We start from the raw sequence: 54978 nt of genomic DNA, 5'->3' as shown, positions 1-54978 counted from the left end.
TCGTCACGGGCTTCGTCTCCGGGCCCGCGCGCGCCTATCTCGATGCCGAGCGCCTGCGTCGCACGTCCACCGAGAGCGACGAGGAGTGGTGGGAGCGCAACGCCCCGATCCTCGAGCAGATCATGGATCCGACGCGTTACCCCATCTCCGGCCGCGTCGGGCAGGCGGCGGGCGAGGAGTACGGCGCCGCGGCCGACCCCGAGCGCGCATTCCACTTCGGACTCGCCCGCGTCATCGACGGCATCGAGGCGTACGTGAAGTCTGCGGGTTGAGGAGGCGCGCAGCGCCGTCTCCAAACCCATACGCTCGCGTGGTGAGCGGGTTTCGAGACGCGGCTGCGCCGTTCCTCAACCCGCGAAGGGGGTTACTCCGCGGGCGGCTTCAGGAGCGCGCCGGCCGCGATCCCCACGACCAGTCCTGCCGCGAGCCACAGCCAGAAGCCCGTCCAGAGGCTGATGCCGACGCCGACGATCGCGCCCACCACGAGGCCCACGATGAGCTGCTTGCGTCGGGCGGAGGACATCGGTTCGGAGGCCATGCCACCAGCCTAGGCGCGGCGCGAGCGGGCGGGTCACCGCACGCGCGGCACGTACTCGCGCACGTGCGCCACCTCGAACACGAGCGGATGCGACGACGTGTCGCGGGGGGCATCCGTCGGGAGCTCGTAGACGTCGAGCATGAGCTGCACCGGATAGGCGATGGCCTGGTCGACCGTCTTCGCCAGCCGACCGTCGATGAAGAACCGCACGCGGTCGGGCAGCCACTCGACCGCATAGTCGTGGAACTCGGTGAGGTCGCCGTCGACGCGCACCTTCTCGAAGTCCATCGCGAGGCGCGGGTCGTGCTGCGGCTTCACCCCCACGCCGACGAGTCCGCTCTCGTCGCCGATCTCGCTGCCGAAGATCTCGAAGATGCAGAGCTCGCCGCAGTCACGGGGCTCGTCCTCGAACCCGATCGGCCAGAGCGCGACCATGGCCTGCGGGTGCCGGATGCCGCGGGCCCGCGCCTCGATGACGCCGAAGTGCGGCAGCCAAAGCCGCTCCTCGTCCTGCGCCTCGCGCACCACGAGCCCGGCGCGGAACCGGTGCTGGCCGATGCCGCTGCCCACCGGTCCCGAGAACTGGCCGGTCTGCAGGTGGGAGACGCGCACGTCGCCGTCGAACTCGGGTGACCAGGGCTCCGTGTCGGCGTCGATGCGGAGCTTCAGCGTGCCGCCCGAGACCTCGTAGCGGGCGCGCGTGGCCGCGCGAGAGCTCCAGTGCGGCGTGTAATACGGGAACCAGCGCGTGTCGGCGAGGTCGTCGCCGTCGAACTGCTCGTCGACGACGAGCGTGTACCCGCTGAGGTCGAGCGTGGCGTCATCAGTCATCGTCGCACCCTCTCCCCGCTGCCTGCGTGCCTGCTGCCTCAGATCAGGCCGAGCGCGCGCACGGCCTCGCGTTCGTCTTCGAGCTCGGCGATGGATGCCGCGATGCGGTACCGCGCGAACGCGTCGAGGTCGAGCCCCTGCACGATGCGCCACGCCCCGTCGACGGACTCGACGGGGAACGAGGAGACGAGTCCCTCGGGCACGTCGTACGACCCGTCGGAGACGACGGCGGCGCTCGTCCAGCCGTCGGTCGTGCCGTGCACCCAGTCGCGCACATGGTCGATCGTCGCGCTCGCGGCGGACGCGACCGACGACGAACCGCGCACCTCGATGATCTCGGCGCCGCGCTTGGCGACGCGCGGGATGAAGGCGTCGACGAGCCACTCGCGCGCGGCATCCGTCCCGCCGAGGCGGGCCGCGAGAAGCGCCGGCACCGAGTTCCCCGCAGCCGTCGCGTGTGCGACATCGGGAAACTGCGTCGCCGAGTGATTGCCCCAGATCGTGACGTTGCGGATCTCGCCGACGGGCGTGCCGACGTCGGGCGCGAGCTGCCCGAGCGCGCGGTTGTGGTCGAGGCGGGTGAGTGCGGTGAAGCGGTCGGCCGGGACATCCGGCGCGTGCGCCGCGGCAATGAGCGCGTTCGTGTTGGCCGGGTTGCCGACCACGACGACGCGCACGTCGTCGGCCGCGTGCGCGTTGATCGCCTCGCCCTGCGGCCCGAAGATTCCGCCGTTCGCGGAGAGCAGCTCGCCGCGCTCCATCCCCGCCGTGCGGGGACGTGCGCCGACCAGGAGGGCGAGGTTCGTGCCGGAGAACGCCGCCGCGGCCCCGTCGAACACGTCGACGTGGGTGAGCAGTGGGAACGCCGAGTCCTGCAGCTCGAGGGCCGCACCCTCGGCCGCGCGGACGCCCTGCGGGATCTCGAGGAGGTGCAGGCGCACTGGGGTGTCCGGCCCGAGCATCCCGCCGGATGCGATCCGGAAGAGGAGGGCGTAGCCGATCTGCCCCCCGGCGCCCGTGATGGTGATGGTGACCGGCTTGACGCTCATGTTGCGAGCCTACCCGGGCCGGGTGCTGGAGCCCTCAGCACTCCACGGAGTAGCTTGTGCACGTGGGCTGCCCCGGGAACGGGAGGTGCGACCTGGACCCCATCGAGGCCCTGTACGAGCGCGAGGCCGAGGAGCGACGCCTGAACGCCTTGCTCGACGAGGCGCGCGCAGGAGGCAGCGGGATCGCCATCGTCGACGGCGCCGTCGGCTCGGGCGTCACCTCGCTGCTCGACGAGAGCGCCCGCAGCGCCGCGCACGCCGGGATCACCGTGCTTCGCGGCCGCGGGGCGGCGTCACTCGAGGCGGCGTCGCTCGCGCCGGTGCTCACCTCCATCGGTGCACATCTCGATGGGATGCGCGCCGTCGAACGCGCACGCCTGCTCGACGGCCTGGGCGGCATCGCGGAAGCGCTCGGCGGCCGGCTCGAGACATCCGCGCCCCTCGCGGAGACCGCGCTGTTCGAGTCGGTTGCCCGGCTCGCTCGGCGGCTCGCGACCGAGCACGGGCTGCTCTGGGTCATCGACGACGTTCACCTTGCGGACCGCATGACGCTCTCGCTGCTCACCTACCTCGCCGCACGCGGCGCGCCCCGGGGCGTGGTGGTGCTCATCGGCCAGCATCCGTCGACCGGGCCTGCGCTCGCCGACCTGCGACGCGCCGTTCGCTCAGGCGGCGGTTCGCTGCTCGAGCTCAGCCCGCTCTCCGATGACGCGGCCGCCCGGTTGGCTCGGCGGATCCGTCCCGACCTCGACGACGAGGGCGTGGCCGTCATCGTGGCGCGATCGAACGGCAGCCCGAGCATCGTGCGGGCGCTCGCGGAGGCCGATTCGATGACACCTGGTGTTGCCCGGCTCGACGCCCTGCTGGAGCGTGCACTCGCCGGTGCCGACGAGGGCGCCCGAACGGTGTTCGAGCTGATCGCGGTCGCCGGCGCCGACGTGCCGCACGCTGCCCTGGCGCGCCTCGACGGCACGCCGGACCTCGATCGGTCGTGCCGCCAGCTCATCACGCGAGGCCTCATCGAGCGCACCGAGTCGCCGATCGGCACCGCCTATCGGGTCACCGCGCCTGCGCTCGCTGTCGCCGTCGACGACGCCCTCGGCGCCGGCCGCCGCCAGCTTGCGCACGCCCAGCTGGCGGCGGCGCTCGAGCAGGTGCCCGGCGTCGACGCCGAGGCGCTGGCACCGCACTATCGTGCGGCCGCGCAACTCCTCCCGGCGGATCGGACGGTCGAGATCCTCGTCGAGGCGGGCACGCAGGCGCACGAGCGCCGCGCCTTCCAGGCTGCGATCCCCAACCTCGAAGCGGCGCTCGCGATCGGCGCCCTCGCGCGAGAGCGCGTTCCCGAGGTACTGGCCCGCCTGGGCGATGCGTACTACCTCACGGGCCGTCCCGAGGACGCCGTGCGGGCATTCCGCCGGCTCATCGGGCTGGTGCCCGATGACGACCCGAGTGCCGAGGAGGCCCGATTCGTGCTGGCGTGGATCCGGTCCGACGTCGAGGGTGGCCGCGTGCGGGTGCCGGCGAATCCAGGCATGCCCGGCCGGGCACACTCGACGGCGGAGCAGGCCGTGCTGGACCTGTTCATGGTCGACCGGTTCGCCGAATCCGATCGTCTCGACGCCGCGGCCGGGCGCCTCCGCGCGCTCGATGTGCCCGGCGCCAGCGTCGAGCAGCGCGCCGCGGCAGCGCTCGGCGACGCGCTCGGGTCCTGGGCCGACCTCGAACTCGCCCGTGCACATTGCGAGCGGGCGCTCGCACTCGTCGTCGACGCGCCGCACTCGGTGGTCGCCCAGGCCGTGGCCGCGGAGCTGGCGCGGCTCTGCCTCGCGCTCGGCGACATCGACGCGGCCGACCGGGCAGGGCAACTTGCCGTCGAGCTGGTGCACCGGGGCGGGCCGATCGCCGTCGAGGCTTCGGCACGGTGCCTGGGCGCGCTGCTGCCGATGCTCCGGGGCGACCTACCCGAGGCCCGTCGGCCGAACGCGGTCTCGCGCTCGCGAGACGCTCCGCCACGCCACGGGTCATGATCCGGGGGCTCGCCGTGCTGGCGTTGCTCGATGCCACGCAGGCGCGAGCTCGCGAGGCGGTGGCGAACCTCGGAGAGGCGGAGCGCACGGGGTTGGCCCGATTCGGTGAGCCGCGGATCCTCACGATGGTCGACTGCGTCCACGCGGAGCTCGCCCTTCTCGACCCGTCGCGCTCGCCGCAGCTCCCCGAGCGCACCCTGTACCGGGTCGACGGTGCGGTGCAGTTGTGGCACCCCACGCTCGTCGGCCGGCTTGCGATCGCCACCGGCCGGCTCGACGATGCGGACGCTCGGGTCACCACGCTGCGCGAGCTCGGCCGATGGAGCAGCGCGGCGGCGGCGCTCGCCGACCGGCTAGAGGGCCTCCGGCGCGGCGCAACCGGCGCGACGCGCGACGCGGCGGACCTCCTCGCCGGGGCGGCCGACCGTCTCGCCGCCGCCGGCCTGGGACTGCCCGCCCATCAGGCACGACTCGAATGGGCCGAGACATCGGTACCCGGTGCGGTCGAGCGCGACGAGCTGCTCGAGCTCGTCGACTACTTCGACACGCAGGCCCTCCGCTCGTGGGGCGATCGGGCGCGTCAGGCCGCCCGTGCCCACAACGTGCGGGTCGCGCCCCGGCGGCGCGCCGGCGACGGCCTCACGCGCAGGGAATCCGAGGTCGCGGAGCTCGTGGCCGAGGGGCGCAGCAACGCCGAGATCGCCTCGGCACTGTTCCTCAGCGAGCGCACGGTCGAGACGCACCTCGCACACATCTACCGGCGCCTCGGCCTCGCCTCACGGTCGGCGCTGGTGCGCTACCTCACCGAACGCGAGCAGGCCGATTCGCAGCGCACCGACTGAGATTACGTGGCGGCACGGATGGCGACGAGGGGTGACGGGTCGGAGCATCGAACCATGCTCGAACAGATGAAGTCATATCGCCGGCTCGACGAGGCAGACGCGGCATTCGGCAGCAAGGCCGCGCACCTCGCCGCACTCCGTCGTGCCGGATTCCCGGTCCCCGACGGCTTCGTCCTCGCCCTCCGCGGCGATGACCGAGATGTCGCCGACATCGAGGAGGTGGTGCGGGCCGCGCGCGAGCGGGGCGTCGACTATGCGGTGAGGTCCTCGGGGTCGCACGAGGATCAGGCGCACGAGGCCGGGGCAGGTCGGTACACCACGATCCTCGGCGTCCGAGGCGACGATGCATTGCGCGACGCGATCGCGCGCTGCCTCGCCTCGGGGCAGGGGGAGCCGATGGGGGTCGTCGTCCAGGAGATGGTCGACGCGGATGTCGCGGGCGTCGCGTTCACGGTGAACCCGGTGAGCGGCGCCGAGGAGATCGTGATCGAGGCGGTCGCGGGCCTCGGCGACCGCCTCGTCTCCGGTGAGGCCACACCGCAGGAATGGACGATCGCGGGCACTCGCGCGACCGGTTCGGACGCGGCATCCGGCCCGCTCGACGAGGGCGGCGCCCGGCTCGTCGCGGATTGGGCGCGGAAGGCCGCCGAGCTGTTCGGGACGCCGCAGGACGTCGAGTGGGCGATCGCCGGTGGACGCGTCAGCGTGCTGCAGGCACGACCGATCACGACCCTCGTCGAACAGGTGCCGATCCCCGTGGACGTGCCGCCGGGGTACTGGGTGCGCGAGCCGGGCCACGCGCGCATGCCGCGCACGCCGCTGACCTGGTCGTTCAACGAGAACGAGGCGGTGGCGCTCTACGCGGAGGCATCCGGCGCGCTCGCATGCCTCGCCGGCCGGATCATCGGCGGGTGGATGTACATGACGGTCGAGCCCGTCGGCGCGCCGCCCCCACGTCCCGGCGGCGGAGACCCGACGCCGCCGGCGTGGCTGATGCCGGTGCTCCTCGCGATGTCGGGGCAGGCTCGTCGGCGCATGCGCACCTCTCGTCGCGTGATGCGCGACGACCTCGCCGGCGAACTGGTCCGCAGGTGGCGCGACGAGGTGGCTCCGTCGTTCCGTGCGCGGATCGCGGACCTGCGGGACACCGATCTCGCCCTGCTCACCGAGGCCGAGCTCACCGCGCATCTCGCGGCCGCGGCCGACCTCGCCCGCGAAGGCATGAGGATGCACTTCACCATGTCGATCCCGTACGAGTTCGGCACGGCCGACCTCGCCTTCACCTGCCGTGACCTGCTGGGCTGGAGCGACGAGGAGTCGCTCGAGCTGGTCGTCGGGCTCTCGGAGGCGTCGTCGGCGCCGGCGCACGAGCTGCGACGTCTGAGCCGGCTCGACGACGACGATCCCGCCTTCGACGAGGGACTCGCCAGGTTCCAGCGGGTCTACGGATGCCGCGCACTCGACCTCGAGCTCTCGCAGCCGACCCTCGCGGAGTCGCCGGAGATCATCGCGGCGACCCTCGAACGGCTTCGCGCGAACGACTACGACCCGGACGAGGAGGCCCGCGAGCTGGCGAAGCGCCGCGCCGCGTGCACCGCTCAGGCGCGAGCGGCGCTGTCGCCGCGCGATCGCGCGAGGTTCGACGCGGTGCTCGCGCGCGCCGAGCTCGTCTATCCGCTGCGCGATGAGAACGTCTTCCTCACGATCGACGCACCATACGCACTCGTGCGGTACGCCGCGCTCGAGTCGGGCCGGCGGCTCGTGCGTCGCGGTGCGATCGCCGCGGCCGACGACGTGTTCTACCTCGACGTCGACGAGCTGCTCACGGCCATGCGAGGGGTGCCGGACCCGCTGGGCGGCCGCATCCGGCTCCGGCGCGGCGAGCGGGCGTGGGCGCTGGCGCATCCCGGGCCGACGACGTACGGGACGCCGCCTCGCGGGGAACCGTCGTTCCGGCGGCTGCCGCGCTCGGCGCGGTTCCCGACCGAGGCGATGATGTGGATCGGCTCGCGGATCGTCGGGCTCGAGGACAGTACGCGTGCCCGCCCGCCCGCGGGTGAGCCGCTCACCGGGATACCGGCCTCGCCCGGCAGCTACACCGGTCCCGCGCGCATCGTGCACGAGGAGACGGACTTCCATCGGATCCGGCCGGGCGATGTGCTCGTGTGCCCTTCGACCCGGCCGTCGTGGTCGGTCATCTTCCCATCGCTCGGGGCCGTCGTCGCCGACAGCGGGGGGAGCCTCTCGCACCCGGCGATCATCGCCCGGGAGCATCGGCTCCCCGCGGTCGTCGCGACCGGCTACGCGACGTCGACGATCGTCGACGGGCAGCTGGTCACGGTCGACGGGAACGCCGGTGTCGTCACGATGCACGCCGTCCCGGCGCCTCGGCGGGCCTGAGGGCGCGCGGACCCGTCGAGCGGAGTAGGTTGTGCACGTGGAAGTCGAGGGTTCCGCACCATTGCGGAGACCCAATGACGAGCGGATGCCGCTTCCCGCGGCACTGCGAACGTGGGCGTTCGCCACGGGTTACCTCGGGCTCGCTTCCGCGCTCGCGCTCGCGCTGTTCTTCGGGCTCGCCGATCCGTTCGGCGTCGAGCTCCGCACATGGTTCTGGCTCGGCCCCGCGAGCGACGTGCTGAGCGTCGCGCTCGCGCCGACGCAGATCGTCGCCGCCATACTGCTCTGGCGGGCGCTCGCCCCGAGCGCGACGCTCGCTGCGCTCGCCGTGGTCATGTCGCTCGCGACCGCGTACATGGCGGTCACCACCGTGCGCATGCTCATGGGCGTGGCGACCCTCGACGACCAGTACGTGGCCGCGATCCCCGCGATCGTGCTCATGTTCGGATTCCTCCTCGCCGTCGGACTCGTCGGCTCGCGGCGCGACCGGATGTCCCGCCGCCTCGCTCGATGGGCGGTCGTGATCGGCGCAGCCGGGGTCGCCGCCATGCTCGCATTCGCCATCGGATTCGCGCTGCCCGCCGGATCGGCCGGTCAGTGGACGGTCTTCGTCATCGGCGGCATCCCCGCCGCCATCGCCTACGTCGCCTATCCCGTGTGGTGGCTCGTGCTGGGCTCGGGCCGCGCGCCGAGGTGAGCGGCGGCTCACGTTCGGCGCGGCTCCGCTCGGGGCATCCGGCCGTTCGTTACCGTGTGGTCATGAGAGATCTGTATCCGGAGATCGAGCCGCTCGAATCGGGCCTGCTCGATGTGGGAGACGGACAGCACATCTACTGGGAGGTGTCCGGCAATCGCGAGGGCAAGCCCGTGGTGTTCCTGCACGGCGGCCCCGGGGCCGGCACCAGCCCGACGCACCGGCGGCTGTTCGACCCCGCGCGTTATCGGATCGTGCTGTTCGACCAGCGAGGCTGCGGTCTCTCGATCCCGCACGCGAGCGAGCCCGCCGCCGACCTGTCGTCGAACACCACCTGGCACCTCGTGGCCGACATGGAGCGGCTCCGCGATCACCTCGGCGTCGACCGCTGGCAGGTGTTCGGCGGGTCCTGGGGGAGTGCCCTCGCGCTCGCGTATGCCCAGACGCACCCCGAGCGCGTCACCGAGCTCGTGCTGCGGGGGATCTTCACGCTGCGCCGCCAGGAGCTCGACTGGTTCTACGAGGGCGGCGCCTCGGCCGTGTTCCCCGACCTGTGGGACGACTTCATCGCGCCGGTCCCGCTGCTCGAGCGCGGCCACCTCATCGAGGCCTACGCGCGGCTGCTGAAGGACCCCGACCCCGGAGTGCACGAGCCGGCCGCAATCGCGTGGTCCCGATGGGAGGCGTCGACGATCACGCTGCTGCCGCAGGCCGACACGATCGCGCGTTTCACCGAGCCGGAGTACGCGACCGCGTTCGCGCGCATCGAGAACCACTACTTCCGCCACGGCGGCTGGTGGGAGGAGGGGCAGTTGATCCGCGACGCGACGCGGCTTGCGGGGATCCCTGCGGTGATCGTGCAGGGTCGCTACGACATGTGCACGCCCGCCATGACGGCGTGGGACCTGCACCTGGCGTGGCCCGAGGCGGAGTTCCACCTCATCAGCGACGCCGGGCACGCGTTCGACGAGCCCGGCATCCTCGATGCCCTGATCCGGGCGACGGACCGGTTCGCCAGGGGCGACGCCGACGAGGACGACGAGGATGCCGAGGACGACGCCGACGAAGGCGACGAGGATGCCGAGGACGGCGCAGACGACGACGGCGAGGAGGCCGAGGGCGGTGCCGAGCGCGGAGGCGGCCGCGATGGCGATGACGACGGCGAGAAGGGCGAAGAGGGCGAAGAGGGCGAGAAGGGCGAGAAGGGCGGCAAGGGCGAGAAGGGCGAGAAGGGCGGCAAGAGCGATGAGGACGCGCCCGACGCCGACGGCCCTGATGCGGCATCCGAGGCGGATGTCAACCCGCCGCCCGAAGACCGTGGCAAGCGGACGCGCGGGAAGGGCGCGGGGTAGCGTCGGACCATGACGTTCAACCCCAACGCCGACATCGGCGGGGGCAAGGCTTCCAAGCGCGGACGCAACACGGGCATCGCCGTCGGCGGCGGCCTGGGCGTGATCGCGCTGCTCGTGCTGTCGCAGTTCCTCGGCGTCGACCTCACCGGACTCATCGGCGGCGGCGCGGCGCCCGAGACCGAGTCGTCGCTCGAGCAGTGCCGGACCGGCGCCGACGCGAACGCGAACGTGGAGTGCCGCATGGTCGGTGCCTCCGCGTCGCTCGAGGCGTACTGGTCGGAGGAGGGGCCGGCCCTCGGCCTCGACTACGTGGGCCCCCAGGACTTCGTGCTCTTCAGCGGCGCCACGACGACCGGGTGCGGCAACGCGTCCTCGGCGACCGGGCCGTTCTACTGCCCGCCCGACCAGACCATCTACATCGACGTCACCTTCTACGAGGAGCTGCGCACCAGGTTCGGCTCCAGCGGCGGCCCCCTCGCCGAGATGTACGTCGTGGCGCACGAGTGGGGCCACCACGTCCAGAACCTCGCCGGCGTCCTGGGGCGCGCGCAGGACGGCCAGACCGGCCCGACGTCGAACGCGGTGCGCATCGAGCTGCAGGCCGACTGCTTCGCGGGCGCGTGGACGGCGAACGCCTCGGAGGTGCCCGACGAGCGCGGCGTGCCGTTCCTGCAGCCGCTCACCGACGCGCAGATCGCCGACGCGCTGAGCGCGGCCTCGTCGGTGGGCGACGACCGGATCCAGCAGGCCACGCAGGGGCAGGTGACCCCGCACTCGTTCACGCACGGCACGAGCGACCAGCGTCAGCGCTGGTTCACGACGGGATTCGAGCAGGGCGCCGCCGCCTGCGATACCTTCTCGGCTTCCCAGCTCTGATCGGCCCCGCCGCAGCCACGCGTTCGCGGTGTTACGACCGCGGGAGGCGCAGTCAGCCGAGTGCGGCGGCGATCGCCTGGCCGAGTTGCACGGGCTTCGTGAACTGCGGCCAGTGGCCGGTGGGCAGGTCGACGTAGTCGACCCGCTTCACCCGCGCGAGCTCGCGCGTGAACGGTGACTCCGCCGCAATCCACTCGACGAGGGCCGCGCTCGGGAACTCGCAGGCGATGATCGTGATCGGCACGTCGTAGCGGCGCTCGTCGCGGAGCTCGATCGGGTCGTAGGCGACGCCCTTGGGCTCGGGGATCGAGCGTGCGCGGAACTTGGCGCGCAGGTCGTCGTCGAGGTCGATGAGGTCTTCGTCGCTGAAGTCCGACCAATCAGGAAGGGGGATCTCGCCGTCGACGACGGGCAGCCCGTCGTTGATCGAGTTGCCGGGGCCGAGCGGGCCGGCGTCGACGTACACGATGCGCGCGATGCGCTCGGGCCGGGCGTCGGCGACGCCGTGCGCGATCGCGCCGCCGCCGGAGTGGGCCACGAGCACGATCTCGGCGTCGTCGTCGAACGCGTCGACCACACGAACCACGGCGTCGATGTGGTCGCGCAACCCGATGCCGGAGCGGTCGGCGTCGACCGACTCGAGGCCGGGCAGGGTGAGCGGGTGCACGCGGTGGCCGGCCTCTTCGATGAGGGGCGTCACGCGCTCCCACGACGACGCGTCGAGCCAGAAACCGGGGATGAGGATGACGTCCATGGGTCGACGCTACCGCCGGCCGCCGACAACCGGAGCGTCGCGGTCCACGACCCCGCGAGGCCCCGAACGACGCTCCCGGGCCTCAGGCGGCGACCGGTCGCGGGGCGCGCTGCACGCCCGCCGTGGCGAGCACCACGATGCCGGCGGCGAGCACCGCGAGGCCGACTATGCCGCCCGTCGTGAGCGTCTCGCCGAGCACCGCGACCCCGAGGATTCCCGCGGTGAGCGGCTCCGCGAGCGTGAGGGTCGACACCGTCGCGGGCGCGAGTCCGCGGAGCCCGATGCCGAACAGCACGTACGCGAGCGTGGTGGCCACGAGCCCGAGCCAGAGCGCCATCGCGAGTCCGGGCCCCGTCGCGAGCCACGAGGCATCCGTCGCCGCGAGCAGCGGCACGCTGGCCACCGCCGCGAGGCCGAAGAGCGCACCCATGCTGCCGGTCGGTGTCCAGCCGCGGTCGAGCAGCGCCTTCGCGGCGAGGGTGTACACCGCGTAGGAAGCGCCGGCGCCGAGCGAGGCGAGCAGGCCGAGCGGATCCGCCGCGGCGTGCCCGGCGTCGGTCGCCGCCGCGAGGATCGCGACCCCTGACGTGGCGATCGCGGTGGCGACGAGCCAGCGATGACCGGGATAGCGGCGCCGCAGCATCCAGTCGAGCGCGCCCGTGATGACGGGCGCCGAGCCGAGTGCGACCACCGTGCCGACCGCGACCCCGTTCGCCTCGGTGCCCGCGAAGAAGGCGGGCTGGTACGCGACCACGCCCAGCGCGCCGATCACGACGAGCAGCCACGACGGCAGCGGATGCCGCGGGGCGACGCCGGGCGTCGGCGCGGCGGATGTCCCGGTCGCACCGCGTGGCCGCCCGGCGAGGTGGAGGAGCAGGGCGACCAGCCCGAGCGCGCCGCCGCCGATCAGGATGCGCGCCGCACCCACCGAGGCGGAGCCCGCCTCGGGCCCGAGGGCCTGGGCGGTACCGGTGGTGCCGAAGCACACCGACGCGAGGAGCACCGCGAGCACGAATCGCATCCCATATTGTTACACAATCCGACGACCATCACACGCGGATGCCGGCCTACCCCCCATTGGGGGGCATATGCAATTCCACGCATGCTCATAGGATCGCTTCACCCCTACTCGAAACAGGAGCAACCCTTGACCCGAACCCCTCCCTCCGTTGCGCGCAGATTGATGGCGATGGTGCTCTCACCGCTGCTCGCTGCCGGCTTCCTCGTCGCCGCTGCCGCCGCCCCCGCGAACGCCGCGGACGGCGTCTACGTCCAGGGGACCGTCACTGCCGAGACCAGCCAAGACGTATACGCTCCGCAGCACAGCGTCTACGTCGAACTCTACGAGCTCAGCGGATCGGGTGACGTCATCCGCGGGATCGGAACAGGGATGGACGGTAGCTACTCCCTCTACGGCGTACCGCCCGGCCGATATCGCATGCACTTCGAGCCCAACGGACTTGTGAGCGACGGCCTGACTCCGACGTGGCTGGGCAACACGCCGTATGAGGCGCAGTCGCAGATCATCGAGGTCGGCACGACGAACGTGACCGGTCTGGACGCCCAGCTCGAGATTGGATCGTCGATCTCGGGAATCGTCAGTTATCCGCAAGGAGCGGAGCCGCCCGTCGCCGCAGCCTTCCTCTTCAACACCACGACCGGCGAATGGGAGCGCTCCGCCTATCGCGCCGACGTCGACGCAGCCGGAAACTACACCATCAACGGCCTCCCAGCCGGAATGTACGCGCTGCGATTCGGCGACTCCAACGACCAGGCGCTCGTGTCCACCGAGTACTGGGAGGGCCAGGAACTCCTCTATGCGAGCACGCCCGTCGAGGTGGCGGCCGACCAGCAGCTCACCGGATACGACGGAGCGGTCGGTCCGGGCGGCGTGTACGTCGGACGCCTCGCTGGGCCCGACCGCTCCGCGACTTCGGTGCAGATCTCCATGGCGGGCTACCCGGACGGCAGCGACGCCGTCTTCGTCGTGAACGGCCAGAACTTCCCCGACGCGCTCGGCGCGGCTCCGGCGGCCGCGCGCGTGGGCGCTCCGATCCTGCTCGTCACCCCCAGTGCCATCCCCGCCTCCGTGAAGGCCGAACTCACTCGGCTCACCCCCGAGACGATCTACGTCGTCGGTGGGGAGCCATCGGTGTCACTCGCGGTCGAGACGCAGTTGCAGGGTTATGCGACTGGCGGGGTCATCCGGTTCAAGGGCGTCGACCGCTTCCACACGTCGCGCCTCGTAGCGGACTACTTCTGGGGCGGCGCCGATAACCGCACCGCGTACATCGCAACAGGCCTCAACTTCCCCGACGCGCTGTCGGGCGCTCCCGCGGCCGCCAACGAGTTCGGCCCCGTCATCCTGGTGAACGGCAAGGCGAGCTCGCTCGACGCCGCCACGGCCACGCTGCTGCAGGAGCTCAGTATCGAGAAGGTCGTCGTGGCCGGTGGTCTGCCGAGCGTTTCGGCGGGCATCAAGTCCGACCTCGATGCGCTCCCGTTCATCCTCGAGTCCTACCGCCGCAACGGCGCCGACCGGTACGCCACGTCCGTGATCACGAACCAGAAGTCGTTCCCCCTCGCGGATGCCGTCTTCCTGGCGACCGGGGCGAACTTCCCCGACGCGCTCGCTGGTGCGGCGCTCGCCGGAGCCTGGCGGGCGCCGGTCTACCTTGTTCAGCAGAACTGCATTCCGAGCGCAGTGCTCGGCGAGATCGGCCGACTCCATGTGCGCGACGTGGTCCTCCTCGGGGGCGAGCCGTCGCTCAGCAACAACGTGCTCAACCTGCAGGTGTGCTGAGTCCCCGCCCGGAGAGCGTGCTCGACGCGCTCTCCGGGCGGGTAGGCTCGCGGATGTCGCTGCCGACGGGCTGCGACGGATGCCGCAACGCCGCGACACCCGTCGGGCGACCCGAACGCCGTGCCGCAGCGGCATCCGTCGACCCGAAACGGAAGGGACCCCTGTGCGCGCCGTGCTCTTCAACGCCTTCGGCGAGACACCCGGACTCGTGGACGTGCCGGCGCCGTCGTGCCCGCCTCGCGGCGCCGTGATCCGCGTGCGTGCCACCGGGGTCTGCCGCAGCGACTGGCACGCCTGGATGGGCCACGACGACACCGTCGCGCTGCCGCACGTGCCGGGCCACGAGTTCGCCGGCGAGATCGCCGAACTCGGCTCCGAGATCGACCCCGACGCCGGCTGGCGCGTCGGCGACCGCGTCACCGCGCCCTTCATCTGCGCCTGCGGCCGGTGCGTCGAGTGCCGCTCGGGCAACGAGCAGGTCTGCGACGCGCAGTCGCAGCCGGGCTTCACGCACTGGGGCTCGTTCGCCGAGTTCGTCGTCGTCGACGAGGCCGAGCTCAACCTGATCCGCCTGCCCGACTCCCTCGGCTTCGTCGAGGCCGCATCGCTCGGATGCCGCTTCGCCACCGCCTACCGCGCGATCGTCTCGCGCAGCCGCCTCGCGCCCGGCGAGCAGATCGCGGTGCACGGATGCGGCGGCGTCGGTCTCTCCGCGATCATGATCGCCGTCGCGGCCGGGGTCACGGTGTACGGGGTCGACGTCTCCGACGCGGCGCTCGAGGCGGCGGAGAAGCTCGGCGCCGTTCCCGTGCGCGGCGGCGAGGGCGCCGCGCAGCGCGTCATCGAGGCATCCGAAGGCGGCGTCGACGTCTCGTTCGACGCGTTCGGCAGCAGCGAGACCGCGCTGGCGTCCGTGCAGAGCCTCAAGAAGCGCGGACGCCACGTGCAGATCGGCCTCATGTTCGGCGACAGTGCGCTCGCCGCGATGCCGATGGACGCGGTGATCGCCGGCGAGCTCGAGATCATGGGCAGCCACGGCATGGCCGCGCGCGAGTACCCCTCGATGCTCGGCGCGGTCGCCTCGGGTGACTTCCGCCCCATTGCGTTGGTCGGGCGTCGCATCACGCTCGACGAGGTGCCGGCGGCGCTCGCCGCGATGGGCACGGCCGGCGGCGCCGGGTCGGGCATGACGGTCGTCGAACTGTAGCGGGGCTCGCGGGCGGCGCGGCATCCGCCCGTCGCGGTCGCCAGTCATGCGCGTCCCTCTTGTGGGATCACGCCGCGTTCCCTAGCCTGAGCGAAACGTCGCTGGTGACACGAGTCACCAATCCGCACCCCGACGATCGCATCGATCCCGCGTGCGGAGCGCGCCGGCCCTCGACGAGGAGGACACGACCGAATGAGCACTCACCCGCGGCCCACGCGCATCCCGCGCGGCATGGCCACCGCATTGACCGTCGCGGCGGCGGTCATCACCGTCACCGGCACCGCCGGGGCGGCGCACGCCGCAACGGACCAGCTGATCGACCCGTTCGCACCCGACTTCGGGCCCAACGTCGCCGTCGTGTCGCCTGACACGCCGCTCGACGAGGTGCAGGCGATGCTCGACGAACTCGCGGCCGCGCAGGTCGACGCCGAGATGTCGACCGCACGTCACAGCGTGCTGTTCCTCCCCGGCGCGTACGGCACTGCCGAGGACCCGCTGCAGGCGCGCGTCGGCTACTACACCGAGATCGCCGGCCTCGGCGCCTCGCCCGGCGAGGTCGACATCACGGGCAAGCTCGAGGTCTACAACCGGTGCCTCGCCGACGGCGGCACGAGCAACTGCCTCGCCCTCGTGAACTTCTGGCGCACGATCTCGAACCTCTCGCTGCACGTGAACTCGCTCGGCCAGGACGGATGCCGCGGCTCCGCGAACTTCTGGGCGGTCTCGCAGGCCGTGTCCATGCGCCGGCTCGACGTGTCGGGCGCCAACCTGTCGCTCATGGACTACTGCACGGCCGGCCCGCAGTACGCGAGCGGCGGCTTCATCGCCGACTCGCGCCTGCCGTTCGTGATCAACGGATCGCAGCAGCAGTGGCTCACGCGCAACACGGTCGTGGGCGGCTGGTCGAACGCGGTCTGGAACCAGGTCTTCTCGGGCGTCGTGGGCGCTCCGGATGACGCGGGCTTCCCGAACCCGCCGTACACGACGCTCGAGGAGACGCCCGTCAGCCGCGAGAAGCCGTACCTCTTCGTCGACGACGGAGGACGCTACGCGGTGCGCGTGCCCGCGGCGCAGACCGGCACCCGCGGCATCACGTGGGCCGACGGGGAGACGCCGGGTCGCACGATCCCGATCACGGACTTCTTCATCGCGAAGCCCGGCGACCCGGTCGGCACCATCAACGCGCAGCTCGCGAAGGGCAAGCACCTCCTCCTCACGCCCGGCGTCTACGACGTGGCGAGCAGCATCCAGGTGAAGCGGGCCGACACCGTCGTGCTCGGCATGGGCCACGCGACGCTCACGGCCGTCGACGGGGCGGTGCCGCTCAAGGTCGCCGACGCGCCGGGCATCGTCGTGGCAGGCGTCACGATCGACGCAGGCACCGTCGAGTCGCCCGTGCTGCTGCAGGTGGGGCAACCCGGCGCCGGCCAGGGGTCGAAGGTCGACGCGGCGAACCCGATCACGCTCTCCGACGTGTACTTCCGTGTCGGCGGCCCGCACATCGGCAAGGCCGACACCGCGCTCGTCGTGAACAGCGACCACGTGCTCATCGACCACACCTGGGTGTGGCGCGGCGATCACGGCGTCGAGGGCTTCACCGAGGGCGTGAACGGCGACACCGACCGCTGGAACACGAACACCGGGCGTACCGGCGTGGTCGTAAACGGCGACGACGTGACGGCGACGGGCCTATTCGTCGAGCACTTCCAGCAGTTCAACACCGTCTGGAACGGCGAGCGCGGCACGACCGTGCTCTACCAGAACGAGCTGCCCTACGACCCGCCGACGCAGGCGGATTGGACTCGGCCCGACGGCACGCTCGGCTACCCCGGCTACAAGGTCGCCGACGACGTGACCGAGCACACGCTCTACGGCGGCGGCGTCTACGTGTTCAACCAGAACAACCCGTCGATCGTCACCGAGAACGGGTTCGAGGCGCCGGATGGCGACGGCATCTCGCTCGAGCACATCATGACGGTGAACCTCAGCGCCGGCACCATCCTGCACGTCGTGAACGGGATCGGCGGCACGGCCGACACCAGCGTGATCGGTGTGCCGCAGTTCATCACGCATTACCCGCTGCCCTGACGGGTGGCTGCCTCGAGCGCGGCTCGGCCCGAGTGATCAGGCCGAGTCGCGCTCGACGAGCACCGGCCCGCCGTGCGGACGCACAGGTGCATCCTCGCCGTCGAGCGCGGCCAGGACGCATGCCGCGAGGTACGACGCCTCGCGTTCGATCGACTGCGTCACGGTCGTGAGCGGCGGCGAGGCGAGCGCGGCCAACGGCACGTCGTCGACGCCGATCACCGCGAGGTCTGCAGGCACCGCGAGTCCAGTGACGCGAGCACCGGCCAGCACCGCGAACGCGACCTCGTCGTTGTAGGCGGCGACGCCGTCGACGCCGGCCGCACGCCAGGTGGCGACGGCGGCCGCGCCGGCGTCGGCGTCGACCGGGACGGGGGTGACGAGCGGAGCCGCGAGTCCGTGCTCGGCGCACGCCGCGCGCACGCCCGCCAGGCGCCGGTCGGCGAAGTCGGCGACGCGTCGATCGTCGGTCGTGGCGTACCCGACGCGGTGGCGACCTCCTGCCACGAGGCGGTCCACCTGGATCCTGCCGATGCGGGGTTGCGGATCCTCGGCGTCGGGGTCGTCGACGCCGGTGCCGACGACCTGGATGCCGGCCTGCCGCATCGCGCGCGCCTCATCGGGATCGAACGGCGTCAGGCCCACGACGGTCCGAGGGGTGACGGCGCGCCACAGGTGCGACAGCGGGCGGTCGCCGCGCACGTGGTGCACGAGCACCGAGAGGTCGCGTTCCGCGAGCTCGTCGGCCAGGTGGTCGAGCATCGTCTCGACCACGGGGCCGACGGGCCAGTCGGGCAGCACGCACAGCACGAGGTCGCTGCGCCCGCTGCGAAGCGCGCGGGCGGCGGCCGACGGCGCATAGCCGAGTCGCGCGGCGGTCTCCAGCACGCGTCGCCGCGTGGCCTCAGAGATCGAGGTGCCCTCGGTGCCGTTCAGCACGTAGCTCACGGTCGTGCGGGAGACCCCGCTCTCGCGCGCGACGTCCGCGCTGGTCACCCCGGCCACGCATCCTCCAGAAAACTGCCCTCGACTGCACCCTAGTCGCGTCGGGGCATGGTGCAGGCGCCCGCCCGCCCCCTAGCATTGCCTCACCCCGACCCGCGGACTCGTACGCTCGATCCCTCGACCCGCCCCGACGACCCGCCCCGACGACCCCTCGACCCGCCCCCACAGGAGGAACGATGACCGATCTCGCGCCCGCGCCCGCCGGCTGGTATCCCGACCCGAGCGGCTCCGGCCAGCGGTGGTGGGACGGCCGGCAGTGGACCGAGTACGCGACGCCCCTCGACCCGCCGGCGTACGCGCCGTACGGCACCGAGGTGCGGGCACGTGTCGCCGCCGGGACCCCGGTCGACACCGTGTGGATCTGGCTCATCGTGACGCTGCCGTGCCTGGCGCTCATCCCGCTCTTCCAGTTCGACCCCTCGGGTTACATGCTGAGTTCGTTGACGGATCCGATGGCGCAGGTGCGCATGTACTTCGACCCGATGTACCTCACCGCGACCGCGCTCAGCTGGCTCCTGTACGGTGCGGCGGTCGGGTTCGCCTATCTCGATGTGGCGGGGCTCAGGAAGCTGGCTTACACACGGCAGTTCCACTGGGCGTGCCTGTCGCCGTTCGTGTACGTGATCGGGCGGTCGGTGGTCGTGAAGCGCCAGGCCGGCCGCGGATCGGCGCCGATGTGGGTCGCGATCGCGCTCAGCGTGGCTGCCCTCATCGGCATGCTCGCGTGGTCGGGGGTCATCGTCGCGAACCTCATGAACGCGACGCTCTCGTCGTACACATACATGTAGGGGCGAATCTCCGGACCGTGTTCGGGCCGCCGGACGCGATCCTCACGCCGACCCCGGCTGCAGCAGGGTCGCGCCGATGAACGCACGGGAGACCCGCATCACACCGAGGCCGCGGGTCGACGTCCGCGTCCACCGCCCGCGAGCACGACGATGCCGAGCACCCCGGTCCAGATCGTGAGCGTGTCGAAAGCGAGGCGCTCGATGACGCCGAATCCGAGCCCGAAATCGGTGCGGGCGAAGAGGAGCGCGCAAGCGATGATCGAGACGCCGCCAAGTGCGAGGCCGAGGATCGATCGAAGACTGCGTTCGTGCCAGGTCGCGAGGCCGAGCAGGAACATCCCGACGACGCCGAGCGGTTGCAGGGCGACGCCGGCGAGATGCACCGGCACGGCCACATCCGCCGGGGCGAGACCGACGAGGATGCCGCCCACGCCCGATGTGATGACGCCGACGAGCCCCGTCGCGACGAGCCTCCCGCGCGGCCACCAGCGCCACAGCAGGATCGCGCCGAGGGCTGTGAGGACCCCGAGGGCGACGAACGCCGCGTTCATGATCGCGTGGAGCGGGGAGCAGACCACCATCGTGCCCCCGATGCCGCGGAACGGCCCGCAACCCGCGTTGCCGAGATCGCTGATCGTGTTCGCGAGGAAGCTGTACGGCGGGTCGCTCCACGCGGCTGCCGGGCCGAGCTGCGCGGCGAAGTACCCGAGCGTCAGCACCCATGCGACGGCGCCCACGGTCCACGTCGCGTGAGGCACCCGCGCCGACCTGGGCACTTGCGCGGCCGAGGGGATCTCCATGGCTAAGCCTTGCGCTATGAGAGATGCCCGCGCAATGACGGCGAGCCCTCGGTGAACCCGCTCGCCGACCTCGCCGACAAGGAGTCGCCGCCGTCGACGCCGCTCGCGAGGCGGGACGGGTTGGAGGCGGCGAACGAGCTCAGGCCGATCCCGGCTGCAGTAATCCGCTCTCATACGCGAGGATCACGAGCTGGGCGCGATCGTGCGCGTGCAGCTTCGACATGATGCGATTCACGTGCGTCTTCGCCGTGGCCGGCGAGATGTAGAGCTCCTCCGCGATCTCCTGGTTGGAGCGGCCTCGCGCGACGAGCAGGAGCACCTCGCGCTCGCGCTCTGTGAGGAGGTCGAGCTCGGGCGCCGCAGCCGGCGTCGACATCGAGCGCGAGGCATCCGTCGGCGGGAGCACGTAGCGCGTGATGAGGCTGCGGGTCGCGGCCGGCGAGAGGAGCGCGTCGCCGGCGTGCACCGCCCGCACGGCGCGGCCGATCTCCTCGGGTTCCGCGCCCTTGCCGATGAAGCCGCTCGCGCCGGCGCGGAGCGCCGCGACGAGGTACTCGTCCTCCTCGAACGTCGTGAGGATGAGCACGCGCGTCTCGGCGAGCGCCGGGTCGCCGCAGATCTCGGCGGTCGCGGCGATGCCGTCCATGACCGGCATGCGGATGTCCATGAGCACGACGTCGGGATGCGCCGATCTCGCGAGCGCGACCGCCTCCTCGCCGTTCACCGCCTCTCCCGCGATCGTGATGCCGGGCTCGTGCCCGAGCAGTTCGCGCAGCGCGGTGCGGATGAGGGCCTGGTCGTCGACGATGAGCACCGAGGTCATCGGAGTTCATCCGTTCCGGGTTGGGGTGACGGATGCCGCGGGTCGACCCGGTCGGACGGCAGCGGCAGCGTCACCGTCAGGCGGTACCCGCCAGGGGCCGGTCCCGCCTCGACGGTGCCACGCACCGAGGCCACGCGCTCGCGGATGCCGAGGAGCCCGTGCCCGGCCCCCGATGCGGTGGCGGTCGCGCTCGCACCGGTTGCGACCGGGTTCCTGACGACGAGGCGCGCGGCATCCGGCCGCACCTCGACGAGGATGTGCACCCGGTGCTCGGCGCCGTGCTTGTGCGCGTTCGTGAGCGCCTCCTGCAGCACCCGGTAGGCGACGAGGTCGGTGGCGACCGGAAGGCGGGCGAGGTCGCCGTCCACGCGGAGGGTCACCTCGAGCCCTGACTCGCGGAAGCGGGCGACGAGCTCGTCGAGCCGATCGAGCCCCGGCTGCGGCGCCGGACCGACGGCATCGGATGCCCCGCCCGAGTCCTCGGCGCGGAGCATCGCGAGCAGGTCGCCGATCTCGCCGAGCACCGCGCGTGCGGCCGAGCGGATCGTCGAAAGCGCCTCCCGCGCTGCCTCGGGCCGCGACTCGAGCGCGGACGATGCGACGCCCGCGTTGAGGCTGATCACCGAGATCTGATGGGCGACCGCGTCGTGCAGGTCCCGCGCGATGCGCAGACGGTCCTCCGCGACACGGCGCCGGGCCTCCGATTCGCGGGTCTCCTCGGCACGAACCGCTCGTTCCGTGATCGCTGCGATGTACGCCCTCCGCGACCTGGTCGCCTCACCTGCGGCCGCCGCGAAGCCGATCGTGACGGCGTACTGGAACGTGCGCGGCTCGAACGGGCTGGCGATGCCGCTGAGGAGGCCGATTCCCACGAGGAGGACGGCGGTGACGACCGCGGTGATGAGCGTGGTTCGGCGGTCGGTGCGCACGGCGACGCCGAAGACGGCGATCGCGGTGGCGAGCTCCAGGCCGTCCCCGAGCGCGCCGGTGAAGGCCGCGACCGCGAACAGCACGACGCAGGCAGCGAGGACCGGGATGGGCCAGCGCCGCCGGAGCGGCAGGATGGCCGCGGGCGCGACGGCTGCGGCGAATCCGAGCGGATTGCCGGGGAGGAGGTCGTGGCCGGGGTAGGACGCTGCAGCGGCCACGACGATCAACACGGCGGCGACGACGTCGCCGATCCATGCCGGCCACCGGCGGGGAGCGTGGCCGGCCGACGCGTCCTTCGTCGGAGTCATAGGTCCAGCATGGCGTGGTTCGCGGGCGGGCGCGTCAGCCGCACGCGGCATCCGTCGTACCGCGGACGCGGTAGTCGAAGTGACGCCGACGGGTGGATGTGCCTGAGCCTGCGCTCGCCGACGCTGGAAGGACAGCCGGAAGCCACCGGAACCGGAACATCGGAACCACCGAAGAACAGGACCCGCTCATGACCGCCCCGATCCTCTCGGCCAAGGACGTACACAAGTCGTACGGCCGCGGCCCCAACCGCTTCGACGCCCTCAAGGGGGTGAGCCTCGACATCCACGAGGGCGAGAGCGTCGCGATCATCGGCAAGAGCGGCTCGGGCAAGTCCACCCTCATGCACGTGCTCGCGTTGCTCGACCAGCCCACCGAGGGGTCGATCGAACTCGAGGGCGCGGACACCCGCGGCCTTCGCGGCGCGAAGCTCAATCGCACGCGCAACAAGACGTTCGGATTCGTGTTCCAGCAGTTCTTCCTCACCCCGAACGCCTCGGTGATCGAGAACGTGGTGCTTCCGCTGAAGATCGCCGGCGTCGGCCGCGGTGAGCGCAAGCGCCGCGGCCTCGCCGCGCTCGAGCAGCTCGAGCTCGACGACAAGGCGCGCAACAAGGCGGTGAACCTCTCGGGCGGCCAGAAGCAGCGCTCGGTCATCGCCCGCGCGCTCGTGAACAACCCGCGGGTCATCTTCGCCGACGAGCCGACGGGCAACCTCGACACTGCCACGGGTGCGGTCGTCGAGGACATCCTCTTCGACCTGAACCGCGAGCAGGGCATCACCCTCATCGTCGTGACGCACGACGAGGAGCTCGCGGCCCGCTGCGACCGCCGCATCTACATCCGGGACGGCGTCATCGTCGACGAGGAGGTGGCGGCATGAAGACCCTCGACCTGATCGGTTCGGCGATCGGCAACACCTTCCGCTCGAAGACCCGCACGATCCTCACGATCCTCGCGATCTTCGTCGGCGCCTTCACGCTCACGATCACGAACGGGCTCGGCACCGGCATCAACCGGTACATCGACGACACGGTCGCCGCGATCGGTGCCGACGACGTGATGACGGTCACGAAGGTCGCCGACAATGCGTCGGATGACGCAGACGGCCCCCGTGAGTACGACCCCGACGCGATCAGCGGCGGCCCTGTGGCCGGCCCTCCCGGCTCGACGGCCGTCGTCGCCCCGATCGGCACGACGCAGCTCGACGAGCTCGCCGCGATCGAGGGCGTCGAGCGGGTGCAGCCCACGAAGACGATCGACGCGGACTACATCACCTCCGACGACGGCATGAAGTACGAGATCGGCGTCGGCGGGTTCGTCAACGGCATGCAGCTGCAGCTCGCCGCGGGTGAGCAACCGGATGCCGCGGCATCAGAGTCGCAAGTCGTCATCCCCGACTCCTACGTCGACGCGCTCGGCTTCGACGACGCCGATGCGGCGATCGGCGAGACCGTGACGCTCGCGGTGACCGACTCGGAGGGCGTGCAGCACGAGCTCGAGGCGACCGTCGTGGGCGTCGCCGAGGCGAGCCTCGGCACGACGAGCTCGGCCGTGCCGAACGACGCGTTCGGCGACGCACTGTTCGACGCGCAGTCGACCGGCCTCGACGCGAGCGAGCGCGATGCGTTCTCGGAGGCGACGGTGTGGTTCGACGCCGACTCGACCGAGGAGGAGATCACCGCCCTGCAGGATCGGCTCGCCGACGCCGGCTACGACTCGACGACGGTCACCGAACAGCTCGGCACGTTCAAGGCGGTCATCGACGGGATCGTGCTCGTGCTGAACGCCTTCGCGATCATCGCGCTGCTCGCGGCGAGCTTCGGCATCGTGAACACCCTGCTCATGTCGGTGCAGGAGCGCACCCGGGAGATCGGCCTCATGAAGGCGATGGGCATGGGCAGTGGCAAGGTCTTCGGGCTGTTCAGCCTCGAGGCGGTGTTCATCGGGTTCCTCGGCAGCGCGATCGGCGCCGGACTCGGCATGCTCGTCGGCACGGCGGTGAGCTCGGCGCTCGGGGGAGCGCTGCTCGCCGACCTGCCCGGCCTGACGCTCATCGCGTTCGACCCGGTGTCGATCGCCGTGATCATCCTCGTGGTGATGGGGGTCGCGTTCCTCGCGGGCACCCTGCCGGCGGCGCGGGCCGCACGTCAGGACCCGGTGGAGTCGCTGCGGTACGAGTAGCGGCAGCGTGAGGCGGCGTCGGGCGGGGGGCCCGGCGCCGCCTCACTTGCGCGCTCAGGAGCCGGAGGGCGCGCCGACGGAGGCCTGCGCCGGAACGTCGGTTCGGGGCATCCGTCGCGTCGAGTTCCATGCGCGGTATCGGTCGATGACGACCGTGATCGTCGCTGCGAGGAACACGAGCTGCATGAGCGTGCGCCAGGGCAGTTCGTCGTACCAGGGGATCGGCTGGCCCGACAGCGCGAGCGCCACGTTCGCGGGGAACATCACGACGAGCAGGGCGGTGAGGCCGCTTGCGGCGAGCAGCGCGGTGCGCGGGATGAGCAGGCCGATCGCTGCGGCGAGCTCGGCGACTCCGGTCAGCGTGACGATGAGCTCCGGCGCGGGCAGGAAGCCGGGCACCATGGCGACCAGCTCCTCCCGCATGCCGACGAAGTGCACGGTGCCCGTGAGCAGGAACATCGCCGCGAGGCCACCACGCAGGGCGGTCGGGAAATGCCGGAGTGGGCGGGCGCCGAAGGTGCCGATGGCGCGCAGCACGAGGGTGACGCCGACGAGGGTGATGAGTGGTTCCATGGACCTTCCAATCTTGACAACGGCTAGATTAGGCCGACAAGGTGAACTTGTCAATGACAAGATTGGTTGGTCATACTGGTGCCATGAGTGATCGGCCCTACCACCACGGAGACCTGCGCGACGCGCTCCTCACGGCCGCCGCTGCGGTGATCGAGGAGTCCGGGCCCGCCGCGGTCACGCTTCGCGACCTCGCTCGCCGGGTCGGCGTGTCGCATGCGGCGCCCGCCCATCACTTCGGCGATCGTGCCGGGCTCATGACGGCGCTGGCGACCGACGGGTACTCCAGGCTCGCCGACGCCGTCGAGCGGTTGGGGCCGGTGACCGATCTGCGGGCCGCCGGCGTCGCCTACGTGTCGTTCGCCGTCGGCGACCGTGGCAGGTTCGAGGTCATGTTCCGTCCGGAGCTGGTCCACCAGGACGACCCCGCGTTGCGGGCCGCCCAGGCGCGGGCGATGGGCGCATTGCAAGCCGCGGTCGCCGGGTGGAGCGCCGATCGGGCCGAGGATCCCGAGACGGTCGCGGTCGCCGCATGGTCGCTCGTGCACGGCTTCGCCACCCTCTGGCTGCAGGGCGTGCTTCCTCCCGACCTCGGCGCGGATGCCGCGACCGCCGCGAGCGCGGTGGCGGGAGTGCTCACCGGGACCGACTGACGGTCGTTCCGATGGACGCCGGGGAAGGCCACAATGGGCAGATGGATCCCGTCGCGGCACTCGAGGAGATCGCGTTCCTGCTCGAGCGCGATCGAGCCTCGTCGTTCAAGTCCAAGGCGTTCCGCCGGGCGGCCGACGTCATCGGCGAGTACTCGGCCGACGAGCTCGCCGCGCGGGTGCGCGACGGGCGCCTGAAGCGCACGAAGGGCATCGGCGATACGACATACACCGTGATCGCCGAAGCCGTCGCCGGCGAGGTGCCGGCGTACCTCGCCGACCTGCGCACCAAGAGCGGCCCGGCGATCGCCGTGTCGCAGCCCGGCCTCCGGGCGCAGCTGAAGGGCGACCTGCACAGCCACACCGAGTGGAGCGACGGCACGACCCCCATCGCGACAATGGCGCGCGCGGCCGCGCTCGTCGGCCTCGAGTACCTGGTGATCTCCGACCATTCGCCGAACCTCACGGTCGCCAACGGGCTGAGCGTGGAGCGCCTGCAGCAGCAGCTCGGCGTGCTCGACGAGCTCAACGACGGGGGCGGCATCCGGCTGCTCTCGGGCATCGAGACCGACATCCTCCTCGACGGCACGCTCGACCAGACGCCCGAGATGCTGGGCCGCCTCGACGTCGTGGTCGCGAGCGTGCATTCCAAGCTGCGGATGGAGTCGCGGGAGATGACCGAGCGGATGCTCCGGGCCATCGAGAATCCCAGGATGAACGTGCTCGGGCACTGCACCGGCCGGCTCGTGGAGGGGAACCGCGGCACGAGGCCGCAGTCGACGTTCGACGCGAAGGTGGTCTTCACGGAATGCGCCGAGCACGACGTCGCCGTCGAGATCAACTCGCGGCCCGAGCGGCAGGATCCGTCCGACGAGCTCATCCAGCTCGCGCTCGAGGTCGGATGCCTCTTCAGCATCGACACCGACGCGCACGCCCCCGGGCACTTCTCCTTCCTCGACCTCGGGGCCGCACGCGCCGAGGCGAACGGCGTGCCCGCCGAGCGCATCGTCACGACGTGGCCGGCGGATCGCCTGCTCGACTGGGCGGCGTCGAAGCGCTGAAGGCCGTCGTCTACGCCGGCTGACGCGGCATCCGGGCCGGATCAGTGATGGTCGTGCTCGACCTCGCGCTCGCCCGTGAGCGCGGCGACCGGAACGGCGCACGCGTCGCCACGCCACGCCTCGATGCCCTCGCGCACGGCGAACCCTGCGATGAAGAGCGCGGCGATCGAATCCGCCCACGCCCAGCCGAGCAGGGAGTTGAGGAGGAGGCCGACGAGCAGCGCGCCCGAGAGGTAGGCGCAGAGGAGCGTCTGCTTCGAGTCGGAGACCGCAGACGCCGAGCCGAGCTCGCGGCCGGCGCGCCTCTCGATCCAGCTCACAATGGGCATCACCACGAGGCTCACCGCCGCCAGCGCGATGCCGACGGGACTGGGCTCGGGCTCTCGGACCCCCGCGAGCGAGAGCACCGCGTCGACCGAGACGTAGGCGGCGAGGCCGAAGAACGAGATCGCGATGATGCGCAGCGCCGTCTTCTCGCGCGTCTCAGGGTCTCGGGCCGCGAACTGCCACGCGACGGCGGCCGCCGAGAGCACCTCGACGATCGAGTCGAGGCCGAAGCCGACGAGCGCGGCCGAGGAGGCCACGCTGCCGGCCGCGAGCGCGATGATCGCCTCGATCACGTTGTAACTGATCGTGAACGCGACAACGAAACGGATGCGTCGGCGCAGCACGTGCGTGCGCGCCTCGCCCACCTGCTCGATCGCGCTCATACCGGCAGGGTGGTCAGCGCGAACTCGTCGCCTCGCACCACGAGTCGGAGACCGGCGTTCGAGCGGTCGACCGACCAGTCGACGAATGCGCAGCATCGCCGCTCGGCATCGACCAGCTCGGTGAGGCGGCGGACGGCGTCGGGGTGATCGACGTAGCGCACGACGAGCTGCCCGTCGCGAAGCTCCCGCTCGAGCGCGTAGTCGGCGTCGAGCCGACGCCACTCCTCGTTCCGCCGCCCGCCTTCGGCCGCGTCGAGCGAGCATGCCACGGGCAGTCTCCCGTCGCCGGGTATCTCCAGAATCATCGGCGCCTCCTCGTCAGCAGCATCCGGGCAGATCGCAGTTCTCGTCCATGCATGGGGCGCCCTCGTCGACCGCGAGGACGCTGCCGATGAGCTCGCCGAGTGCGCGGGCGAGGTGCGGGTCGGCGATCTCGTAACGCGTCTGCCGCCCTTCCGGCACCGCCACCACGATGCCGCAACCGCGGAGGCAGGCGAGGTGGTTCGACACGTTCGTGCGGGTGAGCTCGAGGTCGCCGGCGAGCACTCCGGGATAGCCGGGGCCGTCGAGCAGGGCGAGCAGGATGCGCGACCTCGTGGGGTCGGCAATCGCGCGGCCGACGCGGTTCATGACATCGAGGCGAGAGGCTATGGTCAGCACACGCTGACAGTACAGCGAGCGCTGACCAATCGTCAACGACCGGCGGAGGCCTGCGTCATCTTCGGGGGAAACCGCCCAGTCGGGTGCCGCGCCCTGAGACATCGGCGAGTTCCTCGTCGAGTGCGCTGTACTCGTGGCGGTGCTCGGCCATGAACCGGTCGAAGGATGCCTCGTCGCGCCACCGATCGATCGTCAGGTACCGGCCCGATGCGCGCTCGTCGGCGAGCTACGGGTTTGCTGAGTTCATGGCGGGCCCTTGCATCCTGCAATCGGCTATCCCGCTACTCCTTAGCGAAGACAGTGCGATACGTCAGAAGCTGGCCGAGAGCGATCAACGCGGCTTCTCCTAAGTAAATCGGCCCGACGTCTTGATTGAAGAGGATCACTAAGGCATAGGGGATTACTAGGGCCCAGACGAGGAACCAGGCCCACCTTTCCCTTCGCCAGTAGGGAATCAGGAGGATCCCGGCGGCCAGAAAGTTCATCCCAGCCCAGGTAACAAAGACCGTACTGGGCTGAGACTCGAAGATGGACAAGCCGATGTGGCCCAGGACATTGCCGATGGAGATGAACAACAAGATGCCCCAGCCGATCTTGAAAACAAGCGACCGCGGTTTTGGATTCATTTCGCTCATCATGGACCTCCTGCTAGTTCGCCGGACGCGACCCGACAAGCAAGGGGCCTGGTCACCGGCCCTCTTCTCTGTTCGAATGACTCCAACAGAGCTTGCTTGCTCTGCGAAAGTTGATCAAAAGTTGAACGGGTGGTGCGCAGGACCCGCTCAGGAGGGCACTCTCGTCCTACGCCAAGCCCCCACCCCGCCGACTCGCGCCGGTGGACCGGGCTTAGTCGAGTCCGAACATCGCGAGGAACCCAGCGCAGTCATCCCAGGGCACCGGGCCGAACGCCGGATCGACGTACGGCGCGGTCGGGATCACGATGTTGCCGGAGTGCTCGAAGAGCTGCTCCCCTGCGAACCCGAGGTGCAGGTGCACGTGGTGCGCCCGGGCCGGAACCGGTTCGTTGGCGGCCAGGTCGATGCACGCCTTCACGCTCGCCGGAACGGGCGGGAAGCTGCCGGGTACGACCTCGACGCCGAGCACGAGGATGTGCGCGTGGCTCGCGCGTTCGGGTTGATCGTCCTGCGCCGCCGCGGCCGCGGCGCCGGTGATGGTGGCACCACCCAGGACAACAGCCAGCAAGGTGGAGAACACAGGGACTATGGACATGACGACTCCATGGATCGGCCACCGCGGGGGGTTGCGGGGGCGGGCTCGGGACATGAGTCCCGTAGTTATCGGGTGAGCCGCACATCGGAGCGTGGGCGCCTCGCGCGGCAGGCCCGCTCAAACGATGGGGCCAGGCACCGCGAGCGAGTCATGGTCTTCCGGACCCGCAGGGGGTCGAGTCTCACTTCACTACTCTGAGTGATGCTATATGATTCTGAGCGTGACCACAAGACCCACCTTTCGCGAACGTCAACGCCAGGCAGCGCGTGCTCTGGTGGCCGAGGCCGCATTGCCGCTCTTCCTCGCGCGCGGGTACGCCGGCACCACCACGAAGGCGATCGCCGAGGCCGCGGGAGTCTCTGAAGGCACGGTCTTCAACTACTTCGGCGCCAAATCGGCGGTGCTGCTCGAGGCCCTCCGGCAGCTCGTCCCGTCACCGGACGAGGTCGAGCGGACCAGGCAGGCCATGGACGCACTCCCCGAAGGAGCAGCAGTGATCACTCAGTTCTGCCGGCATGACGAGGCGGTGGCCGAGCGCGCTCTGCCACTGGCGCGGGTGTTCGTCGAGGCGGCCGCGTCGGATGCCGAGGTGGCCTCCTGGTGGCGTGACCAGGAGGAGTTCCGTCACCGCGACCAGGGGTGGCTCATCGAACTCCTCGACTCCCATGGCTGGCTGCGCACCGACGTACCCAAGGAGGTGCTGGGCCGCCGGCTGTGGATCACGGCCTCACCTGAGGTCCGCATCAAGTGGGAGGACGCCAACCTGCCGACGGCCGACTACCGCGCTTGGGAGGAGGCAGTGCTGCAGGGACTGCTGCTCCCACCCGGAGCCTGACGCTCCATGTTGGCATCAGCTGACCCTCATTGGATGCCCGGGACCATCCGGCGCCAAGGCCTGCACGCACATGCCGCGATCCGCGCGTTCAGGAGCTCGGCCCTAGGGCGTGTCTCCTAACCTTGTGAGCCAGAGTGTGATGGCTCGTAGGACGGCTGCGCCGCGATAGACGATGGCGAGTTTGTCGTACCGGGTGGCCAGGCCCCGCCATTGCTTGGTGCCGCAGAAGCCGCGCTCGATCACGTTGCGACCACGGTAGGAGTCGGCGTCGAAGGCGGGTGGCCTGCCGCCGCGGGATCCGCGTCGTTTGCGGTGCCCGGCCTGGTCGGCGGGTTCGGGAATGACGGCGGTGATGCCGCGGCTGCGCAGGTGAGAACGGATCGCGCGGGACGAGTACGCCTTGTCGCCGCGGACCGCGTCCGGACGGGTGCGGGGCCGGCCGAGACCGGCGCGTTCGACGCGGAGGTGACTCATCAGCAGCGGGAACATCGGCGCGTCCCCGGACTGCCCGGGCGAGACGGCGACGACCAGCGGCAGCCCGCGACCATCGACGAGCTGATGGATCTTCGTGCTCAAACCACCCCGTGACCGGCCGATCGCATGGTCAGCGGGCTCGACGCGAAGATTCCTGTAGTTCGACAGATCCCCCCGTGCTGCGTGGAAGGTTCGTCGCGTGCTGGTGTGCACGGTTGATCGTGGAGTCCACGCTGACCTGCCAGTCGATCCCCTCGCCTTCATCCGCGTCGCGGAGCAGCTCGGCGTGGATCTTGTCCCAGGTGCCGTCCTCACTGAACCGGCGATGCCGCTTCCACGCGGTCTGCCATGGGCCGAACTCCGCAGGCAGGTCGCGCCACGGCGACCCGACCCGGTACCGCCAGATGATCGCCTCGACCACGCGGCGATGGTCCTGGAACGGGCGTCCGCCCCTGGCAGACGCGACCGGCATCAACGATTCGATCCGAGCCCACGCAGCATCCGACAACTCCCGAGAACGCGACACGCGCCCCAGCCTGCCGCACTCACCCCCAACCGGTTAGGAGACACGCCCTAGGTGCCCGAGGCCATGTAGGCCGCGAGGATGTAGTTGGGGTGCCGGTCGAGGTTCCTCCGAGCTCGGTCGAAGCGCATGGTCGTTGGGGGATCTGCGTGACGCCATGGGGGAGATCCCCGGGTACAACGCGTCGGTCTTCCACAACGCGGCCGAGGACATCACGGTGGTCGCGCTCACCAACAGCGACATCCCCTCGGGTGACTGCTCCACGTCGAAGACCCTGGCGGACAACCCGGACGAGATCCCGTGCATGGCGCCGGCGACGCGGATCTTCGTCGCGATCGCGGAGGCGCTGGTGCATCCGTTCACGCCGAATCCGATGTCGTGGCGGCATTACCCTCGACCGGGACGGTCACTGATTCGATCACCGATTCGCCCGCCGGCAGGACGAGCTCGACGCAATCGGCCGGCGATTCGCACGGTGGAAACGGTCGCCCACGCGGCGAGCGGCAGGCGGATGGCGCTCGCGAGCACGGCGACCACTGCGATTCCGAGCGGTAACGTGGCCGCCGATCCGGTCACCGCGCGGATCAGCAAGGCCGAAAGGACCGTGAGGTCGCCGACGATGCACGCGAGCCCCACGAGCGCGGCGAGGATGACCGTGCGGAAGGGCGTCGCCTCGGGCACCCACCGGATGAGCGAACCGGTGGTCGCGAAGACCACGATCGCCGTCGCCACCGCCGCGGCCACGATCGGGAGCGCGGGAATGGCCGCGATCAGCATGCCGGGGTATGACGCCCACTGGTCGGGTGCGAGGAGTATGAACCACCAGACCCCGACGACTGGCCCGGTGATCAGGAGGATCCGCAGCATTCGTCGAGCGTGGACGATCGCGAGTTCACCGGCGAAGGCGTCGGCGACGACGGCGGCTGATCCGAGGTCGGAGACCGCCACCCGCGCTGCATCCGCTTCGGGCATGCCTTGCCTCGTGAACTGTTCGACCGAGTCGACGAGGTCGGTGCGGATCTCCTCCAACACCGCTCTTCGGGCGTGAGCCGGCCCATGCAGACGCGCACCGAGATCGGCCAGGTACGCGTCGATGATCTCGTTCGACCCGACGCCTCGAGCCGCGGATGCCCCGTCTACGAGGCGTCGGCCGGCCATGTCCGTCCTCCGAGGAGTGAGGAGACGGCGCCGGCGAATTCGGCCCAGACCGCGCGCTCGTCTCCGAGCGCGCGTCGTCCCGAGGCCGTGAGCTCGTACTCGCGCCGACGACGGCCGCCGATCACATGCCAGCGACTCTCGATGAATCCGGCCCGTTCGAGGCGGTGCAATGCCGGGTACACGGTGCCGGTCTGCAGATCGAATGTGCCGCCGCTTCCGGTGCGGACCGCCTCGATGATCGCGTACCCGTGGCGTGGGCCGTTCTCGAGCACGGCGAGCAGGAGGCCATCCAGGTGGCCCTTGAGCGCTTCAGGTCTCACGCGCATCACCGCTTCCTTCACGTCGGGTGCAGGTCGGGACGCCCTCTGGCGGCGGCGACCGATATGACTTAGAGTAGCACCACTACATATCGCATCACTACCTATTGGTGGAGGTTGTCGTGACCACGATGCAGCTTCCTGATCTCGCCGACACGCCGGGTCCGTCGCGAGGTGCGCTCGGCAGCAAGGCGGCCAACCTCGCGACCGCCGCATCCAACGGGTTCCGCGTGCCGCGGGGGTTCGTCATTCCCGAGCTCGCCGTCGACGAGCTCGGGAACGAACTCGATGCGGCGATCGCAGCGGCCGTCGCCCGGATCGGTGACGGCCCGTTCGCGGTTCGTTCGTCGGGTGTCGCCGAGGACCTGCCCGATGCCTCCTATGCCGGGCTCTATGAGACGTTCCTCGACGTCGAGGGGGCGGATGTCCCCGACGCCGTGAGGCGCACGTTCGCATCGGCGCACGACGACCGCGTGGCAGCGTACGAACACGCACGCGAACGGCCGGCCGGGGAAACCGGATCGGCGCGCATGGCGGTGCTCGTGCAGCAGATGGTTCGGCCGCGCGTTGCCGGCGTCGCCTTCACGGCCAACCCGCTCTCGGGCCGCCGCAACGAGGTCGTCGTCACGGCCGTTGCCGGGCTCGCCGACTCGCTCGTATCCGGCACGGACGTCGGCGAACAGTGGATCGTCCACGGCGCGGAGGCTCACCGTGAGCGAGACCGGGGCACGCTCGACCCAAAGGACGCCGTCGCGGTCGCAGCACTCGCTCGCGAGGTGGAGGTGCTCTTCGGAGTTCCGCAGGACATCGAATGGGCGATCGATGGCACTGGGGCGCTCTTCCTCATCCAGGCTCGTCCGATGACCGCACTTCCAGAGCCCGTCTCGTGGGACCCGCCCGGACCGGGCCTGTGGTGGCGGAACTTCCGCCTCGGCGAATGGCTTCCCGAGGCCATGACGCCGCTGTTCGCCGAATGGATCGTGCCCGAACTCGAGGAGGGGTACCTCGAGGGAATGTGGACGACCGCTCGAGTGCGAGTCCCCTTCCGGTACGCGGCGGTGAACGGCTGGTACTACAACACGATTCCGATTCCATCGCCGCGCGTCCTGTGGCGGATCCTGGTCGACAGCCGCGGGCGGGCACCGTGGTTCCTCTACAACGCGCTGGCCCGTGTCTCCCACAACCCCGCGGCGGCCGATCGGGCGGTCCTCCGCAGGCTCGAGGCCGACTGGCGGGATCGGCTGCTGCCGGCCTACCGCGACCTGGTACGAACCGCCGACGTCGAGCTCGCGTCAGCGTCCGCACCGCAGATCGGCGAGACGGTCGACCGGGTGTGTTCGATCGCCGGGCAGTACCTCTGGTTGCTCGCGCTCGTCGGTGGATCGGCCTGGAAGATGGAAGGCGCCCTTGCCGCGTTCTGGTCGCGGCACCTGACCGGGCCGCTCGAAGGGACGGCGATCGGGGCATCCGGACCGCAGGTGCTCCTTCGAGGCCTCGGCGACCGGGAGGCGGTCGTTCCCGCGCACGCCGTCTACTCGATCGATTGGTACTTCGCGACCGCGGGTGAACGCGGCGGTGCGCCCGAGGCGGCAGCATCCGATGATCGAGCAAGCGCCGACGGCCTTGCCACCGAGCGGCGGGCGGCCGAGTCCGCAGCGCGCGACATCCTCGCATCGCGACCTCGACTCCTCGACCGATTCGACCGATTGCTCGCCGTGGCACAGCGGTACGCGGTCATTCGGGAGGAACAGGCTCGGGACCTGACGCTGGGGTGGCCCCTCCTGCGGCGATGCGCCCGTCTCCTCGGCCAGCGGCTCAGGACCGCGGGCACGATCGTCGACGTCGACGATGTCTTCTTCCTCGTCCGGAGCGACGTCTTCGATACGGCGTCGAACCATGAGCTCAGCGCGCGACGTCGGAGGGCGGACTGGGAGAGCCGAAGACGTCTTCCTGCGCCCCTCACGCTCGGCACCGCCCCGCGCATGATCGGCGACCCGGTCGCCCGCGCGGTGCAGAGGGCCCGGCGCACCGAGAGCCTTCCCGAGGACGCGATCCTCGGGCATCCAGCCAGCATCGGCCGGGCGACCGGTCGGGTTCGTCTCGTCGCCGGCCCCGAGGACTTCCCGAGCTTCCGCAAGGGGGAGATCCTCGTCGCCAAGGCCACCGCACCTGCGTGGACGCCACTCTTCCCGCTGGCTGCGGCGGTGGTCACCGACGGCGGCACCCTCGCCGCCCATGCCTCCCTCGTCGCACGCGAGTACGGGATCCCGGCCGTCGTCGGCACCGGCGACGCGACCTCGCGACTGCACACCGGTCAACTCGTCACCGTCGACGGCGGCGCAGGAGCAGTGCTGCCGCACTGATCCACATCACCGACCGGAAGGCCGACCCTTTCAGTCGGCCGCGGATTCGCCGGCGAGCTCATCGACCAGGCGAAGCCCTCGCTGCGCCCACGCGATCTCCTGTTCTGCACGGGCGGCGAGTCCTTCGTAGGCGAACATCTTGAAGGCGGTGATGCGCGGCCACTCGGATGACGGGTACCGTTCGAGGCGCTTTGCGAAGATCGGATGCGTGTGATCACGGATGGACTCGAGTTGTTCGAGCCATTGCCGGCGCTGATCCTCGTAGTGGGCGACGTGTGCACGGAGCTGTTCCCGCACGGCGTCGGGGTCGGCCCATTCGAAGTACGCGGCTTTGAGGTGGGCGGGGTCGCGCTCGCGCGTGTACCGGAGGGGGAGGTTCATCCAGTCGACGAACTCCGAGATGCCCGCATCCGTGACGTGGTACTCGGTCTTCGTTCCCTTGTCCCCCCACGGGAGCGCCACGCCATCGACGAGTCCGGCCGCCTCCATCCGGCGCAGTTCCGGATAGATCTGCGAGTCAGGGGCGTACCAGACGTGACCGACCGAGATGTGGAAGGCCTTGGCCAGGTCGTAGCCCGTCATCGGCTGTGCCGTCAGGAGCGCGAGGAGGGCGTAGCGGAGGCTCATGGTCCGATTCTGCACCGTCGCTTGCGAAATACCTATGCTCATAGTTATAGTCCATAACTATCGCCATAGGTATTTGAGATCGAAGGAGCTCTCGTGAAGGACAGCACGGTCAACAAGGTCCTCGATTATCCACGGAACGCGTGGTACGTCGCCGCGTGGGATCACGAGGTGAACAGGAACATCCTGTCGCGTACGGTCGCGGGCCGGCCGCTGGCCATCTATCGGACCGAGGACGGCCAGCCGGTCGCGCTGGCTGACGCGTGCTGGCACCGGCTCGCGCCGCTGTCGATGGGAAAGCTCGTCGGTCGCGACGGCATCCAATGCCCCTACCACGGCATCCGGTACAACTCGGCGGGGCGATGCATCTCGATGCCCGCCCAGGAGACGATCAACCCGAGCGCGACCGTGCCGTCGTTCCCGGTGGTCGAGCGCTTCCGCTTCGTCTGGGTCTGGGTGGGCGATCCAACCCTCGCGGAACCATCACTCGTGCCGGACATGTCCCAGATGGATGCCGCAGGCTGGACTGGCGACGGGCTCACGATCGAGGTCGCCTGCAACTACCAGCTCGTGCTCGACAACCTCATGGACCTGACCCACGAGGAGTTCCTGCACGGTTCGAGCATCGGGCAGGAGGAGCTGAGCGAATCGGACTTCGTGACCAGCCACACCGACACGACGGTCACGGTCGAACGCTGGATGCTCGACATCGCCCCGCCGCCCTTCTGGCTGAAGAACATGCGCGACAGGTTCCCCGGGTTCGAGGGGAACGTCGACCGCTGGCAGATCATCCACTTCGAAGCGCCATCGACGATCTGCATCGACGTCGGCGTCGCGAAGGCCGGAACCGGGGCCCCGCAAGGTGACCGGAGCCAGGGCGTCAACGGGTATGTCATGAACACGATCACCCCCGAACGTGATCGCAGCTGCCACTACTTCTGGTCCTTCCAGCGGAACTACCGGCTCGAAAGCCAACTCATCACCACGCAGCTCCGAGATGGCGTGTCACGGGTGTTCAAGGAGGACGAGGACATGCTCATCGCTCAGCAGGCGGCGATCGATGCCAACCCCGACTACGAGTTCTACAGCCTGAACATCGACTCGGGCGGCATGTGGGTGCGGCGCCTGATCGAGCGGCGACTCGAGGCGGAAGGCCTGCTGCCCGCTGCCCCGGTCGCAGCCATCGCCTCCTGATCATGGCCGCTTCGAACAGCGAGGTCTGGCAGCGCGGCCGGATCGTGGAGTCCCGAGCATTGACGCCCCGGATCCGGCGGATCGTGATCGAGCCGTCCCTGCCGGTGAAGGTCGTGCCGGGTGCTCATGTCGACGTGCGCATCCGGGTCGCCGGCGAGGACGATCGCCGGTCGTACTCGATCGTGGATGCGACCGCAGACGGGCGCCGCATCGCCCTGAGCGTGCTCGACAGTCCCCGAAGCCGCGGGGGCGCCGCCGTCATGCACGGCCTGCGCGAAGGTGACGAGATCGAGCTCACGCAGCCGCTCGTGGACTTCCCGTTGCGGATCGGGGCACGGCGCTACGTGCTGCTCGCCGGCGGCATCGGTATCACGGCGGTGTCGGCGATGGCGGTGACGCTGGCCGCCGTGCGATCCGACTACACCCTCGTCTATGTCGGACGGAGCCGATCGGAGATGGCCTACGTCGGCGAGCTCCAGGCCCTGCACGGCGACCGGCTCGTCCTGCACGTCGGAGATGAGGGCACGCCGCTCGACGTCAGGGCACTCGTCGGCGCGATCGAGGACGACACCGAGCTCTACCTCTGTGGACCGATCCGCCTGATGGACGCGGTCAGGCGAGCCTGGGTCGACGCGGGCCTCGACGCCCCGAACCTGAGATTCGAGACATTCGGGAACAGCGGCTGGTTCGATCCGCAGGAGTTCGTCGTCCGCGTCCCGGCGCTCGGCCTGGAGGCCACGGTCGGCCCCAACACCTCGATGCTCGAAGCTCTCGAAGCGGCCGGCGCGGACATGATGTACGACTGCCGCAAGGGCGAGTGCGGCTTGTGCGAGGTACTCGTCCTCGACCTGGACGGCGCGATCGACCACCGCGACGTCTTCTACAGCGAGCGGGAGAAGAACGCGACCGGAAAGATGTGCTGCTGCGTCTCACGCGTCGTGACGCAGGGAGCCACGCCGGTCGTCACCATCCAGACCACGTGATCGAGAGGGCTGCGTGGGGTCGTTCCTTCAGACGACGAGCGGAACGGGGTGTATCTCGTCCGCCGGGTGGCCGGTGCGTTCGTGGATGCGGCGCACTGCATCCGCCGACGGCGCCTCCGAGAGGCAGTAGACGACGCCGCTCTCGGGGTCGGCCCACGCCTGCTTGAAGTCGACGCGTTCTTCGTCCTGGATCGCGAGGTCGGCATTATGGGCGGCCCGCAACTCCTCTGCAGTGATCCCGACCATATCGTGATGGACGTCCATGAATTCGGGCATCTCGACCAGCTCCCTTGCCGTCGATATTGCGTTGTGCCTGCACGCTACGCTGCGTCCTTCACGCGGTCAATCGCGCGAACGGTGCGCCAATGCCACGGCCCATGCGTGGACGCAGGTCTTTACCGCACACGGCCCGTTCGTCTCCGTCGACGGAGGCAGAAGAGCCGTGGTGCCGATGCAGTAGCATCGGGCGTGAAAGGGGCCGGGTGAACGCCATCGAGCGCAGCATCCGCGCACTGGAGCGGATCGCCTACGGCGCGGATTCCACCGATGCCGAGCGCGCACGGGCCACCGCGGAGCTCGCCGAGCTCACCGGGCCCGCCTCGCTCGACGCCGATCGTGATGCGGTGACGAGCACGGGCCCGGCCGAAGCACGCGTTGAGGTCGCGTCGCGTTCGGGGATCGCGGATGTCGCAGCGGGCGAGGCGGTCGATGAGCACATGCCGGCCGACGACGCAGGCGGGCGAGCGCGACGCGTGCGATGGGCGGCCGTCGCAGCAGGGGTCGGCCTCGTGGTCGGTGCAGTGCTCGGCTGGGCCGCCGGCCAGCGCGTACCGCCGGAGCTCGTGTCGTCGTCCACCATCGGCCCAACCTCGTCCGCGGGCTCCGGAACTCCGCTCGACGAGACCGACCTGCTCCCGTTGTTCGACCGGCTGCCCCTGGCCGCCGAAGCGGCCCGGGTCACGAGCGTCGACGCGGCGATCGACCAGGCATCCGTTCGCCAGCTCGCCAGCCGCACCGACGGGCCCACCGCATACCTGGCGCGCACCGTCGACGGCGACGACGTGTGCCTCGTGCTGCTGCTCCCCACCGGCCCGTCACGCCACACGTGCACCATCGATGGGCGCTTCCCCGACGGGGGTCTGAGCATCCAGTACGACGCTCAGGGGTACGGGCTGGCGCTGGCTCGCCTCAGCCAGGCAGGAACGGTCGCGCTCGGCCTCATCGTCTCGTTCTGAGGCCGGATGCCGCGACACGAATGCGGCGTCATCGCTGTGGGACGTTCGACGCCCGGAACGAGGAGTCGAGTTCGGCGAACGTCTCCGCCACCCAGTCGGCGATGATCCCGGCGACGTAGGGGAGGTTGTCGATGCTGATGTGCTCGGTGCCGCCCTCGGGGTCGTCGAACAGCCGCAGTTCCCGTTTCGGGCTGTTCACGGCCTGCTCGTACGTCTCGTGCGCATACGACGCGGAGATCTGGCGGTCGTTCACGCCGTGGGTGACGAGCAGCGGCACCGTGATCCGCTCGGCGACGCCGTTCAGGTGCATCCCCTTCGTCTTCTCGATGAAGTCGTCCATGTCGCTCGCGCCCCACACCCAGAACACGTGGTCCCAGTAGTGCGGAACGGGGTTCTCCCCCTCGCGGCGACGGCGGGCCTCCTGGACCTCGGCCCAGTCGTGGTTCGCGCCCCAGGCCACGGCGAGCTTCAGGCGCTTCTCGAACGCCGCAGCCCGGGGAGCGTAGTACCCGCCCAGCGACCAGCCGACGATGCCGATGCGTTCGGGGTCGGCGCCGATCTCCGCCGCATGCGCCTCGATCCAGTCGACGATCGCGGACGCCCACGCCTCGGTGTCGTGGCGCGCCGTGAGGCCGCGAAGGCGCAATGCCTCGCCCGATCCGGGCGTGTCGACCATGAGCGTCGAGATGCCGCGCTCCGCCAGCATGCGCGCGAAGCCCGAGTAGTACATCATCTCCTTGGTCGAGTCGAGGCCGTTCCACTGGATGACCACCGGGCTGGGTCCGTCGCCCGGCGCCCGGTAGAGGTACCCGGGCAGCGTCGCACCCTCGTACGGGATCTCGACCGGAGTGAGTGGGACGCCCGAGAGCTCGACGTGCTTCAGGAGCAGGTCGATCGACTTCTGGTAGGCCGCGTTGCGCCCCTCCCACTTCGGCGACTGCAGGCGCTCGGCCTGCGAGGTGTAGAGCGAGGCACGGTAGTACGTCTCTCCCGCGCCGATGCGGCGACCGCGCGCCTCATCGTCCTCGGCCTTGGCGATGAGTCGGTCGGCGACCGCCGCCCAGGACGCGTACAGCTCCTCGGTCCCGGCGTCATCGCCGTTCTGCGACGCGAGCAGCACCGGCTTGCAGGCTCGATCGACCTCGTCGATGTAGCCGCCGTTGTTGAGGGTTGCGACGACGGAGAGGCTCCAGACGTAGTTCGTCGGGAAGTACATGAACACGGGCGTGGCTCCTAGGTGGTGGGGGCGGATGCGTCCGCGGCGGCCTTCGCAGCGGCGATGCGGTCCGCCATGTACTTGACCCCGGCCGACGAGGTGAAGGCTCCGTCGACGGGGATCTCGGCGCCCGACACGTACGCCGCGGCATCCGAGAGCAGGAAGACGGCGACCTGGGCGACCTCATCGGCTTGCCCCAGTCGCTCGAGCGGCGTCAGGTCGAGTTGCGCGCCGCGCATGGCGGCCGGCGCGTTCGCCGTCATGTCGGTCTCGATGAATCCCGGGTGGACTGCGTTGACCCGGATGCCTCGGGGCCCGTACTCCGTCGCCGCCACGTGGGTGAGGCCGCGCAGACCCCATTTGCTCGCCGTGTACGCCGCCGTGTAGTGCGCCGTCAGCGCCGCGGCCGACCCGATGTTGACGATCGACGACCCTTCGCCCATGAGCGGGGCGAGAGCCTGGATCCCCAGCATCGGGCCGGTGAGGTTGACGGCGAGCACGCGATCCCAGTCGGCCCGCTCGGTCTGGCCGAGGCGCGCACGGTGCGTGATGCCGGCGTTGTTGATGAGGCCCTTGAGCGGGGCCGAGTCCCTCAGCTCCGTTGCTATCTCGTGCGCGAGGGCCGTCCAGCCGGCCTCGTCCGTCACGTCGAGCCGACGATACGTGACGTTCGTTCCGTTGAACGCGGCGGGTGGGGCATCCGCCAGGTCGGTCGCGACCACCCGGGCGCCGTACGAGTCGAGCAGCAGCGCCTCCGCCGCTCCCTGCCCGCCCGCCGCGCCGGTGACGACGACGACGCGATCCTCGAGTCCGAGCAACAGCGGGGTCACGACGCGTCCGGCTTCCAGCCCACGGGCCCCACGCGGTCGAGGAGCTCGATCAGGTGCCCCTCGGGGTCTGCGACGAACGCCATGTGCACGCCCGCCTCCGGAGCAAGGCGCGGCGACATGCGGGCGGTTGCTCCGGCGGCGAGGAGCCGCTCGTAGACGGCGTCGACGTCGGCGACGCGGAGGCAGATGTGGCCGTACCCCTGGGTCAGCAGCGCGGCGGGTGCGTCGGGCGCCTGCAGGCCGGGCTGCGAGCCGTCGCGGCGGAGGAGCTCGATGGCCCAGTGCTCGTCGGGGTCGACGACGAAGACGCCGCGGATCCCCAGGGAGGGCATCTCGAACGGGGTGGATACCGTGAGCCCGAGCGCCGCCGTGTACCAGGCCGACTGCGCGTCGAGATCGGCGACCGAGAGGCCGACGTGGTCGAGGTGGGTCACGCGTGCACCTCCGTGTGCGCTGCGCCAGGTCCGTCGTGAGGCCCGTGCGTCATGAGCGAGTCTCGCGTGTCCTCCGGGAGCAGGTCGAGCAGCTCCGGTGCGAACGCGCCGCCGACGAGGATGAAGGCCACGCGACAGACGGCGTCGGTGCGATTCGCCCACGCGTGGTCGGTGCCCCGCTGCACGACGACGTCACCCGCCCGCAGCGTCACCTCGCTGTCGTCGAGGATCAGCACGATCTCGCCCTCGAGCACGATGCCGTAGTCGATGGACTCGGTGCGGTGCACGGGCGACTGCCGACCCTCGGGGCCGAGGTGGCCGGGGAAGAACTCGTTGATGCGGACCTTCGTGCCGCGCGGCTCGGGCGGCACCCGCAGGGTGCGCTCGGTCGGCTCGTTCGGTTCGACGGGGAGGATCGGCGCCGGCGCGGCATCCGTCTGCCAGATCTCGTAGAAGCCGACGCCGTCCTGCGGCATGTAGCGGTGCACCGGCACGGCGCCGTCGGAGATGACGACCGAGACGCCGTTCGCGTCATGGCCCGTCACGATCCGTCGGGGCATCGAGGCGTGCGGCTCAGCGCCGGCGCTCATGCCGGCTCCGCGAGGGACTGCAAGGAGCTGGCAAAGAGGCCGCCTGGGTCGGCGCCGGGCGCGTCGGGGTGGAGTTCCCACTCGACGAGCTGGAGCGACGCATCGACGACGAGCTTGACCCTCGGCTTCCGGCGAGCCTCGAACTCGGTGAGCAGGGCCTCGATGTCGCCCTCACGGGTGAGGTAGTCCGCCAGCAGCACGGCATCTTCGGAGCACTGCGCCGCCCCTTGTGCGATGAGCGGCGGACACGCATGCACCGCGTCGCCGATCGCGATGACCCGGCCCCGGTGCCACGGGCCCTCGACGTACAGCCACTCGATCGGCTGGAAGTTCAGGAACGTCTCCTCCGTGATCTGGTCGCGGATGAACGGGACGTCGCCGCCGTAGCCCTCGAGCAGGCGGCGCATCTCCTGCGCATCGGTCAGGCCGTTGTCGGGCCGTTCGGGCTTGGTGAGCACGTAGGCGTAGCAGAGGTCGTCGGAGATGGGCGTGAACCCCACCTTGTACTCGGGTCCGTGGTAGTACAGGCCCGAGATCGACATGTCGCGGGTTCGGGGCACGACGGAGCGCCAGATGCCCATGCCCGTCGGCTTCTTCTCCTCGTGGATGCCGAGGAGCTTGCGTGTCGTCGACTTGATGCCGTCGGCCGCGATGATCACGTCGTAGTTCTCCACCACGCCGCTCGACAACTCGGCCTCGACGTGGCGGTCGACGCTCGAGAACGACACGAGCTCAGTGCCGAGGCGCACCTCGATGCCGAGGTCGCGGATCATGCCGACGAGCACGTCCTGGATGTCGCTGCGGAGCGCTCCCATGGTCGCGGGCAGGTCCGACCCGCCCGTGCGCGCCACGGTGATCGTCACGATCTCTTCGCCGTCGGCCTCGCGCATCCGCACCTGGTCGAAGCCGTGCCCCTTCTCGAGGATCGGATCGAGTGCGCCGATCTCACGGAACTCCTTGAGCGCGTTGCCTTGGACCGTGATGCCGTGCCCGACGCCGTGCCACTGCGGCGACCGCTCGACGAGCGTCACCTCCACGCCACGCTGCGCCAGGGCGATCGCCGTGACGCAGCCGGTGATGCCGCCGCCGACGACCAATACGGATGAGACCGTCATGATGCTCTGCACTCCTCCACTGCGACGGCGTCCTCGCCGCCCGATTCGACGGTAGGTGCGCGGTCACGGGCGCGGAACGCTGATCGCTCGATGGCAGCTATCGGGCGCCACCGACCTCATCGACCGTCCGGTCACGCCTCGCCGGGTGCGCGACCATCCCCGGCCGCACGCACTGCGTCGATCAGGCGGGTGCGGAACCAGACGTGCACGGGGTCGTTGTCGTGGCTCTCGTGCCACCAGAGCTTCAGGTCGATTCCGACGCGACCGAACGGGGCCTCGACCCCGACCGTGCCGGTGGCCGGTCCGAGCTGTGCGGCCAACTCGCCCGGCACGACCGCGACGAGCTCGGTGCCGGACACGATCGACGGCAGCGGGAGGAAGCTCGCTGTCGTGACGCGCGGCTCGCTCCGGTCGACCCCGAGCTCTCGAAGGCGCCGGTCGGCCGGCGTGAAGTGGAGCCGGCCGAAGTGGGCGACCGCCTGCGGCAGCGCCACGAAGTCGGCGAACGACAGCGCCCCGTCACGCAGCGCAGGATTCGCGGCATCCACGAGGCAGACGTACTCGTCCTCGAAGAGATCCGCGCTCTGCCCCTCGATCCCGATGCCGGGCACCGTCACGACGAAGTCGTGGGTGATGAGGTCTCGCTCGCTCTCCATGGGTCGCTCGGGAAGGGGCACGATGTCGACCTCGCCGTCGGGCGCCTCCGCGAGGACCATGGCGATGGCGCCGCGGAGGCGCATCGTGCCGTAGTCGGTCATCATGATCGAGAACCGGCGGCGGGATCCGGCGGGGTCGATGTCGAGCTCGCTGGTGAGCACCCGTTCCAGCAGGGGGAGCGTGGCCTGGACCTGGGGCAGCAGCAGCCTGGCGAGCGGCGTGAGCTCGTAGTCGCGGCCGACACGAACCAGCAGCTCGTCGTGGAAGACCGCGCGCAACCGGGCGAGCGTCGAACTCATGGAGGACTGCCCCATCTGCACGCGCTGGCCGGCGCGCGTGACGTTCGCCTCCTCGAGGAGGGCGCGGAGGGGCGGGAGCAGGTTGAGGTCGTGATGGTCGGCCGCCATGCGTGCATGGTATCCCGGCCGCCCGACCGCGGGCAGTGCCGCGATCCGAGGGGCCGATGACAGGTATCGGGCCGCCGACGTCCCGGTCGAGCCGGACGCGAACTAGCGTGTCCTCGACGGCTGCGTCCTTCGACGCCTGCGTCCTTCAACAGCGAGGAGTTCGATGATGACCCGACGGCTGATCTCGCATCTGCGCTACCTCGCGCTCACCGTCGTCGACTTCGACGCGGAGCACGAGTTCCTCACGAAGCACTGGGGACTCACCGAGGTCGCCACTGCCACGGCCGACGGCGGACGGGTGTCCTACCTCGCCGCGGAGGGCTCGCCCGAGCCGTACGTCATCCGCCTTCGCGAGGGCGCGAAGCGGATCGACCTCATCTCCTACGGCGCGCTCGACCGTGCCGACGTCGAGGCGTTGCACACTCGACTGGCGGATGCCGGCACGCGCATCGTGCACCCTCCGAAGCCGCTCGACCAGCACGGCGGCGGGTACGGCTTCCGCTTCTTCGACGTCGACGGGCGCACCATCGAGATCTCGACCGACGTCGAGCTGCGCGAGAATCGCAGGATCCAGCCGCGGGAGCCCGTCCCGGTGAAGCTGTCCCACGTGGTCGTCAACACGGTCGACCTCCCGAAGACCACGCAGTGGTACATCGACCACCTCGACTTCGCCATCTCCGACACGTTGTACAGCGCGCGCATGGGCGATCTCATGAACTTCATGCGCTGCAACAACGCGCACCACTCGTTCGCCATCGCGCAGGGACCGCACGCGTCCTTGCACCACGCGTCGTTCGAGATGCGCGGCGTCGAGGAGTGGATGCGCGGTGCCGGCAAGATCCTCCGCAGCGGGGCGCGCATGGTGTGGGGTCCGGGGCGCCACAACGCGGGTGACAACACGTTCGCGTACTTCCTGGATCCCGCCGGCAACACCCTCGAGTACACCACCGAGCTCGCGGTGATCGAGGACGAGGACCTGTGGCATCCGTCGAAGCTCGACGTCAACCTCGTGACGACCCAGGACCAGTGGGGCACCGCGAACGAGATGAGCGAGCTCGTCGCCCGCGAGTCGTTCAACGACGTGGACGACGGCCTCTTCGTCGCCCCGCCGATCTGATTCCATCCGCCCGCCCCGCCGTTCGCGGGCGACCTGAACCGGAGGAACCGCGATGCCGCGCGCTGCCCTGTACGACTCCGTCGGCGACCCTGACGTGCTCTACGTCGGAGAGGTCGAGACACCACCGCTGGGCGAGAACGAGGTGTGCGTCCGCGTCAAGGCGGCCGGACTCAACCCGGTGGACGCCAAGACCCGCTCCGGACTCATCCCGGCGCCTCCTGGCGCGCCGTTCCCCCGTGGCACCGGCTCCGACTTCGCGGGTGTGGTGGTGGCGGCAGGCCCCGAGGCGACGTACTGGGACGGTGCCCCCGTGGCCGCAGCCGACGAGGTCATGGGGTGGACGACCGGCGCATCACTCCGGGAGGAGCTCGTCGTTCCCGACACGGACCTCGCCCGCAAGCCGGTGGGCCTGCAGTTCGAGGCCGCCGGGGCGCTCTCGACCGCAGGCCTCACCGCGCTGGCGGGCCTCCGGCTCCTCGACATCGGGCCGGACGACACCGTGCTCGTCAGTGCCGCGGCCGGCGGCGTGGGCATGGTCTACTCGCAACTCGCCATCGCGCGCGGCGCCGCCGTGGTGGGCACCGCCAGCCGATCGAACCACGAGTTCCTCCGATCCATCGGAGTCGTTCCCGTCGAGTATGGCCAGGGGCTCGCCGATCGCGTCCGTGCCGTGCAGCCCGCCCCGATCACGGCGGTGCAGGACGGCGTCGGTCGCGAGACCGTGCTCGCCGGGCTCGAGCTCGGCGTCGACCCGGAGCGAATCTGCACGATCGTCGACTATCCGGCCATCCAGGAGTTCGGCATCCGGACCACGGGACGCTACGAGCGCCGCCCCGAGGACCTCCTGGAGGTCGCGGAACAGGTCGAGCGCGGTGACGTCCGCATCCGGATCGAACGGGTCTTCCCGCTCGAGCAGGTGGTGGAGGCGTACGCGCTCCTGGCGGGCCGGCATCTCGCAGGGAAGATCGTCGTCACGCCGTGAGCTTGCAACGGCGCCGCCGGCGTAGAAGGAGGAATCATGGGACGACTCGATGACAAGATCGCACTGATCACCGGCATCGGCGGAGGGATGGGGCGCGCCGCCGCCCTGCGCTTCACCGCCGAGGGGGCGAGGGTCGTCGGCTGCGACCTGTTCGCCGAGGGCGCCGAGGAGACCGTCCGGCTCGTGCGCGAGGCCGGCGGGGAGATCGAGAACTTCGCCCCAGTCGAGCTGTCGGATGCCGCGGCCGCGGCGCGCTGGGTCGACCAGGCTGCCGAGGTGTTCGGCGGAATCGACATCCTCTACAACAACGCATCGGCGCCGAGATTCGGAGCGATCGACGAGCTGTCGGTGGAGGACTGGGACTTCGTCATCGGCAACGAGCTCAACCTCGTCTTCTACGCGACGAGGGCTGCCTGGCCGCACCTCAGGAAGCGCGGCGGGGGAGTCGTGCTCAACGTCGGCTCGATCGCGGGAACCCGCGGCGTGGAGTTCATGCCGCAGAACGCGCACGGCACCGCGAAGGCCGGGGTCATCAACCTCACCCAGCAGCTCGCGGTCGAGGGCGGCCCGCACGGCATCCGGGCCGTCTGCGTGAGCCCCGGCTTCACGGTCACGCCCTCGACCGCGTGGCTCGTGGAGTCCGGCCCCGAGCCGTTCAAGCAGAACATCGCGCGGATCCCCCTCGGTCGCGTGGGCCAGCCCGAGGACATCGTGAATGCCGCGCTGTTCCTCGCCTCGGACGAGGCCTCGTGGGTCACCGGGATCAACCTCGTCGTGGACGGCGGCGGAAGTGTGCTCGGCTGATCGAGAGCCACGCGGCCGATATCTGGTATCCCACGCGGGTGCTTCTGGGCGCTGCATCCGGTCCCTAATGTCGGGAGCGGGCGCAGCGGCCGACCCGCATCTGCTCGCCCGCCCACCTCGAGGAGTTCGACGATGACCCACGATCCCGTGTTCGACGGCCGCTTGGTGCTGCCGGCAGACCCCGACTGGGAGGACGCGCGCGTCGGCCGCGTCTTCAACGGGCGACGCCCCGACCGACAGCCGGATGCGGTCCTGCTCGCGGCATCCGTCGCGGACGTCCAGCGCGGGGTTCGACTCGCGAAGGAACGCGGCTGGACCGTGGCCGTGCGTTCCGGCGGCCATTCCTGGGCCGCGTGGAGCGTGCGTGACGGGGGCCTGCTGATCGACCTCGGGGCGCTGCGCGACATCCGGTACGAGGAGGAGACCGCGATCGTCAGCGCCGGCCCCGCGACCAAGGGCGGCGACGAGCTCTCGCCGTACCTGGAGGAACGCGGACGGTTCTTCAACGGCGGGCACTGCCCCTCGGTCGGCATCGGCGGGTTCCTCCTGCAGGGCGGCCAGGGCTGGAACCAGCGCGGTTGGGGCTGGGCGTGCGAGAGCGTCGTCGCGGTCGACGTGGTCACCGCCGACGGGGAGCTCGTTCGCGCCGACGCCGAGCAGAACGCGGACCTGTACTGGGCGGCCCGCGGAGCCGGGCCCGCCTTCCCGGGCATCGTGACCGCCTTCCACATCCGCACGCGTCCGAGGTTCGGATTCCTCGGCCACACCGTGCACATGTACGAGCTCGTGGACTTCACCGAGGTCATGACCTGGCTCTACGAGGCGCACCACCGCATCTCGACGGATGTCGAGATCGTCGTCGTGAGCCTGACGCCCGAGCCGGAGCCGGACGCCACCGAGGACCCGAAGCGCCGATTGCTGGTGACGGGCGTGGCGCTCGTCGACGACCGAGCCGCCGCGGAGGCGGCGCTCGCGCCGTTCAACGAGTGCCCGGCCATCGCGCGCGCCGTGTTCGTGCAGGACTGCAGGGAGTCGAACCTCGCCGAGCAGCGCGCCGCGCAGGAGGTGGCCAATCCCGAGCACGCCCAGTACCTCACCGACAACATCTGGGTCGACGGCGCGAACACGCCAGAGGGCATCGCGGAGATGGTCGAGCACATCCGTCCCCTCTTCACCGATCCGCCCACCCCCAAGGCCTTCTCGATCTGGATGAGCAACGCGCCGATGCGCCGAGACCTGCCCGACATGGCGTTCTCGCTGCAGACGGAGGCGTACGTCGCGAGCTACACGGTCTACGAGGACCCCGCCGAGTACGCGCGCAACCGTGCCTGGCTCAACGAGGCGATGGCGTACGCTCAGCCCGTGACCGCCGGTCAGTACCTTGGCGACTCGGACATGACGAATCGCCAGCTGAGGTTCATGGCGCCCGAGAACTGGGAGCGCCTGCAGCGCGTCATCGCCGAGCGAGACCCCGAGGGCCGGTTCCACCGGTACCTCGCGCACGATCCCGGCTCGGTCAACGTCAATCACTGGCAACTGGAAGAAACGGGGCCCTGATGCGAATCCACCTTGCGGCGAACTCGGAAGGCTACCGCGCGGCTCGGAGCGTGCAGGAGGAGCTCATCACGGCCGGGCACGAAGTCGTCTGGCACGCCGCGCCCGAGTTCGACGAGGGCGATGACTACCCCGGCATTGCGATCCGTGCGGTGCAGGCGGTGGTGCACGACGAGGATGCGGGGCGGGACGCACGCGCCCTCATCCTGGGCGGCTCCGGCGCGGGCGAGGTCATCGCGGCCAACAAGGTCAACGGGGCCCGCGTCGTGTCGGCGACGGACCCCGCCTACGTCGTGGACGCTCGCGCGCGGGCGGACATCAACGGCCTTGTGATCCCCACCGCCCACGTCGCGCCGTCGACCGTGCCCGCGCTCATCGACGCACTGCTGGCCACGGCGTTCTCGAACGACCTCGACGACGCCCGTCGCCTCGTCAACGTCGCCGAGTTCGAGGCCGCCGGCACGATCGAGGGCTGGACGATCGAGGAGTGAGCGTGGCGCTGTCCCCCGCGGAGCTCTTCTCGTGCGCCGGCCAGGTGGCCCTCGTCACCGGCGGCGGCTCGGGCATCGGCCGTGCCTGCGGCGAAGCGCTCGCCGCAGCGGGTGCACGGGTCGTCGTGGCGGGGCTGCCTCAGAGCGATCCAGCGGATGCCGCAGGCGAGATCGCGGCACTCGGGCTCGACGCGGTGGGCGTGTCCTGCGATGTCACGGATGACACCCAGCTGCGTGCACTCGTCGACGGCGTGGTACAGCGGTGGGGTCGCATCGACACCGTGCTCGCGAACGCGGGCGCGGCCCTCGACGACGCGGAGGCGCCGGACGCACTCGATCGGATGGATCGGATGTACCGACTTCACGTGCGATCGGTCGCGCGTCTGGCGGAACTGACCCTGCCGGTGATGGCGGAGGGGGGAGGCGGCGCCTTCCTCGTCATGTCCAGCCTGTCGGGCCTGCGCGGCAATCGCGTGCTCTCGGGCTACGGCGTCACCAAGGCGGCGAACGCCCAGCTGGCGCGCAACATCGCGGTGCAGTGGGGCGCGCGCGGCATCCGTGCGAACGCACTGTCTCCCGGGGTGATCGACACGGAGTTCGCCCGCGCGATCACGGCCGACCCCGAGGCAGCGGAGGGGCGACTCGTCAAGACGCCGCTCGGGCGCTTCGGTACGCCCGCCGAGGTCGCGGGCGCGGTCGTGTGGCTCGCCAGCCGCGCCGGGGCGTTCGTCAGCGGCCAGAACATCGTCATCGACGGCGCCACCCTGGTGTCCGACTGAGGAGTGGAAGATGCAGGCAGACGAGCGCGTGGCCGTGGTGTCAGGCGGCGCGAACGGCATCGGCGCCGCGATCGTCGACCGCCTGGCCGGGCGGGGTCATCCGGTCGCGAGCCTCGACCTCGCCGGCCCGGCCGGTGCACGCCCCGGCGTGACCGAGATCGGGTGCGACATCGGTGATGGGGATGCCGTGGCATCCGCCCTCTCGCGGGTGCGGAGCGACCTCGGGGCACCCTCGATCGTCGTGCACTGCGCGGCGTACCAGCACCTCGCCCCGTTCGACGCCCTCGAGCCATCGGACTGGGGTCGCACGTTCCGCGTGAACGTCGACGGGGCGTTCCATCTCGTGCGCACCGCCCTGCCAGACCTGCGGTCGCGTGGCTGGGGACGGATCGTGTTCATCACGTCGTCGTCCTTCTACGCCCCGCCGCCGGGCATGACGCACTACATCGCGAGCAAGGGCGCGCTCACGGGAATGGCGCGCGGCCTGTCGGTCGAGCTCGGAGCCGACGGCATCACCGTCAATGCGGTGGCCCCGGGCCTCACGCGGACCGAGAACGCCGTCCGGAACGTTCCCGAGGAGCACTTCGCGCGCGTCAGGGACAGGCAGGCGATCCCGCGTTCCGGCGAGCCCGAGGACATCGCGGGTGCGGTCGCCTACCTCGTGTCGGATGACGCGTCCTTCGTCACCGGGCAGACGCTGCTCGTCGACGGTGGCGAGAGCCGCCTGTAGGGCGTGTTGCCGAACCGGTTTCGGATTCCATATGCACATTCATGGCCCGAGTTCGGGCAATCTGGGCGGGGGCGTCGAATCGGTGCGGTGCTCTTCGTAGTACCAGTGAGAGGCGGCCGACGGGGCCGCCGCGCTGAAGGAGAACGCAGATGGCGCAATATGCACTGATGGTCTGGGGACCGAGCGAGTACGGCGAGTTCGGTTCCTACCCCTCGGCGGAGGAGAACGCGGCCCAACTGGAGGCCACGGGCGCCTTCACCGCCAGGCTCCGGGACGAGGGCAGCTTCGTCTTCGTGAACGGCCTGGCCGAGGCGTCGGCCAGCACCGTCGTCGACGGCCGGGGACCCGCGCCGATCTTCACCGACGGCCCGTACGTGGAGTCGAAGGAGTACATCGCCGGCCTCTGGATCGTCGAAGTCCCCGACCTCGACGAGGCGCTCAGGCTTGCGGCGGAGGCGTCGAGCGCGTGCCGCCGCAAGATCGAGGTTCGCCCCATGGGTGGCGAGTGACCGACGCCGCGACCGTCGAGTCGGCGCTCATCCGCATCCACCACGAGGAGTGGGCGCGTGTGGTGGCCTCGCTCGCGCGCCGGTTCGGGGATCTCGATCTGGCGGAGGAGATGGCGGCCGAGGCCTTCGCGACCGCCGTCGAGCGGTGGCCGCGTGATGGCATACCCCCGAATCCCGGCGCGTGGATCACCACCACCGCCAACCACAAGGCGATCGATCGGCTGCGACGGGAGGCGCAGCGCGATTCGAAGCACAGGGAGGCGCTCATGCTCCACGACGACAGCCCGCCCGACCCGATCGGCGCGGTCGAGGACGACCGGCTCCGGCTGCTCTTCACCTGCTGCCACCCTGCGCTCGCGATGGAGGCCCGTGTGGCGCTGACCCTGCGCATGGTCGGCGGTCTCACCGTCCCCGAGATCGCCCATGCCTTCCTGGTGCAGGAGGCCGCGATGGGCCAGCGCATCACTCGTGCGAAGGGCAAGATCAAGGCCGCCAGGATCCCCTACCGCGTGCCGGCGGCCGCGGATCTGCCCAACCGGGTCGCCGGAGTGCTGGCAGTGCTCTACCTCGTCTTCAACGAGGGCTACCTCGCCTCGGGCGAGGAGTCCGACCCGATCCGCCGCGACCTCACTTCCGAGGCGATCCGGCTGACGCGCCTGGTGAAGACCCTGCTGCCGGAAGACGGCGAGGTGGCCGGCCTGCTCGCCCTCATGTTGCTCTCCGAGGCGCGGTCCGCCGCGCGCATCTCGGCGTCGGGTGAGCTGGTGCGGCTCGACGAGCAGGACCGCGGCGCATGGGACCGGGCGTTGATCGCCGAGGGCATCGCCCTCGTCCGCGAGCGTCTGGCCGTGGTCGCCCGCGGCGACGCCGTGCCCGGTCGCTACCAGATCCTCGCCGCGATCAGCGCGGTCCACACGTCCGTGCCCGACGCGCGCGACACCGACTGGTCGCAGGTCGTCGCCCTCTACGACCAGCTGGCAGCCATCGACCCGAGCCCGATCGTGGCGCTGAACCGGGCGATCGCGGTCGCCGAGCTCGACGGCCCCGAGGTCGGCCTCCGCGCGGTCGACCGACTCGGCGAAGCGCTGGACGGCTACCACGCCTTCCACGCCACCCGCGCCGACCTGCTGCGCCGGCTCGGCCGCTCGGCCGACGCCCGAGCGGCGTACGACCGGGCGATCGAGCTGGCCGGCAACTCCGCGGAGGTCGCATACCTCACGCGGCGTCGCGGCCAGCTCGTCGGCTGAGCTCGGCCAAGGCGGTCATGAGACCGGTCGGCATGTCGGTCGGGAGCGTCCGGGTGAGGTTCGGCTGCTCGACGGGGTGGGGGTGCATGGACGGACTCAGACATGCAGGGTGGGCCGGTAGATGAGCTCCTGGATGTTGCCGTCGAGCGTTCGGCTCTCGATGAGCTCGAGGTCGAAGTCGGCCGCACCATGGAAGATCGGCTCCAGTCCGGTCTGACCGGTGATCACGGGGAAGAGCGTCACCTGGACCCGGTCGACCAGACCGGCGGCCATCAGCGCCCGGTTCAGCGACAGGCTGCCATGTGAGCGCAGCGGCACCTCGGACTCCTCCTTGAGCCGGGCGACGATGTCGACGGCGTCGCCGTTCACGAGGGTCGCGTCCGGCCAGTCGAGGGGGCCTTCCAGTGTGGTCGACACCACCGTTGCCGGCAGGTTCCTCATCCGGGTGACCCATGGGTCACGGACCTCGGACTCCTCGGTGCTCGAGGCGAGCATCTGCGCGAACGCCCGGTACGTGTTGGCCCCGAAGACCATCCGTTGCTCCTCGCCGTACAGGGCGAGGCGGTGGTCGAGCAGCTCGGGACCTTGCTTGCCCCAGTATCCGGTCCAGTCGCCGGCGGCGGCGGCGAAGCCGTCGAGGCTGGAAAAGACGTCGAACGTGTAGGTCGCGATCATGATGTTCTCCTCGAGTGCGGTTGATCGGGTGCGGTTGCATCACTCCATCGACGGAAACTTGCGTGGTGGTCGACAGTTTCGTGATCGTGTGCCCCTTTCTTCGGGGCCGCCCCTCGTGGGCGACTTCTCACCTCTGCAACGAACACGTCTGCCCTGATCCGACACCCGCCTCCCGGATTTCCCATCGACGACTTTCCGGTACACCGGTTGTCATCCAGTGGAGGGTGGCGGCGAGGGGTGCACACGACGGCACGCCGAAGGGGGCGCCGCGGATGAACTGGTCCCCGTTTGTTGGACTGGCCGAGTAGGAGCCTAAGCCCCTTGAGTCTCGAGGGCCTGAGTCCGGTATTGCACCGGACTCAGGCCCTTGAGCTTTGTCGACACCCGCTCGGTGTTGTACCAGTGGATGTATTCGTCGAGTGCGGTGGTGAACTCGTCGACGCTGTCGAACTGGTCGTGGNGGCACGCCGAAGGGGGCGCCGCGGATGAACTGGTCCCCGTTTGTTGGACTGGCCGAGTAGGAGCCTAAGGCCCTTGAGCTTTGTCGACACCCGCTCGGTGTTGTACCAGTGGATGTATTCGTCGAGTGCGGTGGTGAACTCGTCGACGCTGTCGAACTGGTCGTGGTTGAAGACCTCTTCCTTGAGGTGCCCGAAGAAGCTCTCAACGACGGCGTTGTCCAGGCACGTCGCTTTCCGTGACATCGACTGGACGGCGTTCGCGTCCTTCAGGATCTTCTGCCAGGACGAGTGCTGGTATTGGAATCCCTGGTCCGAGTGCACGACAGGTTTCTGCCCGGGATGGAGCACCGCGATGGCCTTCTGAAGCGAGGTGTTCGTCAGTGCCAACGTCGGCGACAGCCCCCAGGAATGCGCGATCACGGACCGGTCGAACAAGTCGATCACTGGGGAGAGATACACCTTCTGCTCGCCGATGCGGAACTCTGTGACATCGGTGACCCACTTCATGTTCGGTCTCTCGGCGGTGAAGTCGCGGTTCAGCAGGTTCGGGGCGATCTTGCCGGTCTCGCCCTTCCATGAGTTATAGCGGCGCCGACGCCGTACCTTGCAGACCAGCCCGAGCTCACGCATCAGCTTCAACACGGTCTTCTTCGCAACCCGCCATCCCCGCCGGGTCAAGACCGCGTGAATGCGACGATGCCCGTAACGGCCCCGCGCGTCGTTGAACGCCTCGCGGATCGCGGCTTTGAGTGTGGCCTGCGGATCCTCGCAATCGAAGCGGGCTTGGTGATAGAAGAACGTCGACCGGGCAAGCCCGGCGACCTCCAGCAGCACCCCGAGCGGGTGCTCAGCCTTGAGGGAGGCGACAGCCTGGGCTTTCACTGCCGTCCTTGCGCCCTCAAGGCCCGCAATTTTTTCAAGTACGCGTTCTCCGCCTCAAGCCGCGCATTCTCGCTGCGCAGCTTCTCCAGCTCACTCAGCTCCCGCCGGCCGACACGCTCACCGCCGTTCCGAGCCCGACCTTTCGGTTTCGGACGAAGCGCGTCCTCACCGTCACGTCGATACGCACGCGCCCACGTCTGAATGAGCCTGGGAGAAGACAGGTCATACTCGCGCGCGAGATCGAGCGCGGTTTCACCCGCGATGAATCTCTGCACGATCGCGAGCTTGAACTCGAACGAGTACGACGGCCTTGTCGGTTTCGGCACCAGCGCTCCTCTGCCGCGAACTCGCCACCGGTCATACAGACGCCTCACCGCTGACACGCTCACCCGCAACCGCGACGCGACGGCAACCTCGGCGAACCCCTGCTCAAACAACGCTACCGCCCTGCTGCGCTGCCCCTCAGACAACAAACTTCGTGGATGCATACAACTGCTCCCCGGGAATCGGAACTGAATTTCTCAGTCCAACTCCCGGGGAGCAGTTCAGGACGACGCCCCCTTCTGTTCGATGCTCAGGCACGATCCGGTGCGACGCCCGTCCGTAGTCGAACT

At 70.2% G+C, this 54978-nt stretch carries 57 protein-coding genes and 2 pseudogenes (1 of these 59 only partly in view); 29 read left to right on the top strand and 30 right to left on the bottom strand.

Annotated elements, in window-relative coordinates:
* Positions 1–272, top strand: partial view of a TetR/AcrR family transcriptional regulator gene (locus tag ASG80_RS18785; RefSeq protein WP_056733580.1) — the end only. The gene continues 496 nt to the left of window position 1, outside the view; only the last 272 of its 768 coding nucleotides appear in the window; its start codon lies off the left edge, out of view; it ends in the stop codon at positions 270–272.
* 92 nt (positions 273–364) lie between these two features.
* On the opposite strand, the gene ASG80_RS23740 is transcribed toward ASG80_RS18785, so the two are convergent.
* From ASG80_RS23740 to ASG80_RS18775, 3 genes are read right to left on the bottom strand one after another with little or no spacing between them, the layout of a single operon-like run.
* Positions 365–538, bottom strand: coding sequence for an HPP family protein (locus ASG80_RS23740; protein WP_156401951.1), 174 nt, complete (start codon positions 536–538; stop codon positions 365–367).
* Positions 539–571: 33 nt separating this feature from the next.
* The gene (locus ASG80_RS18780; RefSeq protein WP_082590678.1) at positions 572–1369 is read right to left on the bottom strand and encodes a glycoside hydrolase family 16 protein; all 798 of its coding nucleotides are present in this window, start codon (positions 1367–1369) and stop codon (positions 572–574) included.
* Between the two features lie 38 nt (positions 1370–1407).
* Positions 1408–2418, bottom strand: a complete 1011-nt coding sequence (locus ASG80_RS18775; protein ID WP_056733576.1) for a malate dehydrogenase — start codon at positions 2416–2418, stop codon at positions 1408–1410.
* Between the two features lie 62 nt (positions 2419–2480).
* Here ASG80_RS18775 and ASG80_RS18770 point away from each other — a divergent pair, with 62 nt between their 5' ends.
* From ASG80_RS18770 to ASG80_RS18745, 6 genes and pseudogenes are all read left to right on the top strand, one after another.
* On the top strand, positions 2481–4448 hold the full coding sequence (locus ASG80_RS18770) for an AAA family ATPase (RefSeq protein WP_162256654.1): 1968 nt from the start codon (positions 2481–2483) through the stop codon (positions 4446–4448).
* Positions 4445–5290, top strand: a complete 846-nt coding sequence (locus ASG80_RS18765; RefSeq protein ID WP_056733572.1) for a helix-turn-helix transcriptional regulator — start codon at positions 4445–4447, stop codon at positions 5288–5290. The genes ASG80_RS18770 and ASG80_RS18765 overlap by 4 nt, the downstream gene beginning before the upstream one ends.
* Before the next feature lie 54 nt (positions 5291–5344).
* Entirely contained in the window at positions 5345–7690 is a 2346-nt protein-coding gene (locus ASG80_RS18760; protein ID WP_056733570.1) for a PEP/pyruvate-binding domain-containing protein, read from the top strand.
* An 85-nt stretch (positions 7691–7775) separates the two neighbouring features.
* Complete coding sequence (locus ASG80_RS18755) at positions 7776–8387, top strand: hypothetical protein (RefSeq protein WP_056733569.1); 612 nt, start codon at positions 7776–7778, stop codon at positions 8385–8387.
* A gap of 62 nt (positions 8388–8449) precedes the next feature.
* Positions 8450–9400 (top strand): annotated as a pseudogene (gene pip, locus ASG80_RS18750) (prolyl aminopeptidase); the annotation flags it as partial.
* A gap of 345 nt (positions 9401–9745) precedes the next feature.
* Positions 9746–10612 (top strand): neutral zinc metallopeptidase, encoded by an 867-nt coding sequence (locus ASG80_RS18745; protein WP_056733567.1) that lies wholly within the window; start codon positions 9746–9748, stop codon positions 10610–10612.
* 52 nt (positions 10613–10664) lie between these two features.
* Here the strand turns inward: ASG80_RS18745 and ASG80_RS18740 are convergent, their stop codons facing one another.
* Entirely contained in the window at positions 10665–11366 is a 702-nt protein-coding gene (locus ASG80_RS18740; protein ID WP_056733565.1) for an alpha/beta fold hydrolase, read from the bottom strand.
* Between the two features lie 82 nt (positions 11367–11448).
* Positions 11449–12387: an EamA family transporter gene (locus ASG80_RS18735; protein WP_056733563.1), complete on the bottom strand. Its 939-nt coding sequence runs from the start codon at positions 12385–12387 to the stop codon at positions 11449–11451.
* Between the two features lie 168 nt (positions 12388–12555).
* Here ASG80_RS18735 and ASG80_RS18730 point away from each other — a divergent pair, with 168 nt between their 5' ends.
* The 3 genes from ASG80_RS18730 to ASG80_RS18720 all read left to right on the top strand — a co-directional run bounded on the left by ASG80_RS18730 (position 12556) and on the right by ASG80_RS18720 (position 17464).
* Positions 12556–14169 carry a cell wall-binding repeat-containing protein gene (locus ASG80_RS18730; RefSeq protein WP_056733561.1) on the top strand — a complete coding sequence of 538 codons (1614 nt, stop codon included), beginning with the start codon at positions 12556–12558 and terminating at the stop codon, positions 14167–14169.
* Positions 14170–14332: 163 nt separating this feature from the next.
* Positions 14333–15376, top strand: a complete 1044-nt coding sequence (locus tag ASG80_RS18725) for a zinc-dependent alcohol dehydrogenase family protein (protein WP_056733559.1) — start codon at positions 14333–14335, stop codon at positions 15374–15376.
* Positions 15377–15568: 192 nt separating this feature from the next.
* On the top strand, positions 15569–17464 hold the full coding sequence (locus tag ASG80_RS18720; RefSeq protein WP_056733557.1) for a hypothetical protein: 1896 nt from the start codon (positions 15569–15571) through the stop codon (positions 17462–17464).
* 36 nt (positions 17465–17500) lie between these two features.
* Here the strand turns inward: ASG80_RS18720 and ASG80_RS18715 are convergent, their stop codons facing one another.
* Positions 17501–18457 carry a LacI family DNA-binding transcriptional regulator gene (locus ASG80_RS18715; RefSeq protein WP_235508401.1) on the bottom strand — a complete coding sequence of 319 codons (957 nt, stop codon included), beginning with the start codon at positions 18455–18457 and terminating at the stop codon, positions 17501–17503.
* Between the two features lie 185 nt (positions 18458–18642).
* Here ASG80_RS18715 and ASG80_RS18710 point away from each other — a divergent pair, with 185 nt between their 5' ends.
* Positions 18643–19254 (top strand): DUF2510 domain-containing protein, encoded by a 612-nt coding sequence (locus ASG80_RS18710; RefSeq protein ID WP_056733552.1) that lies wholly within the window; start codon positions 18643–18645, stop codon positions 19252–19254.
* 98 nt (positions 19255–19352) lie between these two features.
* Here ASG80_RS18710 and ASG80_RS18705 read toward each other — a convergent pair whose 3' ends face one another.
* The 3 genes from ASG80_RS18705 to ASG80_RS18695 form a co-directional block, all read right to left on the bottom strand.
* The gene (locus tag ASG80_RS18705) at positions 19353–20054 is read right to left on the bottom strand and encodes a DUF998 domain-containing protein (protein ID WP_056733550.1); all 702 of its coding nucleotides are present in this window, start codon (positions 20052–20054) and stop codon (positions 19353–19355) included.
* 139 nt (positions 20055–20193) lie between these two features.
* Positions 20194–20877, bottom strand: coding sequence for a response regulator transcription factor (locus tag ASG80_RS18700; protein ID WP_056733548.1), 684 nt, complete (start codon positions 20875–20877; stop codon positions 20194–20196).
* Positions 20874–22115: a sensor histidine kinase gene (locus ASG80_RS18695; protein WP_056733545.1), complete on the bottom strand. Its 1242-nt coding sequence runs from the start codon at positions 22113–22115 to the stop codon at positions 20874–20876. The genes ASG80_RS18700 and ASG80_RS18695 overlap by 4 nt, the downstream gene beginning before the upstream one ends.
* Before the next feature lie 188 nt (positions 22116–22303).
* Between ASG80_RS18695 and ASG80_RS18690 the strand changes: the two genes are divergently transcribed.
* On the top strand, positions 22304–22996 hold the full coding sequence (locus ASG80_RS18690) for an ABC transporter ATP-binding protein (protein WP_056733543.1): 693 nt from the start codon (positions 22304–22306) through the stop codon (positions 22994–22996).
* Entirely contained in the window at positions 22993–24297 is a 1305-nt protein-coding gene (locus tag ASG80_RS18685; RefSeq protein WP_056733540.1) for an ABC transporter permease, read from the top strand. Before ASG80_RS18690 ends, ASG80_RS18685 begins: the two co-directional genes overlap by 4 nt.
* A 54-nt stretch (positions 24298–24351) precedes the next feature.
* Here the strand turns inward: ASG80_RS18685 and ASG80_RS18680 are convergent, their stop codons facing one another.
* Positions 24352–24870 carry a DoxX family protein gene (locus ASG80_RS18680; RefSeq protein WP_056733538.1) on the bottom strand — a complete coding sequence of 173 codons (519 nt, stop codon included), beginning with the start codon at positions 24868–24870 and terminating at the stop codon, positions 24352–24354.
* A gap of 83 nt (positions 24871–24953) precedes the next feature.
* On the opposite strand from ASG80_RS18680, the gene ASG80_RS18675 reads away from it, so the two are divergent.
* Positions 24954–25520 (top strand): TetR/AcrR family transcriptional regulator, encoded by a 567-nt coding sequence (locus tag ASG80_RS18675; protein ID WP_056733535.1) that lies wholly within the window; start codon positions 24954–24956, stop codon positions 25518–25520.
* Positions 25521–25561: 41 nt separating this feature from the next.
* Complete coding sequence (locus ASG80_RS18670) at positions 25562–26578, top strand: PHP domain-containing protein (protein WP_056733533.1); 1017 nt, start codon at positions 25562–25564, stop codon at positions 26576–26578.
* A 41-nt stretch (positions 26579–26619) separates the two neighbouring features.
* Here ASG80_RS18670 and ASG80_RS18665 read toward each other — a convergent pair whose 3' ends face one another.
* From ASG80_RS18665 to ASG80_RS18645, 5 genes are all read right to left on the bottom strand, one after another.
* A complete protein-coding gene (locus ASG80_RS18665; RefSeq protein ID WP_056733531.1) occupies positions 26620–27288 on the bottom strand; it encodes a cation transporter in 669 nt (222 codons plus the stop codon).
* The gene (locus ASG80_RS18660; RefSeq protein ID WP_056733529.1) at positions 27285–27593 is read right to left on the bottom strand and encodes a hypothetical protein; all 309 of its coding nucleotides are present in this window, start codon (positions 27591–27593) and stop codon (positions 27285–27287) included. The genes ASG80_RS18665 and ASG80_RS18660 overlap by 4 nt, the downstream gene beginning before the upstream one ends.
* A gap of 13 nt (positions 27594–27606) precedes the next feature.
* A complete protein-coding gene (locus ASG80_RS18655) occupies positions 27607–27948 on the bottom strand; it encodes a helix-turn-helix transcriptional regulator (protein WP_056733527.1) in 342 nt (113 codons plus the stop codon).
* A 281-nt stretch (positions 27949–28229) separates the two neighbouring features.
* A complete protein-coding gene (locus tag ASG80_RS18650) occupies positions 28230–28583 on the bottom strand; it encodes a hypothetical protein (protein ID WP_156401950.1) in 354 nt (117 codons plus the stop codon).
* A gap of 211 nt (positions 28584–28794) precedes the next feature.
* Positions 28795–29178 carry a hypothetical protein gene (locus ASG80_RS18645; protein WP_156401949.1) on the bottom strand — a complete coding sequence of 128 codons (384 nt, stop codon included), beginning with the start codon at positions 29176–29178 and terminating at the stop codon, positions 28795–28797.
* A 220-nt stretch (positions 29179–29398) separates the two neighbouring features.
* On the opposite strand from ASG80_RS18645, the gene ASG80_RS18640 reads away from it, so the two are divergent.
* Positions 29399–30013 carry a TetR/AcrR family transcriptional regulator gene (locus ASG80_RS18640; RefSeq protein WP_162256653.1) on the top strand — a complete coding sequence of 205 codons (615 nt, stop codon included), beginning with the start codon at positions 29399–29401 and terminating at the stop codon, positions 30011–30013.
* Positions 30014–30115: 102 nt separating this feature from the next.
* Here the strand turns inward: ASG80_RS18640 and ASG80_RS18635 are convergent.
* The 3 genes from ASG80_RS18635 to ASG80_RS18615 all read right to left on the bottom strand — a co-directional run bounded on the left by ASG80_RS18635 (position 30116) and on the right by ASG80_RS18615 (position 32494).
* Positions 30116–31013, bottom strand: a protein-coding gene (locus ASG80_RS18635; protein WP_156401948.1) for an IS5 family transposase whose coding sequence is annotated in 2 segments (ribosomal slippage) — positions 30116–30652 and positions 30654–31013 — 897 coding nt in all. Because the reading frame shifts where the segments join, the coding sequence is not laid out codon by codon here.
* Between the two features lie 384 nt (positions 31014–31397).
* Positions 31398–32168: a permease prefix domain 1-containing protein gene (locus ASG80_RS18620; protein WP_056733515.1), complete on the bottom strand. Its 771-nt coding sequence runs from the start codon at positions 32166–32168 to the stop codon at positions 31398–31400.
* The gene (locus ASG80_RS18615; protein ID WP_082590664.1) at positions 32147–32494 is read right to left on the bottom strand and encodes a PadR family transcriptional regulator; all 348 of its coding nucleotides are present in this window, start codon (positions 32492–32494) and stop codon (positions 32147–32149) included. The genes ASG80_RS18620 and ASG80_RS18615 overlap by 22 nt, the downstream gene beginning before the upstream one ends.
* A 122-nt stretch (positions 32495–32616) precedes the next feature.
* Here ASG80_RS18615 and ASG80_RS18610 point away from each other — a divergent pair, with 122 nt between their 5' ends.
* Positions 32617–34848 carry a PEP/pyruvate-binding domain-containing protein gene (locus ASG80_RS18610; RefSeq protein ID WP_235508414.1) on the top strand — a complete coding sequence of 744 codons (2232 nt, stop codon included), beginning with the start codon at positions 32617–32619 and terminating at the stop codon, positions 34846–34848.
* Positions 34849–34878: 30 nt separating this feature from the next.
* Here ASG80_RS18610 and ASG80_RS18605 read toward each other — a convergent pair whose 3' ends face one another.
* A complete protein-coding gene (locus ASG80_RS18605; RefSeq protein ID WP_056733510.1) occupies positions 34879–35475 on the bottom strand; it encodes a PadR family transcriptional regulator in 597 nt (198 codons plus the stop codon).
* Between the two features lie 93 nt (positions 35476–35568).
* Between ASG80_RS18605 and ASG80_RS18600 the strand changes: the two genes are divergently transcribed.
* Complete coding sequence (locus ASG80_RS18600) at positions 35569–36666, top strand: aromatic ring-hydroxylating dioxygenase subunit alpha (protein ID WP_082590662.1); 1098 nt, start codon at positions 35569–35571, stop codon at positions 36664–36666.
* Positions 36667–36668: 2 nt separating this feature from the next.
* Positions 36669–37649 carry a PDR/VanB family oxidoreductase gene (locus ASG80_RS18595; RefSeq protein ID WP_056733506.1) on the top strand — a complete coding sequence of 327 codons (981 nt, stop codon included), beginning with the start codon at positions 36669–36671 and terminating at the stop codon, positions 37647–37649.
* A gap of 27 nt (positions 37650–37676) precedes the next feature.
* Here the strand turns inward: ASG80_RS18595 and ASG80_RS18590 are convergent, their stop codons facing one another.
* On the bottom strand, positions 37677–37925 hold the full coding sequence (locus ASG80_RS18590) for an SCO4226 family nickel-binding protein (protein ID WP_056733504.1): 249 nt from the start codon (positions 37923–37925) through the stop codon (positions 37677–37679).
* 206 nt (positions 37926–38131) lie between these two features.
* On the opposite strand from ASG80_RS18590, the gene ASG80_RS18585 reads away from it, so the two are divergent.
* Positions 38132–38884 (top strand): hypothetical protein, encoded by a 753-nt coding sequence (locus ASG80_RS18585; protein WP_056733502.1) that lies wholly within the window; start codon positions 38132–38134, stop codon positions 38882–38884.
* Between the two features lie 28 nt (positions 38885–38912).
* Here the strand turns inward: ASG80_RS18585 and ASG80_RS18580 are convergent, their stop codons facing one another.
* The 6 genes from ASG80_RS18580 to ASG80_RS18555 all read right to left on the bottom strand — a co-directional run bounded on the left by ASG80_RS18580 (position 38913) and on the right by ASG80_RS18555 (position 44133).
* Positions 38913–40100, bottom strand: coding sequence for a S9 family peptidase (locus tag ASG80_RS18580; RefSeq protein ID WP_235508413.1), 1188 nt, complete (start codon positions 40098–40100; stop codon positions 38913–38915).
* 17 nt (positions 40101–40117) lie between these two features.
* Entirely contained in the window at positions 40118–40930 is an 813-nt protein-coding gene (locus ASG80_RS18575) for an SDR family NAD(P)-dependent oxidoreductase (protein ID WP_056733498.1), read from the bottom strand.
* The gene (locus tag ASG80_RS18570) at positions 40927–41364 is read right to left on the bottom strand and encodes a VOC family protein (RefSeq protein WP_056733496.1); all 438 of its coding nucleotides are present in this window, start codon (positions 41362–41364) and stop codon (positions 40927–40929) included. The genes ASG80_RS18575 and ASG80_RS18570 overlap by 4 nt, the downstream gene beginning before the upstream one ends.
* Positions 41361–41954 carry a cupin domain-containing protein gene (locus ASG80_RS18565; protein WP_082590660.1) on the bottom strand — a complete coding sequence of 198 codons (594 nt, stop codon included), beginning with the start codon at positions 41952–41954 and terminating at the stop codon, positions 41361–41363. The genes ASG80_RS18570 and ASG80_RS18565 overlap by 4 nt, the downstream gene beginning before the upstream one ends.
* Entirely contained in the window at positions 41951–43069 is a 1119-nt protein-coding gene (locus ASG80_RS18560; RefSeq protein ID WP_156401947.1) for an FAD-dependent oxidoreductase, read from the bottom strand. Before ASG80_RS18560 ends, ASG80_RS18565 begins: the two co-directional genes overlap by 4 nt.
* A 131-nt stretch (positions 43070–43200) precedes the next feature.
* Positions 43201–44133 (bottom strand): LysR family transcriptional regulator, encoded by a 933-nt coding sequence (locus ASG80_RS18555; protein ID WP_056733492.1) that lies wholly within the window; start codon positions 44131–44133, stop codon positions 43201–43203.
* 166 nt (positions 44134–44299) lie between these two features.
* Here ASG80_RS18555 and ASG80_RS18550 point away from each other — a divergent pair, with 166 nt between their 5' ends.
* The 9 genes from ASG80_RS18550 (at position 44300) to ASG80_RS18510 (ending at position 52346) form a co-directional block, all read left to right on the top strand.
* A complete protein-coding gene (locus ASG80_RS18550; protein WP_056733871.1) occupies positions 44300–45250 on the top strand; it encodes a VOC family protein in 951 nt (316 codons plus the stop codon).
* A gap of 52 nt (positions 45251–45302) precedes the next feature.
* The gene (locus ASG80_RS18545; protein WP_056733490.1) at positions 45303–46232 is read left to right on the top strand and encodes an NADP-dependent oxidoreductase; all 930 of its coding nucleotides are present in this window, start codon (positions 45303–45305) and stop codon (positions 46230–46232) included.
* Between the two features lie 36 nt (positions 46233–46268).
* Positions 46269–47036, top strand: coding sequence for an SDR family NAD(P)-dependent oxidoreductase (locus ASG80_RS18540; RefSeq protein ID WP_056733488.1), 768 nt, complete (start codon positions 46269–46271; stop codon positions 47034–47036).
* A gap of 132 nt (positions 47037–47168) precedes the next feature.
* Positions 47169–48593 (top strand): FAD-binding oxidoreductase, encoded by a 1425-nt coding sequence (locus ASG80_RS18535; RefSeq protein ID WP_056733486.1) that lies wholly within the window; start codon positions 47169–47171, stop codon positions 48591–48593.
* On the top strand, positions 48593–49081 hold the full coding sequence (locus tag ASG80_RS18530; protein WP_056733484.1) for an RpiB/LacA/LacB family sugar-phosphate isomerase: 489 nt from the start codon (positions 48593–48595) through the stop codon (positions 49079–49081). Before ASG80_RS18535 ends, ASG80_RS18530 begins: the two co-directional genes overlap by 1 nt.
* A 2-nt stretch (positions 49082–49083) precedes the next feature.
* Positions 49084–49860: an SDR family NAD(P)-dependent oxidoreductase gene (locus ASG80_RS18525; protein ID WP_200952625.1), complete on the top strand. Its 777-nt coding sequence runs from the start codon at positions 49084–49086 to the stop codon at positions 49858–49860.
* A gap of 10 nt (positions 49861–49870) precedes the next feature.
* Positions 49871–50590: an SDR family NAD(P)-dependent oxidoreductase gene (locus ASG80_RS18520; protein ID WP_056733481.1), complete on the top strand. Its 720-nt coding sequence runs from the start codon at positions 49871–49873 to the stop codon at positions 50588–50590.
* A gap of 149 nt (positions 50591–50739) precedes the next feature.
* Entirely contained in the window at positions 50740–51099 is a 360-nt protein-coding gene (locus ASG80_RS18515) for a YciI family protein (protein WP_082590656.1), read from the top strand.
* Complete coding sequence (locus ASG80_RS18510; RefSeq protein WP_056733477.1) at positions 51096–52346, top strand: RNA polymerase sigma factor; 1251 nt, start codon at positions 51096–51098, stop codon at positions 52344–52346. Before ASG80_RS18515 ends, ASG80_RS18510 begins: the two co-directional genes overlap by 4 nt.
* A gap of 96 nt (positions 52347–52442) precedes the next feature.
* Here ASG80_RS18510 and ASG80_RS18505 read toward each other — a convergent pair whose 3' ends face one another.
* From ASG80_RS18505 to ASG80_RS24615, 4 genes and pseudogenes are all read right to left on the bottom strand, one after another.
* The gene (locus tag ASG80_RS18505) at positions 52443–53021 is read right to left on the bottom strand and encodes a dihydrofolate reductase family protein (protein WP_056733475.1); all 579 of its coding nucleotides are present in this window, start codon (positions 53019–53021) and stop codon (positions 52443–52445) included.
* Positions 53022–53333: 312 nt separating this feature from the next.
* A pseudogene (locus ASG80_RS23135) lies at positions 53334–53481 on the bottom strand (IS3 family transposase); the annotation flags it as partial.
* Position 53482: 1 nt separating this feature from the next.
* Positions 53483–54364, bottom strand: an 882-nt coding sequence (locus ASG80_RS23735) for an IS3 family transposase (protein ID WP_235508400.1), incomplete at its 3' end; no start/stop codon positions are given.
* Positions 54361–54690 carry a helix-turn-helix domain-containing protein gene (locus tag ASG80_RS24615; RefSeq protein ID WP_235508399.1) on the bottom strand — a complete coding sequence of 110 codons (330 nt, stop codon included), beginning with the start codon at positions 54688–54690 and terminating at the stop codon, positions 54361–54363. The genes ASG80_RS23735 and ASG80_RS24615, both read right to left, overlap by 4 nt.
* Positions 54691–54978: the final 288 nt, after the last annotated feature.

This window comes from Agromyces sp. Soil535 (genome assembly GCF_001428255.1).
Lineage (GTDB): Bacteria > Actinomycetota > Actinomycetes > Actinomycetales > Microbacteriaceae > Agromyces.
This window is presented reverse-complemented; position numbering and strand designations above follow the sequence as displayed.

What these genes read in the sequence shown, in the direction of transcription:
- ASG80_RS18565 (WP_082590660.1), bottom strand. Translation starts at nt 41,954, where the DNA reads ATGAGCGCCGGCGCTGAGCCGCACGCCTCGATGCCCCGACGGATCGTG.
- ASG80_RS18700 (WP_056733548.1), bottom strand. Translation starts at nt 20,877, where the DNA reads ATGACCTCGGTGCTCATCGTCGACGACCAGGCCCTCATCCGCACCGCG.
- ASG80_RS18695 (WP_056733545.1), bottom strand. Translation starts at nt 22,115, where the DNA reads ATGACTCCGACGAAGGACGCGTCGGCCGGCCACGCTCCCCGCCGGTGG.
- ASG80_RS18760 (WP_056733570.1), top strand. Translation starts at nt 5,345, where the DNA reads ATGCTCGAACAGATGAAGTCATATCGCCGGCTCGACGAGGCAGACGCG.
- ASG80_RS18540 (WP_056733488.1), top strand. Translation starts at nt 46,269, where the DNA reads ATGGGACGACTCGATGACAAGATCGCACTGATCACCGGCATCGGCGGA.
- ASG80_RS18620 (WP_056733515.1), bottom strand. Translation starts at nt 32,168, where the DNA reads ATGGCCGGCCGACGCCTCGTAGACGGGGCATCCGCGGCTCGAGGCGTC.
- ASG80_RS18680 (WP_056733538.1), bottom strand. Translation starts at nt 24,870, where the DNA reads ATGGAACCACTCATCACCCTCGTCGGCGTCACCCTCGTGCTGCGCGCC.
- ASG80_RS18730 (WP_056733561.1), top strand. Translation starts at nt 12,556, where the DNA reads ATGGTGCTCTCACCGCTGCTCGCTGCCGGCTTCCTCGTCGCCGCTGCC.
- ASG80_RS18515 (WP_082590656.1), top strand. Translation starts at nt 50,740, where the DNA reads ATGGCGCAATATGCACTGATGGTCTGGGGACCGAGCGAGTACGGCGAG.
- ASG80_RS18505 (WP_056733475.1), bottom strand. Translation starts at nt 53,021, where the DNA reads ATGATCGCGACCTACACGTTCGACGTCTTTTCCAGCCTCGACGGCTTC.
- ASG80_RS18615 (WP_082590664.1), bottom strand. Translation starts at nt 32,494, where the DNA reads ATGCGCGTGAGACCTGAAGCGCTCAAGGGCCACCTGGATGGCCTCCTG.
- ASG80_RS18555 (WP_056733492.1), bottom strand. Translation starts at nt 44,133, where the DNA reads ATGGCGGCCGACCATCACGACCTCAACCTGCTCCCGCCCCTCCGCGCC.
- ASG80_RS18550 (WP_056733871.1), top strand. Translation starts at nt 44,300, where the DNA reads ATGACCCGACGGCTGATCTCGCATCTGCGCTACCTCGCGCTCACCGTC.
- ASG80_RS18685 (WP_056733540.1), top strand. Translation starts at nt 22,993, where the DNA reads ATGAAGACCCTCGACCTGATCGGTTCGGCGATCGGCAACACCTTCCGC.
- ASG80_RS18580 (WP_235508413.1), bottom strand. Translation starts at nt 40,100, where the DNA reads ATGTACTTCCCGACGAACTACGTCTGGAGCCTCTCCGTCGTCGCAACC.
- ASG80_RS18735 (WP_056733563.1), bottom strand. Translation starts at nt 12,387, where the DNA reads ATGCGATTCGTGCTCGCGGTGCTCCTCGCGTCGGTGTGCTTCGGCACC.
- ASG80_RS18690 (WP_056733543.1), top strand. Translation starts at nt 22,304, where the DNA reads ATGACCGCCCCGATCCTCTCGGCCAAGGACGTACACAAGTCGTACGGC.
- ASG80_RS18545 (WP_056733490.1), top strand. Translation starts at nt 45,303, where the DNA reads ATGCCGCGCGCTGCCCTGTACGACTCCGTCGGCGACCCTGACGTGCTC.
- ASG80_RS18650 (WP_156401950.1), bottom strand. Translation starts at nt 28,583, where the DNA reads ATGAGCGAAATGAATCCAAAACCGCGGTCGCTTGTTTTCAAGATCGGC.
- ASG80_RS18530 (WP_056733484.1), top strand. Translation starts at nt 48,593, where the DNA reads ATGCGAATCCACCTTGCGGCGAACTCGGAAGGCTACCGCGCGGCTCGG.
- ASG80_RS18665 (WP_056733531.1), bottom strand. Translation starts at nt 27,288, where the DNA reads ATGAGCGCGATCGAGCAGGTGGGCGAGGCGCGCACGCACGTGCTGCGC.
- ASG80_RS18710 (WP_056733552.1), top strand. Translation starts at nt 18,643, where the DNA reads ATGACCGATCTCGCGCCCGCGCCCGCCGGCTGGTATCCCGACCCGAGC.
- ASG80_RS18660 (WP_056733529.1), bottom strand. Translation starts at nt 27,593, where the DNA reads ATGATTCTGGAGATACCCGGCGACGGGAGACTGCCCGTGGCATGCTCG.
- ASG80_RS18595 (WP_056733506.1), top strand. Translation starts at nt 36,669, where the DNA reads ATGGCCGCTTCGAACAGCGAGGTCTGGCAGCGCGGCCGGATCGTGGAG.
- ASG80_RS18720 (WP_056733557.1), top strand. Translation starts at nt 15,569, where the DNA reads ATGAGCACTCACCCGCGGCCCACGCGCATCCCGCGCGGCATGGCCACC.
- ASG80_RS23740 (WP_156401951.1), bottom strand. Translation starts at nt 538, where the DNA reads ATGGCCTCCGAACCGATGTCCTCCGCCCGACGCAAGCAGCTCATCGTG.
- ASG80_RS18560 (WP_156401947.1), bottom strand. Translation starts at nt 43,069, where the DNA reads ATGACGGTCTCATCCGTATTGGTCGTCGGCGGCGGCATCACCGGCTGC.
- ASG80_RS18670 (WP_056733533.1), top strand. Translation starts at nt 25,562, where the DNA reads ATGGATCCCGTCGCGGCACTCGAGGAGATCGCGTTCCTGCTCGAGCGC.
- ASG80_RS18765 (WP_056733572.1), top strand. Translation starts at nt 4,445, where the DNA reads ATGATCCGGGGGCTCGCCGTGCTGGCGTTGCTCGATGCCACGCAGGCG.
- ASG80_RS18780 (WP_082590678.1), bottom strand. Translation starts at nt 1,369, where the DNA reads ATGACTGATGACGCCACGCTCGACCTCAGCGGGTACACGCTCGTCGTC.
- ASG80_RS18520 (WP_056733481.1), top strand. Translation starts at nt 49,871, where the DNA reads ATGCAGGCAGACGAGCGCGTGGCCGTGGTGTCAGGCGGCGCGAACGGC.
- ASG80_RS18610 (WP_235508414.1), top strand. Translation starts at nt 32,617, where the DNA reads ATGCAGCTTCCTGATCTCGCCGACACGCCGGGTCCGTCGCGAGGTGCG.
- ASG80_RS18775 (WP_056733576.1), bottom strand. Translation starts at nt 2,418, where the DNA reads ATGAGCGTCAAGCCGGTCACCATCACCATCACGGGCGCCGGGGGGCAG.
- ASG80_RS18605 (WP_056733510.1), bottom strand. Translation starts at nt 35,475, where the DNA reads ATGAGCCTCCGCTACGCCCTCCTCGCGCTCCTGACGGCACAGCCGATG.
- ASG80_RS18755 (WP_056733569.1), top strand. Translation starts at nt 7,776, where the DNA reads ATGCCGCTTCCCGCGGCACTGCGAACGTGGGCGTTCGCCACGGGTTAC.
- ASG80_RS18745 (WP_056733567.1), top strand. Translation starts at nt 9,746, where the DNA reads ATGACGTTCAACCCCAACGCCGACATCGGCGGGGGCAAGGCTTCCAAG.
- ASG80_RS18645 (WP_156401949.1), bottom strand. Translation starts at nt 29,178, where the DNA reads ATGTCCATAGTCCCTGTGTTCTCCACCTTGCTGGCTGTTGTCCTGGGT.
- ASG80_RS18675 (WP_056733535.1), top strand. Translation starts at nt 24,954, where the DNA reads ATGAGTGATCGGCCCTACCACCACGGAGACCTGCGCGACGCGCTCCTC.
- ASG80_RS18740 (WP_056733565.1), bottom strand. Translation starts at nt 11,366, where the DNA reads ATGGACGTCATCCTCATCCCCGGTTTCTGGCTCGACGCGTCGTCGTGG.
- ASG80_RS18590 (WP_056733504.1), bottom strand. Translation starts at nt 37,925, where the DNA reads ATGCCCGAATTCATGGACGTCCATCACGATATGGTCGGGATCACTGCA.
- ASG80_RS18535 (WP_056733486.1), top strand. Translation starts at nt 47,169, where the DNA reads ATGACCCACGATCCCGTGTTCGACGGCCGCTTGGTGCTGCCGGCAGAC.
- ASG80_RS18705 (WP_056733550.1), bottom strand. Translation starts at nt 20,054, where the DNA reads ATGGAGATCCCCTCGGCCGCGCAAGTGCCCAGGTCGGCGCGGGTGCCT.